This is a genomic window from Fusobacterium perfoetens (assembly GCF_021531595.1).
GTDB lineage: Bacteria > Fusobacteriota > Fusobacteriia > Fusobacteriales > Fusobacteriaceae > Fusobacterium_B.
Window position 1 is genome coordinate 1 of record NZ_JADYUD010000013.1, and the last position, 52,918, is coordinate 52,918.

A 52,918-nucleotide genomic window follows, 5' to 3' on the forward strand; every position below is an offset into this window, starting at 1 on the left:
CAAGAACTCCTGTGATAACCTCTTTTGTTTCTGTTACTGTTAAAGCCATTTTTTTACCTCCTGTGTTTTTAAAAGATTTCATCCTCTTAGGATAAGTAAATTATACAATATAGGGAGAAAAAACGGACTTCTTGTAAATAACAGAATGAAACAGATTAAAATTTGAAATATGGAAATTTTAAGATAAGATAAAAATATAGTAAAAATAGCTGTAAATATATGTACTATAATTGAAAAATATAGAAAAATATGTTAAAATTTTATATTGTGGTTTAGTGTGCTTTGTAATATGAATCGGAGGAAAACATGAAAATATATATAGCTCCTATGGCAGGAGTGACGGATTATACATTCAGAGGAATTCTGGAAGAATTTAATCCTGACTTAGTATTTACAGAAATGGTAAGTGTAAATGCTATGGAAATGATGAATGAAAAAACTTTAAATAAACTTTTAAGACTAAGAGAAGGAGAAGCAGTTCAAGTCTTTGGAAATGATATTCAAAAGATAACTGCCAGTGCAAAATACCTTGAAGAAAAGGGAGTTAAGCACATAGATATAAATGCAGGATGTCCAATGGTAAAGATTGTAAAAAATGGTTATGGTTCAGGGCTTCTTGCAGATCCTGAGCATATAAGGGAGATTCTTACATCAGTGAGAAAAGCTCTTAAACCTGAAACAAAACTTTCTATAAAGATAAGGGTAGGTTTCAGAGGAGTGAAGGAATATGTAAAAATTGCCAAGATTGCAGAAGAGTGTGGCTGCTGTCATATAACTGTTCATGGAAGAACAAGAGAGCAGATGTATACAGGGAAAGCTGACTGGAATACAATAAAAGAAGTAAAAGAGGCAGTTTCAATTCCAGTTATAGGAAATGGAGATATTTTTACAGCAGAAGATGCTGTTGAAAGAATAAAAATTTCAGGTGTTGACGGAGTTATGCTTGCAAGAGGTATCTGTGGAAATCCTTGGCTTATAAGGGACATAAGAGAGATGCTTGAATTTGGAGAAGTGAGAACTGTAGTAACTCCAAAAGAAAAAATTGAAATGGCGATAAAACATGTTTTAAGAGCTAGAGAAGACAATGAAAATGATAAATTTATATATGAAATGAGAAAGCATATTTGCTGGTATCTTAAAGGAATAAGAGGTTCAGCAGAAGCTAAGAATGCAATAAATAAATGTGATGATTACCGTGATGTGATAAGACTCCTTGAAGAGCTTAAAGAGAAAGTTTAAGAAGGTGATATTTTGGTGTTAGACGACACTCCTATGATGAAACAATACAATGAAATAAAAGCTGACTATGAGGACAGCATTCTTTTTTACAGAATGGGAGATTTTTATGAAATGTTCTATGAAGATGCCAAGACAGCTTCAAGGGAACTGGGGCTTACTCTTACAAAAAGAAACAAGAAAACAGATGTTCCTCTTGCTGGGATTCCATATCACTCAGCAGCGTCATATATTGCAAAACTTGTAGGAAAAGGTTATAAGGTTGCAATATGTGAGCAGGTAGAAGATCCAAAAACAGCAAAGGGAATAGTAAAAAGAGATGTTATAAGGGTTATAACTCCAGGAACAATAATAGATACAGAGTATCTTGATGAAAAGATGAACAACTATCTTCTTGGAATTTTAACAGATGACAAGAAAACAGCTCTTGCATATGTTGATATTACCACTGGAGAATTTAGAGCCTCTGAAATAACAGGGGGGAATATAGGATACAAACTTCTTGGGGAGATAAATAAAATATCTCCTAAAGAGATTATGACAGATGATAAAGGTTATGAATTTCTTTCAAAAGAATTAGAAAATCACAGAATGAAAGATGGGATAAGCCTTCATAAAGGAAATCTTGTAAGAAACAGTGAAAAATATCTTACGGAATATTTTAATGTTCAGTCTCTTGAAAGTTTTGGAATAGCAGACAAGGAACTTGTGATAAAAACAGCTGGAATGATACTTAAATATGTTGTGGAACTTCAAAAGGGAAAAGAACTTCCAGTGACAAAAATAGTGTACAGCAGCAGTAAAGATGTGATGGAGCTTAACCTTACCACTCAGAAAAATCTTGATATTATTTCAAATTGGAGAGGGGAAAGCACAAATGGAACTCTTTTATGGGTTCTTGATTATTGTAAAAGTTCTATGGGAAGCCGTCTTTTAAAGAAGATTATAAAAAATCCTCTTCTTAACACAGAAAAGATAAAAAGAAGACAAAACCATATAGAATTTTTTATAAATGAAGTTCTTTTAAGAGAAGAGATAAGAGAAAAATTAAAAGATATTTATGATATAGAAAGAATTATAGGAAAGCTTGTTCTTGAAACTATAAACGGAAGAGATTTAACTGCACTTAAGCAGTCAATAAGAAGCAGTCTTGAACTTTATAAAATGCTTAAAGGGCATGAACTTTTTAAGATAGATGCAGAAAAACTTGTAAATGTTTATAATCTTATAGAAAGAATAATAGTTGAAGATCCTCCATTTTCAATAAGAGAGGGAGGAATAATAAAGGACGGATATAATAAAGAACTTGATGAACTTCGTGATATGTCAAATCATGGAAAAGATTATATCCTTAAAATTGAAAGTGAAGAGAGAGAAAAAACAGGAATAAAAGGTCTTAAGATAAAATATAATAAAGTTTTCGGATATTTTATTGAAATAACAAAGGCTAATATAGACAGTGTTCCTGATTATTATATAAGAAAACAGACTCTTACAAATGCAGAAAGATATATTGTTCCTGAGCTTAAAACTTATGAAGAAAAAATTCTTAATGCAAAGACAAGAATAGAAAGTTTAGAATATTATCTTTTCAAGGAACTTACAGAGGAGATAAAAAAATACAGAGAAACTCTTCAGGATTTAGGCTATAAGATAGGATATCTTGATGTAGTTACAAACCTTGCTCATGTTGCAATAAAAAATGGTTATGTAAAACCTGAAATTACAGAGGATTCTTCCCTTGAGATACTTGGAGGAAGACACCCTATAATAGAAAAACTTATTCCTGCTGGGGAATTTGTAAAAAATAAAGTTATCTTAGATGACAAAAAGAATTTTATAATTCTTACAGGGCCTAATATGTCAGGAAAATCAACTTATATGAAACAGACAGCCCTTATAATAATAATGGCTCATATGGGTTCTTATGTTCCAGCAGATTATGCAAAAATTGGGCTTGTTGACAGAATATTCACAAGGATAGGGGCAAGTGATGACCTTATGACAGGACAGTCAACATTTATGCTTGAAATGAGTGAAGTGGCAAACATTTTAAACAGTGCCACAGAAAGATCATTTATAATTCTTGACGAGATTGGAAGAGGGACATCAACATTTGATGGAATATCTATTGCAACAGCAATTTCAGAATATATCCATGATAATATAAGGGCAAAAACAATATTTGCCACTCATTACCATGAACTGACACAACTTGGAGATAAGCTTGACAGGGCTGAAAATTACAGAATAGAAGTTGAAGAAAACGACAAGGAGATAAAATTCTTAAGGGAGATTGTAAAAGGAGGAGCTGACAAATCTTATGGAATAGAGGTTGCAAGGCTTGCAGGACTTCCTAAAGAAATTCTTGTAAATTCAAAGAAAATATTAAAGGTTTTAGAACAGAGAAAAAATATTGTAGAAAAAAAACTTGGAGGAGAGCAGATGATGCTTTTTGCTCCTTCAGTGCAGGAAGAAACAGTTAAAAAGGAAGAGATTGTTCAGGAGGAAAAAACTATTTCTAAAGAGGAAGAACTTACATTAAAACTTCTTCGTAGTCTGGACATAAATACTCTTACACCTATGGATGCTATGATAAAGCTTAATGAACTTAAAAAGTTATTAAATTAGGAGGCAGTATGAAAAAGAAAATATTGTACCCTGTTATTTTTGCTGTGGTAATTGTTTTGGGATATTTAAACTATTTCAGAGAAGAACCTATAATAAAAGAGGTTGAAGAAATAGTTGAAACAACAGATGTAGCTTATGAAACATCAGGATATTTTATAGAAGCACAGAAACAGTTTGACAATTTAAAATCTAATGACACAACTTTTGAAAAAGCAAGTGCAAAATATCAGGATATGGTTCTTTCAGGAGATAATGTTCTTCTTGATGCTGCAAGAAATCTGTTTCTGAAAAATAATATAGTTGGAAAAAGTGGAGAGGAATGGGAATTTTTCTCAGACAAGCTTGACTATGATCAGCTGAAAGATGCTGTAACTTCAGATGCAGGGGTAAAGGCAGTTAATAAACTTGAAAATGTAATAATAAAAGGAAAAAATTTCAAGACAAACAGTAAATTTGATTTTATAGACCTTGCTGAAAATGTTGAAATAATAAATGGGGATACAGAACTTTTCGGAGATATTGGAAGATATACTGCAGAAGATAAGATAATAACTTTAAGTAATAATGGTAAATACAAGACAAAAGATAAAGATGGAAAAGAAATTTCAGGAACTTTTAAAAATGGAAGATTTGATTCAAATAAAAAACTTTTGGAACTTTTTAATTCTTTTACAATAAATTATGGGGGAATTACTCTTACAGGGACAAAAATGTGGTATAATGATTTGAATAAGGGATTTTTAATACCAAATAATCCTGTAATTCTTGCAGGAGGATATAAAATCCTTTCAAAAGAGATAAAAAACCCTGACGGAGACAATATAGTTGATATTGTAGGTGAAATAACAGGAACAAATGGGGATACATCATTCAGAGCTGACAAAGGTTATTACAACACAGCTGAGAAGAAACTTTATGTCACAGGAAATATTATAGTAACTTCAAAGGCTGGTGAAAGAGTTGAAGCTGAAAAGATGGTGTATGACACAAATACTAAAAATGCTGATTTCACAGGAAAAAATAATAAAGTAATCTATACTTTCAATGACAGAAAGGCAGAGACTTCTAAGTTTGTATATAACTCTGACAGTAAGACAGTCCATCTTGATGAAGGTTATGTATATGAAGATAATCTTTACAAGAGCAGAGGTAAGAAACTTGATTACAACAGTGAAACAGGAGACGGTGTAATCTATTTTGGAAATCTTGTTACAAAGGAAAAAAATGAAAAAGCAAAAGGTGATAAGATAACTTTTAACAGTAAAAAGAAAGATTATACAGCAGAAGGTAATGCTGAAGTAAATAATGGAGAATATCTGTTTAAGAGCAGTAAGGTTGATTACTTTAACAGTAAGGGATTTGCTTATCTTCCAGAACCTTTTACAATTACAAATTTAAAAGATAAAAGTATAATAAAGGGAAATGAGGGAGAATATAATATAACAACAGGAGACTTTATAAGTCCTGGAAAAGTTTCTTATAAAAAGGGAACAGAATCTCTTACAGGAGATGACTTTAAATATAATTTAAAGACTGAAACAGGAAAAATAGAAAGAAATGTTGTTTATGTAAATAAGGCTGATAATATAAGATTTACAAGTGACACAGGTTCATTTAAAAAGGATAAATTTATAAAAGCAGAGAAAAATCTTAAAATAACAACTGCCAAAGAAGAAATTTATGCTGAGAAGGGAACATACAACCTTGAAACAGGGCTTGTGGATATTCCTGGAAAAATAGATTTTAACTCTAAAGATCAGAAAACAAAGGGAATAATTTATGACGGAGTATTTAATGTAAATGAAGATGTTCTTACAGGTAAAAATCTAGATGCTGTAACAGATAAGAAAGAGAAAATATCAAGTCTTAAGGCATCATACTTTACAAAAAAAGATCTTTTAAAACTTACTGGAAATGTAAAAATTTCTGATAATAATTCAGTTCTTACAAGTGAGGACATAGATTACAATACAAAAACAAGAGAAGCAGTTATAAATTCTCCATTTAAGCTTATATATAACAAAACTTTCACAGTTACAGGAACAAAGGGAATAGTTTATATGGCAACTGAAAAATTAAAAGGTGAAAATATAAAAATAGTTTCTGATAAAAAAGAGGAGTTTTCAGCAAATAAAGCAGATGGAAATATGAAAGAAATGAGATTTGACTTTATCGGTGATGCAAAAGGAAAAATGTATGATAAAGACAAAGAAACAGGAAGAGTAATACCTGTAACATATACTGGAAACTTTGCAAGAGTGTACTTTAAAAATGAAAATGGAAGTTATAAAGCTATAAGAATAGAGGGAAGAGAAAACAGTACAGTAATAAGAGATGGACAGAAATTCTATTCAGATTATATAGAAACAGATTTAAGCAGAAATATTGTTTATGCAGGTAAAAATAATAAAGTTATTCTTAATGATGAAAATGGAAAAACAGTAATAACAGGAGAAATCTTAAGCGGAAATACAAATACAAATATAATGGAAGGACGCGGAGATGTTGTTATTGTAAATACAGGAAAAGATGGAAAAGTTACAACTCTTAAAGGTCAGGAAAGCATTCTTGACAGTAACAACAACACTGTTGAAATGATAAAAGAGGTAACAGCAGAAAATGATGAACTGATACTTAATGCAGACAGGGCAGTCTACAATAAGATTACAAATAAAGTAAAAGCCTTTGGAAAAGTATTGGTTAATTATAAAGTGAATAACGGAAAATAAGGAGACATAGTATGATAAGTATAGAAGCTCAAAATCTATGCAAAAGTTACAAGAAAAGACAAGTTGTTAAAAATGTCAGCCTTAAAGTCAACAAGGGAGAGATAGTAGGTCTTTTAGGCCCTAACGGAGCAGGAAAAACCACTACATTCTATATGATAACAGGGATTATAAAACCTGAAAGTGGAAAAGTTTACTGCAATGAAAAAGAAATAACATCTTACCCTATGTATAAGAGAGCCAACCTTGGTATTGGATACCTTGCCCAAGAGCCTTCAATATTCAGAAATCTTACTGTAGAAGAAAATATATATGCAATTCTTGAGATGAAGAATATGCCGAAGGAACAGCAGGACAAAGAGGTTGAACAGCTTTTAAAAGAATTTAAGCTGACTCATGTGGCAAAATCTCTTGGATATTCTCTTTCAGGAGGAGAAAGAAGAAGGGTTGAAATAGCAAGAACCATTGCAAATAATCCAGACTTTATACTTCTTGATGAGCCTTTTGCTGGAGTTGATCCTATAGCAGTGGAAGATATTCAGGATATTATAAAATATCTTAAAGAGAGAGGACTTGGAATACTTATTACAGACCACAGTGTAAGAGAAACTCTTAAAATCACTGAACGGGCCTATATTATGGCAGAGGGACAGGTTCTTATAAGTGGAACTCCTGAGGAGATAGCCCAAAATGAACTTGCCAGAAAAGTATATCTAGGTGAAAACTTTAAACTTGATTAAAATAAAAATATTATAAATTGAAAGATATAAACGGAGGAAAAATGTTAACAGGTAATGAAGTAAGAGCAAAATTTATAGAATTCTTTGAAAGCAAGAATCACAAACACTTTGAAAGTGCATCTTTAATTCCAGATGATCAGACACTTCTTTTAACAGTTGCAGGAATGGTTCCATTCAAACCATATTTCTTAGGACAAAAAGAAGCGCCTACTCCAAGAGTAACAACATTCCAAAAATGTATAAGAACAAATGACCTTGAAAATGTTGGAAGAACAGCAAGACACCATACATTCTTTGAAATGCTTGGAAACTTCTCTTTCGGAGATTATTTCAAAAAAGAATCAATCAAATGGTCTTATGAGTTCATAACAGAAGTTTTAAAAATAGAAAAAGAAAGATTATGGGTAAGTGTATTTGAAACTGACGACGAAGCTGAAGAACTTTGGGTTTCTGAATGTAACTTCCCAAGAGAAAGAATTGTAAGATTCGGAGAAGAGGATAACTGGTGGGCAGCAGGACCTACAGGTTCTTGTGGACCATGTTCAGAAATATATGTTGATTTAGGTGTAGAATTTGGAGGAGACGAAAATTCAAGACTTGGAGATGCAGACACAGATAACCGTTTCATAGAAATTTGGAACTTAGTATTCACTGAATGGAACAGAATGGAAGACGGACATCTTGAGCCTCTACCTAAGAAAAATATAGATACAGGAGCAGGACTTGAAAGAATCACTGCTGTTGTACAAGGAAAACCAAACAACTTTGAAACAGACCTTTTATTCCCTATAATTGAAGAAATGGGAAGAATTTCAGGGGTTAAATATGGAACAGATCCTAAAAAAGATTTCTCATTAAAAGTTATAGCTGACCACTCAAGAGCAGTAACATTCTTAGTAAATGACGGAGTAATTCCATCAAATGAAGGAAGAGGATATGTTTTAAGAAGAGTTTTAAGAAGAGCTATAAGACATGGAAGACTTCTTGGAGTAAGCGAACTTTTCTTATATAAAATTGTTGATACAATAGTTGAACTTATGAAAGGTGCTTATCCTGATTTAGTTGAAAATGCAAAACACATTAAAAAAGTAATCAAAATAGAAGAAGAAAAATTCTCTAATACTCTTGATTCAGGAATTCAACAGGTTATGGCTGCTATTGAAGAAGCTAAGAAAAATGGAGAATCAAGACTTACAGGAGATGTTACATTTAAACTTTATGACACTTATGGATTCCCATATGAATTAACAGAAGAAATCTGTGAAGAAAATGGAATCACAATCTATAAAAATGAATTTGATCAAAAAATGGAAGAGCAGAAAGAAAAAGCAAGAAGCTCAAGAGAAGTTGTAATGGAAAAAGGTCAAGATGCCTTTATAGAAGCATTCTTTGACGAACATGGAAAAACAGAATTCACTGGATATGAAAGTCTTGAAGAAACAGCAAAAGTTCTTCATGTTTCTAAACTAGATGAAGAAGGAATGTACATGATTATAACTGACAAAACTCCATTCTATGCAGAATCAGGAGGTCAGCAAGCTGATAACGGAGTTATAGAAGGAAACGGAGCTTTAGGACAAGTTGTAGATGTACAAAAACAAAAAAATATCTTTATGCATACTGTAAAAGTTGTAAACGGAGTTCATAATTTCTTTGAAGGTGCTGAAGTGAAATTAGTTGTAAACGGAAGCAGAAGAGATGCTATCTCTAAAAACCACAGTGCAACTCACCTTTTACAAAAAGCATTAAGAGAAATTTTAGGAACTCATGTTCAACAAGCAGGATCTTTAGTTGCTCCAGATAGATTAAGATTTGACTTTAACCACTATGAAGCAATGACAGATGAAGAACTTGAAAAAGTAGAAAGACTTGTAAATGCAAAAATATCAGAAGCACTTCCAGCTGACATTAAATACATGAACATGGAAGAAGCTAAGAAAACTGGAGCAATGGCACTTTTCGGAGATAAATATGAAAGTGTTGTAAGAGTAGTTTCATTTGGAGATTTCTCAACAGAACTTTGTGGAGGAATCCATGTATCAAATGTATCTCAAATTGGACTTTTCAAAATCATATCTGAAACAGGAGTTGCTGCAGGAGTAAGAAGAATAGAAGCTAAAACAGGATTCCATGCTTATGAAGCAGTAAAAGATATGGAAAGAACTATAAAAAATGTTGCAGACAGTTTAAAAACTGATGTTTCTAAAGTTGAAGAAAAAGCAGAAAAGACTTCTGAAGATTTAAGATCAGCTCTTAAAGAAATAGAAGAATTAAAATCTAAGATAGCAGCTTTTGAAGCAGGAAATCTTTTTGAACAAGCAGAAGAAATAAACGGTGTTAAAGTTCTTGTAAAAGGATTTAAAGACAAAGAAAGCGACTCATTAAGAGAAATCGTAGATAAAGCTAAAGATAAACTTGGAAGCTGTATTGTTGTTCTTGGAGCAGACAATGGAAAAGCAATCTTTACAGTAGGAGTTACAAAAGATCTTACTTCTAAAGTAAAAGCAGGAGATATTGTAAAAGAACTTGCTGTAATTGCCGGAGGAAACGGTGGAGGAAGACCAGATTTTGCTCAGGCAGGAGGAAAAGACGGTTCTAAAGTTATGGAAGCTCTTGAAAGTGTAAAAAAATCAATAAGAGAAAAATTATAGTATCTTATAATTCTATGGAGTAATGAAAATGTTTAAAAAATATATATCTCTTGATATAGGAGATGTAAGAATAGGAGTTGCCAGATCCGATATAATGGGTCTGGTTGCCACTCCACTTGAAGTTATAGACAGGAGAAAGGTAAAATCTGTAAAGAGAATAGCAGAGATTTTAAATGAAAATAATACCAAATCTCTTGTTGTGGGAATACCTAAAAGCTTAGACGGTACAGAAAAAAGACAAGCAGAAAAAGTTAGAGAATATCTAGAGAAACTGAAAAAAAATATTGAGGGACTTGAGATTTTTGAAGTAGATGAAAGACTGACTACAGTATCAGCAGACAGAATGCTTACAGAGGGTGGAAAAAAAGGAGCTCTTGAAAAAAGAAAAGTTGTTGATAAAATAGCAGCAGCCATTATTCTTCAGACTTTTCTGGACTCTAAGAAGTAGGAGTGTTGGAGGAAAAATGAATAAATTATGGATTAGGTTATTACTTGTGATAGCAATACTTGCCGGTGCTGTAAGCTTAATAGTAAGAGAACCTGTAAAACTTGGACTTGACTTAAAAGGTGGAGTGTATGCAGTTCTTGAAGCATCACCGGAAAAAGAGGGAGATGTTATTGACAACGAAACAATGAACTCTCTTATAGAAGTACTGGACAGAAGAATAAACGGAATAGGAGTTGCTGAGTCAGTTGTTCAGAAAGCAGGAAACAATAGAGTTATAATAGAACTTCCTGGAATAAGTGATACAACAGAAGCTATTAATATGATAGGAAAAACAGCTCTTCTTGAGTTTAAAATCATGGACGAAAACGGAAACCTTGGACCTACTCTTTTAACAGGAGGAGCACTTAAAAAAGCTCAGGTAGGATATGGAAACCTTGGAGAACCTCAGATTAACTTTGAAATGAAACCAGAAGGTGCAATAGAATTTGCAAGAATAACAAGAGAAAATGTGGGAAAACAGCTTGCAATTGTTCTTGACGGAAAAGTTCAGACAGCACCTGTTATAAGAACAGAGATTCCAGGAGGAACAGGAAGCATAAGTGGAAACTATACAGTTGAAGAAGCTAAAAGAACTGCTACTCTTTTAAATTCAGGAGCACTTCCTATAAAAGCTGAAATTGTTGAAACAAGAACAGTAGGAGCATCTCTTGGAGATGAATCTATTGCAGCAAGTATGGTTGCAGGGAAAGTAGCAATGGCTCTTATAGGAATATTTATGCTTGTATTCTATAGATTCCCTGGAATAGTTGCAGATATAGCTCTTGTGTGCTTTGGAATTATAACATTTGCACTTCTTCAATTTATAGGTGCAACACTTACACTTCCTGGAATAGCAGGACTTATTCTTTCAGCAGGTATGGCAGTTGACGCCAATGTTATCATATTTGAAAGAATAAAAGAGGAGCTTGGATTTGGAAATACTATAAGAGGAGCGATAAATGCTGGATTCAGCAAAGGATTTGTGGCCATATTTGACTCAAACCTAACAACTCTTATAATAACAGGAATATTATTTATATTCGGTACAGGGCCTGTAAAAGGTTTTGCCGTAACACTTACAATAGGAACAGTTGCTTCAATGTTTACAGCAATAGTTATGACAAAAGTTCTTTTAATGGTATTTGTTGAAGTATTCCACATAAATAATCCAAAATTATTTGGTATAAGGGGGAAAGCTTAATGGATATGCAGATTCGTATAATAAAAAACAGTAAGAGATGGATAACTCTTTCTCTGATTGTTGTTATAATCTCTCTTGGAGGATTATTTGCAAAAGGTCTTAACTATGGAATAGACTTTTCAGGAGGAAGCATGTTCCAGTTAAGATTTGAAAAACCAATAACTCTTAAAGAACTTAATCCTGTTCTTGATAAAATAGCAGAAAATGTTCCGCAGTTTAATCCAAGCAGCAGAAAAGTTCAAGTTTCAGAAGGAAACGAAGTAATTATAAGAACACAGGAAATATCAGAAGCTCAGAAAGCTGAATTTTTAGATGAATTAAAAGAATTTGGAAAATTCCAGATTACAAGAGAAGATAAAGTAGGAGCAAGTGTAGGAGCTGAACTGAAAAGATCTGCAATTCTAGCTCTTGCAATCGGTGCAGTTATGATAGTTGGATATATAACTATGAGATTTGAGTTTAGATTTGCAGTTGCTGCAATTTTAGCTCTTCTTCACGATATTATAATTGCAGTGGGAGGAATAGCTCTTCTTGGATATGAAATAGATACAGCATTTATAGCAGCAGTTCTTACAATTTTAGGATATTCAATAAACGACACAATAGTTGTTTTTGACAGAATCCGTGAAACTTTAAAAAGAAAAAGTGATCTTACTTTTGGAGAACTTCTTGATAAAAGTATCAATCAGGTTATAATAAGATCTATAAATACATCAGTAACAACACTTCTTGCAGTTCTTGCAGTTCTTCTTTTCGGAGGGGACAGCTTAAGAACATTTATAACAACACTTTTAATAGGAATACTTGCAGGAACATATTCTTCAATATTTATTGCAACACCTCTTATCTATCTTTTTGAAAAAGACAGAGACGGAAAGGTTGACAATACTAAATATATTGAGCCTGAAGAAGATGAAAATCACGAAAAAATAGTAGTATAAAACATAGAGAGCTTGACTCAAAAAATAGAATTTAACATCTGATTTTGAGTCAGGCTCTTATGACTATTTAAAAGGAGGCATAAAAATGAGGACATGGATAGAAGTAAATACAGATAATTTTATACATAACATAAAAAAAATCCAGAAGGATATGAAGGACAGAAAGGTTATAGCAGTTGTAAAAGCTGATTCCTATGGAATGGGAGCAGTGAGACTTGTTCAGGAACTTAAAAAGTGTGGAGTTGATTTTTTTGCAGTTGCAGCACTTTGTGAAGCATTGGAACTTAGAAAAAATGGAATCAATGATAAAATTCTTATTCTTGGAGGAGTATTTGATGAAGAGCTTGAAACAGTTGAAAAATATGATTTTCATATAGCTCTTACTTCAATGAAGCAGCTTAAGCTTATCCATGAAAAATCTCTTAATGTTAAATGCCATTTAAAACTTGAAACAGGAATGGGAAGAGTAGGATTTATTCCCAGTGAACTGGAAAAAGTTAAAAACTATGTAAAGGAAAATAATGTCAAAAATATAATAGGTGTGTATACTCATCTTTCTGTATCAGATGAACCTGGAGAGGACAACAGAAAATATACAGAAAAACAGCTGGAAAAATTTAACAGTTTTGACGGCATAGAAGGAATAGAGTACAGACATGTGTTAAACAGTGGTGGTATAGTAAACTACGCAGGTTTTGACAATGGAAATTATGTAAGAGCAGGAATAATTCAGTATGGAGTATGCAGTGGAAAAATTGCTGAAGGATATAAACCTGTATTTACATTTAAAAGCAGAATACTTTTTATAAAAACTCTTGAAGAGGACAGTGATATCTCTTATGGAAGAACAGCCACACTGAAAAAAGGAACAATTCTTGCAACAGTGGCAGCAGGATATGCTGATGGTTTCAGAAGAGAGATTTCAAATAAAGGTTGTGTAAAAATTCATGGAGTAGACTGCCCTGTAAGAGGTAAAGTGTGCATGGATATGTTCATGGCTGAAATACCTGAAGAAATTAAAGATAAGGTTTCAGAAGGAGATGAGGTTATCCTTTATGGTGAAGATATAGGAAAACAATCTGCCCTTATGAATGTATCAATATATGAATTATTTACAGGAATAGGAAAAAGAGCAGAAAGAGTTTATGTAAAAAGCGATAAATAAAATTAGAAAGGATTGGTATGGGACAAGTAATATTATTAAAAGGCAAAGAAAAAAAGATTGAAAATTTTTATCCTAATGTTTTTAAAGATGAAATTAAATCTATACTTGGAGAGGCAAAAACAGGGGATATTGTAGATGTTTTAAGAGATGATATGAAATTTGTAGGAAGAGGATATGTTACAGAAGGAACATCAGCTTTTGTAAGAGTTCTTACTACACAAGATGAAAAAATAGATAAGGATTTTATTTATAATAAAATAAAAACAGCCTATGACAAAAGAAAACATCTTTCAGAGGAAACTAATTGTACAAGAGTGTTTTTCTCTGAAGCAGACGGTATTCCAGGACTTGTAATAGATAAATTTGAAAAATATATATCTGTTCAGTTCAGAAATTCAGGAGTAGAAGTTTTCAGACAGGAAATAATAAATGCCATAAAAAAATATATGAAACCAAAAGGTATATATGAAAGAAGCGATGTTGAAAACAGAGTTCATGAAGGGGTTGAAGAAAAGACAGGAATAATTTACGGAGAAATCCCTGCTGAAATTATAATGGAAGACAACGGGCTTAAATATACCATTGATATTGTAAACGGACAAAAAACAGGATTTTTCTTAGATCAGAGAGATTCAAGAAAGTTTATAAGACCATACCTTAATGAAAAAACAAGATTTTTAGATGTATTTTCTTCAAGTGGAGGATTTTCAATGGCAGCTCTTAAAGAGAACTGTGAAAAGGTAACAGCTATTGATAAAGAACCATATGCTCTTGAACTTTGCAGAAGAAACTATGAAGTAAATGGATTTACAGGAGATTTTGAAACTCTTGAGGGAGATGCTTTCATGCTTCTTAAAACTCTTGTTGGAAGAGGGGCAAAATATGATGTAATAACTCTTGATCCTCCTTCTTTAATAAAAAGAAAAACAGATATAAGAAAGGGAAGAGATTTCTTCTTTGAACTTTGTGACAGCAGTTTCAAACTTCTTGAAAAGGGAGGAATTCTTGGTGTAATAACATGTGCATACCACATGGGGCTTCAGGATCTTATAGAGGTAACAAGAATGGCTGCATCAAACAATGGAAAAATGGTGCAGGTAATAGGAATAAACTATCAGCCTGAAGATCACCCTTGGATACTTCATATTCCTGAGACACTTTATTTAAAAGCTCTTTGGGTAAGGGTAGTGTAAAGGAGGATATAAGATGTACTTGGATATTATAGTAGGAGCAGTGATAGTAATATCAATTCTATTCGGAATAAAAAATGGATTTGTAGTTGAATTTATATCAACTTTTGGAGTTGTTATAAACTTTGTAATAACTCAGAAAGTTACACCAATAGTTTTAAAATATGTAGAAAAATATCTTGGTTCAAATTATACATATACTTATGTAATAACTTTTGTAATTGTATTTATTGTATTCAGTATTTTAATACATATATTAAATATAATTTTAAAAAAACAGAGCGTTTCTTTTATAAGCAGAATTCTAGGAGGAATTTTAAGTCTTGTAAAAGGATTTATAATAAGTGCTCTTATTCTTTTAATTTTTAATGTAACAGCTGATACTTTCCCAAAAATTCAGGAATATGGAAAAGACAGTGTATCTAATGTATATTTTCTTGAAGCATCAAAAAATGCAGATCAATATATTCCTGAAATTTTTAAGGAAAAACTAAAAACAATAAGAGACAACAAAACTATTGATAAGTATATAGACAAATTATTCTAGGAGAGAGAAATGAAAATAATAAATAGATATATATTATCAGAGGCAAAACTTCCCACAATATTTGGGATATCTCTTTTTACATTTATATTTATGATAGAGATAATTGTTTCAATGATGGAAAGTATAATAATAAAAGGTATCTCTCTTATAGATGTTATAAGAATGCTGTCTTTTTATCTTCCAATGATACTTTCTCAGACAATCCCTATGGGTATGTTTTTGGGAATAATGATAACTTTTGGAAAATTTACAAAGAACAGTGAATCAACAGCTATGAACTCTATAGGAATGTCCCTTAAAGATATGATAAAACCTGTGGCTATAATGGGAACTATAGCTACACTATTTATATTTTTTCTTCAAGAGAGTATTATTCCAAGATCATTTAATAAACTTCAGCAGCTTACAGTAAAAATGGCTTATGAAAATCCTGTTTTTCAGTTAAGAGATAAAGTTTTAATTGATGAAATGGCAGATTACAGACTTTATATAGATAAGATAGATCCTAAGACAAAAGATGCAAGAAATCTTCTTATCTTTGTAAATGATGAAGATTCAAAATATCCTACTCTTGTTCTTGGAGAGACAGCTCATTGGAAAGATGCAGCTATGATAATTGATAATGTTGATTTTTATAAGTTTGATAAAAAGGGAAAAGAAAATTTAAGAGGGCATTTTCAGGAAAGAAAAATACCTTTAAGTTCATATTTTCAAAATGTGGAAATGCAGGTAGATGATATAGAAGGAATGAGCATATCACAGCTTGTGAAAGATATGTCAAAAGAAAAGGATAAAGCAGAAAAACTTCCTTATATTGTTGAAATAAATAAAAAAATAGCAATACCTCTTTCAACAATAATGCTTTCTGTTTTAGGGGTACTTATGTCAATAGGTCATCACAGAAGTGGAAAAGGTGTAAATTATGGTTTTGGTATAGCCATTATTTTTGTTTATATAGTTCTTTTAAATATTGGAATGGTTATGTCTTACAGAGGAAAAATAAATCCTTATGCAGGAATATGGCTTCCAAATGTGCTTCTGTATCTTTTCACTGCAGCAATGTATAAGAAAAAGGTAAGGCTGGTGTAAACTATGAAGATGAATTTAAAAATGAAAAAATTAGATTTATATATGAGCAAGAATTTTATAAAAGCATTTTTATTAAGTCTTATAGCTTTTATAAATGTTTTTGTGTTAAGCCAGCTTTTTAAAATTTTTAGATATGTAGCTGATGGAAGAATGTCTTCATCAGATGGTTTTATATATGTGCTTAATATGATTCCAGATATTCTTCTTAATGTGACTCCTCTTGCAGTTCTTCTTGGATCTCTTATGATGATAAATAAAATGGCTGCAAACCTTGAGATAATATCTCTTAAAACTTCAGGGATAAGTTTCAGAAGGATAATAATGTTTCCTGTTATAATATCTTTCTTTATATCTCTTGTAGTGTTTTTTATAAATGGAAATATATATCCAGTTTCTGAAAAAAGAATGAGAGAGCTTAGAGGGAATACAATTTCAAAAGTTCTTCCAAAAGAAAAAAGAAATGGATTTTTAAGAGATGCAGAAAAAAATAATATATATATGATGGGATATATAAATGTGGAAAAAGGAACAGCAGATGATATTGAGCTTATAGAACTTAACAAGGATTTCACAGAGATAGAAAAAGTTATAATTGCAGAAAAAGGAGAATACAACAGAGAAACTAATACATGGGAATTAAAAAATGTTGTTGTAAATGATCTTAAAAACAGGAAGTCAGAAACACATTCTCTTTATGTTTCAGAGGAATATAAAGAGCCTCCTGAAAACTTTGTAACTCTTTCAATAGATCCTAGACTTCTTACAACAAAAGAACTTAAAAAAGAGATAAAAGATTTAAGAATCACAGGAGGAGATATAAGAAATGGAATGGTTGAACTTGGAAACAGATATTCATTTCCTTTTGCAAGTTTTATAATATCTTTTCTTGGGCTTTCTCTTGGAAGCAGATATGTAAGAGGAAATTCTGCAATGAGTATAGTTTTATGTATGTTCTTAGGTTATGGATATTATATAATGCAGGCTTCATTTGAATCTTTAGGTAAAAATGGACTTATGAATCCTTTTGTAAGTGGATGGCTTCCTAATATAATATTTTTGGGAATAGGAATGTATTTTGTACATAAAGCAGAGTATTAATATCTGTTACTTTTCTTTGTGCAAACAAAGCAAAGTAATCAAAAGAAAATTAAAAGAGTAAAAAGGAAGGTATATGAGTATCAGAATAGAAAAACTTAAGAATGGAATTCCTGTTCTTATGGATAAAATAGATGGAATAAACAGTGTGACTTTTGGAATCTTTGTTAAGACAGGAGCTAAAAATGAACTTAACGGAGAAGAAGGAATATCTCATCTTCTTGAGCATATGATGTTTAAGGGGACAAAGACAAAAAGTGCAAAGGATATTTCTGAAATAATAGACAATGAAGGGGGCATAATAAATGCCTACACTGGAAAAGAAAACACAGTTTATTATGTACAGATGCTTTCAAATAAGCTGAAAGAGGGAATAGAAATTTTAACAGATATGTTTTTAAATTCTACTTTTTCAGAAGAAAATCTTGAAAAGGAAAAGAATGTTGTCATTGAAGAGATAAGAATGTATGATGACATACCAGAAGAAATAGTTCACGACAGAAATACAGCTCTTGTAATAGAAGGTGTTCAGGGAAATACAGTTTTAGGAACAGAGGAAAGTATAAAAGGAATAACAAGGGAAAAACTTGTAAAATATTTTAAAGATCAATACAGACCAGAGAATATTGTAATTTCAATAGCAGGAAATTTTTCTTTTGAAGATATATCAGAGCTTTTAAATGAAGGGCTTGGAAAAATAGAGAATATACTTCCTGAAAGAAAATATGACGGGGCTATGAAAATAAAAAGTATTGAAAATAAAATAAATAAAGATACAAATCAGGTTCATATTTGTTTCAATACAATGGGATGTTCTCTTACAAGTGATATAAGATATGAAGTTGCAATAATTTCAAATACACTTGCAGGAAATATGAGTTCAAGACTATTTCAGAAAATAAGAGAGGACAGAGGACTTGCTTATTCAGTATTTAGTTATACTTCATCTTTTGAAGAGGGAGGACTTTTTACAGTTTATGCAGGAACAACAAAAAAAGATTATAAAGAAGTTATTGAAATTATAGAAAAAGAGTTTGATGATGTAAGAGAAAACGGAATTACAGAGTATGAACTTCAAAAATCAAAGAATCAGTTTTTAAGTGCTGTGACATTTGGACTTGAGAGCAGTAAGGGAAGAATGAACAGAATGGCAAATTCTTATCTTCTTTACAAAGAAATAAAAGATTTGGATGAAATTCTTGAACAGATAGAAAAAATAACTGTTGAAGACATAAAGAAAGCTGCACAGAATATGTTTGATAAAAAATATTATTCTAAAACAATTTTAGGGAATATATAACTAACTTAAGGAGAAATCATAATGGAAAAAGTAACAGTAAAAATAATTTTAGATAAAGGTGTAGAAAAACCTATGTATATGACAGAAGGAGCAGCAGGTATGGATGTAAGAGCAAATATTACTGAACCTGTTACACTTGGAAGTCTTGAAAGAAAATTAATTCCTACAGGAATAAAAATGGAAATTCCTGAAGGGTATGAAGTTCAAGTAAGACCTAGAAGTGGACTTGCTTTAAAGCATGGTATTTCTATGGCAAATACACCTGGAACAATAGACAGTGACTACCGTGGAGAAATTGGAGTTATAATGATAAACTTAAGTAAAGATGAATATACAGTTGAGCCAGGAGAAAGAATTGCTCAGCTGGTTCTTGGAAAAGTATATCAAATGAATTTAGTTGAAGCTGATGAACTTAGCAGCAGTGAAAGATCAAGTGGTGGATTCGGACACACAGGAAAGTAAGATAAAAAAAGCAGGGAGCAAGAATGGGATTATTAGACAGAAGAAGCATAAATACAGCAGTAAAAAAATTTAAAAAGATGGATCATACCCTTATATTAAAAATATTTTTAATAATAACTTTAAGTCTTACTGCTGTTTATACAGCTACAGCTCATAGAACACTTTCTTTTTTTAAGAAAGAGCTTATATGGACAGCTCTGGGAGTGAGTGTATATTTTACAGTTTCTCTTATAGATTATAGAAAATATGCAAAATATTATAAATTTATCTATGCAGTAAATATTTTAATGCTTGTTGCTGTTTATATATTTGGAGACGAGGCAAAGGGAGCTAAAAGATGGATAGATCTTGGAGTTATAAGTGTTCAGCCTTCTGAATTTGCAAAACTTTTTCTTGTTCTTTCTTTTGCTGAAGTTCTTATATTAAATTATGGAAAAAGTTTCAGAGGACTAAAGGATATGTTTTTCTCAGGGCTTCATGTGCTTCCAATATTTCTTTTGGTTCTTAATCAGCCAGATCTTGGAACATCACTTGTTCTTATATTCATATATCTTGTGATGATTTTTATTCATGGAATAGACTGGAAAACAATATGGCAGCTTGCAATTTTAGGAGCAGCAAGTATTCCAGCAGCATATTTTTTTCTGCTTAAAGATTATCAGAGAACAAGAATTCAGACATTTTTAAATCCAGAAGCAGATCTTATGAACAGTGGATGGAATGTTGTACAATCAAAAATTGCAATAGGTTCAGGAGGAATGTTTGGAAAAGGATTCCTTCAGGGGACACAGAGCAAATTAAGATTTCTTCCTGAATCTCATACTGACTTTATTGGTTCTGTTTTTCTTGAAGAGAGAGGATTTGTAGGAGGAGTTCTTCTTATTGTTCTTTATCTTGCTCTTATAATGAATATTATAAAAATAGGGGATGTTTCAGAAGACAGATATGGAAAATTAATATGTTATGGAATAGCAAGTATTTTCTTTTTCCATGTTGTAATAAATGTGGGAATGATTATGGGAGTAATGCCTGTTACAGGTCTTCCACTTCTTTTTATGAGTTATGGAGGAAGTTCATTTGTTTTCGGATTTTTAATGCTTGGAATAGTTCACAGTGTAAAAATACATAAGTTTTAGAGGTAATTATGAAATATATAATAGAAAAAGAAGATGAAGGAGTAAGACTGGACAGATATTTAAGAAAAAAACTTAAATCAACTCCTCTTACAGAAATCTTTAAGGCTATGAGAATAGGAAAGATAAAAGTAAATAATAAGAAGAAAAAAGAAAATTATCGTCTTATGGAAGGAGACAAGGTCTTTATAGGTCTTGAAGTTTCTGAAGAAGAAATAAAAGAAGAACCATTTATAGAACTTTCTCTTAAAGAAAAAGAAGAACTAAAAAAAGGTATAGTTTTTGAAAATGATGATCTTATTATTTTTAATAAGAAAAAAGATGTGGTTATGCATAAGGGAAGTGGCTATGAATATGGAATTTCCGAGATGTTTAAATCATATTTTAAAGATAATAATTTTAACTTTGTAAATAGGATAGACAGAAAAACTTCAGGTCTTGTTATAGGTGCAAAAAATAAAATATCCACAAGAGTTTTAACTGAAGAGGTAAGAGAAAATAATATAAAGAAAAAATATTATGTTCTTGTACATGGAATTATAAATAAAGAAAAATTTATAATAGATAACTATCTTAAAAAAATAGAAGATAAGGTAGTTGTAACTTCAGAAGAAGATCCTGAAGGGAAAGAAGCAATAACTATATTTAAAACTTTAAAACATGGAAAGAATATAACACTTCTTGAAGCAGAACTTATTACAGGAAGAACACACCAGCTGAGAGTACAGCTTTCACATATGGGAAATCCTATAATAGGAGATACAAGATATGGAATAAAAGATGATGAAAAATCATTATATCTTAATTCTTTTTATTGTGAGATACCTAAATATAATGTAAAAGTTGAACTTCCTATCTCAGAATTTTTTGAACTTAGATTAAAAAAATAATTTTATAAAATATTATGGGCTGTTGTAAATCTATAAAAATAAAATTTTATTCTGTGAAAATATTTTTTATTTATATTGTTCGTTTCACTAAAAATGACAAACTCGTTTCACTCAAACAGTGTCATTTTTCAGTGTTCAACTCACTTCATAAATTACAAAAATATTTTCAATATCTTAAAATTTTATTTTTATAAATTAGAAAATGCAACAGCCCATTTTAATATAAAAATTTTCTTTTAGTTACTTTTCTTTGTTTTCACAAAGAAAAGTAACATAATAATTTTATTCAGGTTTTACAACAGAGTCAAAAGTATATTCTCCGTTTACAATTTTTAAAACAGTAACATCTTTTACAGGGTTATTTTTTTCGTCAAATGTAAGATGTCCTGTTACACCATCATAGCTAAGAGTTTTTAAAGCATCAATAACAGCTTGTTTTTCAGTAGTTCCAGCTTTTTCAATAGCAGCTTTCATCATGTATGCAGAGTCATAAGAAAGAGCAGCGAATGAAGAAGGTTCTTCGTTATAAACTTCTTTATATGCTTTAACAAATTCTTGAACTTTAGGAGACTGATCATCTAGAGAATAGTGATTAGTGAAGTAAGAATTTTCAACAGCTCCATATGCACTAGGATCAAGAGTTTTAGAAACACCGTCCCAACCATCAGGACCAATGAATGTAGATTTTAAACCAACTTCTCTTGCTTGAACTGTGATAAGAGCAGCTTGTTCATAATAATCAGGAACAACTAAAACATCTGGATTAGTTGGAAGAATTTTTGTAAGCTGAGCTCTGAAATCTTTATCCCCATCAGAATATCCTTCTTTAGCAACTACTTTTAATCCAAGTTTTCCAGCTTGTTCAATGAATGCTTTAGAAACACCATCAGAATAGTCACTAGAGTTATTTACAAGAATAGCAACAGTTCCAGCTTTTAAATTATTTTTAGCAAAGTTTGCAAGAACAACTCCTTGATAAGGGTCAGTGAAGCATGTACGGAATACATTTGGTCCTGCTTCAGTGATATTGAATTGAGTTCCGTTTGGTGTAATCATAGGCATATTATCCTGAGCAGCTACTTCAGCAATAGCAAGAGTAGGTTTTGAAGGAGCATCACCAATGAATGCAACAATTCCTTGATCTACAAGTCTGTTATAAGCAGTGATTGCTTCAGTAGGATCTCCTTTAGAGTCAAGAACAGTAAATTCAACTTGTTTTCCAAGAATACCACCATTTTTATTGATTTCGTCCATAGCAAGTTTAGATCCATTTGAAGAAGTGATTCCATAAATAGCAACAGGCCCAGTAAGAGGTGCAGTACAACCAATTTTTACAGTATCAGCAGTTTTAGCAGTTTCTTTTTCACCTCCACATGCTGCAAGAAGTAAAGTTGCTCCAAGTAGTAAAGTGTTAAATTTTTTCATAATGTTTCCCCCCTTAAAAATATATTTTATTTATTTTTTATTTTTAAAATTTTTGTTAATAAAAAAGACAGCCTTTGTCAGGCTGCCTTTAAAATCAAATTAATTATTTTATTCAAAATATTTTATTTTATCACAAACTCACATTTTGTAATTTAACAAAACTTCTTAATTTATGAATTTATAAAATTATATCTAAATAAAGGTAATAAAATATGATTATAAATTATCCTAACAAAATTATCTGCATATTCAGTTGTGCTTATTATTGATATTATTATGGCACATATGACAAATATTATGCTAAGTATTATAAACATATTTCCTCCTTTTTTATAGCTTTAGAAAATTTTAAGTTTTTGTATTCTGTTATTGAAGTAAGTATAAAACAAAATTAAAAAAAATGCAAGAAAAATTTTAAAAAAATTAAAAAATTTTTTTAAAACTATTATTTTACTTTAAATATAGATAAAAAATGCTCTGCCCATAAGGCAGAGCATTAGTCTAATAGTTTTTATTCAATTGTAATTAATTTATTATTCTTCTACTGGAGCAAGAGATGCTTGGAAGTGACGAAGAATAGGTGGTTCCCAAGTAATTTTGTAACCATGTTTAATTTCGTGTGCTCTCTTACTTACAGCTATAATAGCGTCAGCCATTATGTCAAAGTGAGATTGAGTGTAAACTCTTCTTGGAATTGCAAGACGAGTAAATTCAAAGTCAGCTTTTAATTGTTCACCAGTATCAGGATCGTTTCCTAACATATAAGATCCGATGTCACAAGTTCTAATTCCAGCTTCAATATATAATTCTATTGCAAGAACTTGTCCTGGATATTCATTGTAAGGGATTTGAGGGAACATAGCTTTCGCATCAACGAATGCTCCGTGTCCTCCGATAGGTGCTTGGTAAGCGATACCAGCATCATCTAATCTAGATGCTAAGTATTCCATTTGTCCATTTCTGTATTTTAAGTAGTTTTCATCTATACCTTCATAAAGTCCTATAGCAAGAGCTTCTAGGTCTCTTCCTCCAAGTCCTCCATAAGTGAAGAATCCTTCGTAAGAAATACAGTTAGCTTTTATTTTAAGGATTAATGGGCTTTCAGCATCTTTAATACCGATAAGACCTCCCATATTAACTATAGTATCTTTTTTAGCAGACATAGTAAACATATCAGCATAGCTGAACATTTCTCTTACTATTTCTTTTATTGATTTGTCTTGGTATCCTTCTTCATCTCTCTTAATGAAGAAAGCATTTTCTGCATAACGAGCAGCGTCTATATTGAAAGGAATGTTGTATTTTTTACATACAGCAGCTGTTTCTCTGATGTTTGCCATAGAAACTGGTTGTCCACCTGCAGAGTTGTTAGTAACTGTCATAACAACAAGTCCAACATTTTCAGGTCCTTTTTCAAGGATTATTCTTTCCATTTTTTCTACGTCCATGTTTCCTTTAAATTTGCAACGAAGAGATGGATTTTTAGCTGCTTCAATAACACAGTCTATAGGTCTTGCTCCTGCTAATATAACGTGAGCACGAGTAGTGTCAAAGAACATGTTAGAGATAGCTACTTTACCTGTGCTTAAGAAAGTAGGGAAAAGAACTTTTTCAGCTGCTCTTCCTTGGTGAACTGGTTGGATAAATCCATATTCAAATATATCTTTTCCAGCTTCAACTAATTTATAATAACTTGATGCTCCTGCGTAAGCTTCGTCTCCACGCATAACTCCTGCCCATTGTTTGTCACTCATTGCATTTGTTCCAGAGTCAGTTAGAAGGTCAATGTAAACATCTTCACCTTTAAGATTGAAAAGATTGTATTTAGCTTCTTTAATTTTCTCAATTCTTTCCTCTCTAGTTAACATTTTAATAGGTTCTACCATCTTAATTCTAAATGGTTCTGGGATATACTTTACTGCCATAAAAAAACACCTCCAAAATTTCTAATAAAAAATTTGTCTGTGCCCCGGTCATCGTACAGGCCGACTGGCGGGCGGCATCTTTTTAAATAAAAGCTGGTCACAGATTCCAGCATATTTAACATAACGAGAACAGAACTTAAAAAATTTAATCTTTCCTGTTCTGTTGAGACTATATTATCATTTTAATAAAAAAATGTCAATATTTTCTTAAAAATTTTTTGAAAATTTTAAGAACTTTATGTTCTGAATAAGTTTTTCAAGAACAGAAAACATACTTTGAATTAAAAAATAAAAAAATATAGGGTATCAGAAAGTCTAGAAATTATGATACTATATAATATCTTTTTTATAGAAGAAAATAGCCAGAATCTTTTTTATTGATATAAAAAAAAGAAAAAGTATGTAAAAGCAGTACTTTATATTTAAAAGCGGCTTAATTTGAGACTTAATATTTAATTTATGAAAGAAGTGTTTGTATTTAGATTCATATTTTACATTTTTATCATATATATTATATATTTTACTTATTAGAAAAATGTATTATACTTAAGAATATAAAAGTTAGAAATACTTCTCGGAGAAAAAATATTACAAGAAAAAATTCTTATCAATTAAAAACGGGAGGCAAGACAATGACTTTTAATGACAGCTTTGAATATTATACTATAATAATAAACTTCCTTGAAAAGACACTTGGGGATATAGCAGAAATAACTCTTTATAGTTTTGAAAAAAGTAAAGAAGGAGAACTTATTTCTAAATCTTCAAACTGCAGCTTTGAAATGGGAAGTTCTATTCCGAAAACACTTGGAAAGCTTTTGGAAAAATATGCAAAAGATGAAGATCCAGATCTTAATTTTGTAACAAATTTTCCAGGAAAAGCAAATGACGGACAGCTGTTCAGAGTATCTACCTTTTTTATAAAAGACAGTAAAAAAAATCTAAGAGGTGTCTTTAATATAAGAATAGATATTTCAAATATGATAGGAGCAGCGAATTTCCTTAATGGGCTTTTAAAAGCCATAACAGGAGGAGATGAAAGAAATATTGCTAAAGAATCTGATGAAGTTGATGAACTTGGAACTATAGAAGAATATGCACAATATGTTATTAATCAATATTTCAATAATTTGAAAAAGCCAATAGATGCATTGAATACTTCAGAAAAAATAGAAATAGTGAAACAACTTAACCAGAAAGGTATATTTCATCTTAAAGGAAGTGTTGGTGAACTGGCAAAGAGATTCCATACTTCTGAAAAGACAATTTACAGATATTTAAGTACAGGACAGTAACAGCGAAACACAATTCTACATAGCAACAACTTAATAATGATATTCCGGAAGAACTTTTATAAAGAAAACATGGAAAGTTTATGGGTTTTCCTTTATAAAATTATTTTATAAAAAACTATGATTTTAATCTTAAGGAGGTCTATCATCATGGCTGAAGCAAGAGAATTATGGCAAAGCAGAAAAGGATTTATTTATGCAGCAGTAGGGGCAGCAATAGGACTTGGAAACTTATGGAGATTCCCGTTCCAAGCTTATAAAAACGGAGGAGGAGCATTTTTCTTCCCTTACATAGTAGCTCTATTTACTTGTGCAGTACCATTAATGATATTAGAATATCAATATGGTAGAAAAATTAGAGGAGGATCAACAAAAGCCTTCAGAATGCTTGGAAAGAAGTATGAATGGGTTGGTTGGCTTCAAGTAATGGTACCGATAGTTGTAATGATGTTCTACAGTACAATTATTTCTGTATCTGTTGTATTTATGGTATGGTCTTTATTACATGCTTTTGGTGTAGTAAACTGGATGTCAAATCCTGGTCCTATAATGGGAATGATTGCAGGAAGTGCGTCAGGGCCTTTTGACTTAGCAGCAGGAATCAGTAAGTATATGTTAAGCTTTGTAATCGTTGTATGGCTTGGAAACTGGATAATCGTTAAAAATGGTATATCTGGTGGAATAGAAAAATGTTCTAAAGTTTTCACTCCAGTACTTATGGTTATGATGGTAATATTTATGATTAACTCTGTAAGACTTGATGGTTCAATACTTGGTCTTAATACATTATTTACACCTGATTTCAGCAAAATAGCAAATCCTAATATCTGGGTTGCTGCTTATGCACAAGTATTCTTCTCTACAACTCTTGCAGTTGGAGTTATGATAGCTTATGGATCTTATATTCCTGATGATTGGGATATAGTAAACAGTTCATTTATGACAGTATTCTCAAATGCGTCATTTGACATAATTGCTGGTATAACAGTATTCTCTACACTTGGACACCTTGTTACAAAAATGGGTGTTGGATTTGACTCTTTCGGAAGCGGTGCAGGAGTTGCCTTCATAGCTTTCCCAATAGCAGTATCAACAATAACTTCTAATACAGTATTACAAGGATTAATAGGATTCCTATTCTTCTTCTGTCTATTTATAGCAGGTCTTTCTTCAAGTATTTCAATGCTTGAATCATTTGCAGCATCTGTTATGGATAAATTTAACATAGACAGAAAGAAACTAGTATCAATCATATCTGTAGTTGGATTTATAGGAAGTGCTTGCTTCTCAACTTATGCAGGATTTAACTATATTCTTGATATAGTTGATGCCCATGTAGGAAACTATATTATAGCAACTTCAGGACTTCTTGAAACAGTGCTTATGGCTAAACTTTATGGACTTGAAAGAATAAGAGAAGATGCGAACGAATTCTCTGATTTCAAAATTGGAAAATTATTTAACTTCTTATTAAAATATGTAACTCCTATCGTTCTTGGAATTACAGTTATATCAAACTTAATAAGCGGATTTACAAGCATGACTACTGCAAAACTTGTATTTGGTTGGGGAACAATTGCAATAATGCTTGTGACAGCAACTATTTTCTACAAAAAACCATGGGAAAAATCTATTGATTAATAATTTAATCTGCAAAGGAGGAAAATTATGACTGCTGGTGCAATAATAATGATGCTTATAGGTTGCGGTGTAGTATGGGGAGGATTAATAACTACTATAGTAATCGCAATTAAAAAAGGAAATCTATAATTTAAAAGGTTAATAAAATAAATCGGGCTGTTTAATAACAGCCCGTTTTTATATTATTTATCTGTTTTTAGCAATTACATCAAGAACTCCTGATATAAAAATTCTTACTCCTATTGACATTATAAATACCTGCATGACTCTTGAAAGAATATAAAGAACAAGTTTTCCAAGAAGTTTTTCAAGAAAAGTACCTATATAAAGGATAAATCCAATAACAGAAAATGCTATTATAAGTGAAAGAGTACTTTGAACCATTCCTGTCTGAGATTTTACAATAAGCATTGTTGCAAGACTTCCGGGCCCTACCATCATTGGAAAAGCCATAGGAATAACACCTTGTTTAACCTGTTCTTCAGGTGTCATTGAAAGCAGATCATTATCTTTTGCTTTTTTAGGTGGAAACAGAATGTTTCTGAAAGCAAGACCTGCAAGAAGAAATCCTCCAGCTATTCTAAGTTCCTTCATCTCTATTTTATAAAGATTTTTCATAAGAAACTCTCCAACAAAACCAAAAATAAGCATAATACAGAAACCAGTAAGTGCTATCGTTTTAAAAAGTTTTGCACGAACTTCCCTGTCCATTCCATCACTCATGCTTACAAAAAGAGGAACATTTCCGAATGGGTTAAGGATAGCAATTAAAGTCAGAGCATCAGCTATTACATTGTGAAAAAACATATTGAACCAACCCTCCAATAATACTAAAGAATAAAATAAAAAAAATAAATAGAACAGATAATATACATATATATTTAGCGTATACATAATAGTACAATTCCATTAAAAAGTCCAGTAAAAAAAGCAAGTATTACTTTTTTGTATAGTAAAGGTAAAGATGGTTAAAATTAGATATAAATAAAAGGGACTGTTGAATTTTCTAATTTATAAAAATAAAATTTTATCTTGTGAAAATATTTTTTATTTATATTGTTCGTTTCAGTGAGGAACAAACCAAGAAATTTAATAAATAAAATTTCTTGGTTCGTCGGGATTGCTAGTCGTCAGACTCCTTAGTAGTCCTCTGTCTCCTGCACTTCCGAACTCACTGCATAAATTACAAAAATATTTTCAATATTCTAAAATTTTATTTCTATAATATTTTCAACAGTCCCTCTGTATTATTATATAATATTTTTACTTAGTCTTTTTGTGTGCTGTAAAAAAGTTTCTTTGAAATCATATCTTCTTTTTTATTTTCAAGCATAAATTTAGCATGTTCAATAAACATTTTTCTTATATCTTCCATCATACCAAGGCTTGTAAGTTTAACTTTTACTGTAAATCCTTCTTTTTCAAGAGCTTCTTTCCAGTCAACAGCTATATCGTTATTAGCATGATCTCCTGCTACAAACATAAATGGCATAAGAACAACTTTTTTAATTCCATCTTTTTTAAGTCCTTTTACAACATCATCAAATTCAGGAAAACCTTCAACAGTTCCAACATAGAATTTATATCCCATAGATTTTGCAGTATAATCCATAGCAGGATAAGCTGCATTTCCACTGTCATGTGTTCCGTGTCCTACAAGAACAACAGCTTCATCATCAGCAAGTTTTCCAGTTTCTTTGTTTATAATTTCTGCAACAGATTTGTAATCTTCAGGAGTTGTAAGAAGAGCTGAACCTATTCTTACTTCTTTAAATTTATCTTTGTACATATCAAGCTGTTGTTCAAGAGTTTTAGCTTCAACTCCGTTGATTATATTTGTAGGCTGAACTATTATGTGAGTGTATCCTTCAGCTGCAAGTCTATCAAGAGCTTCAGCAGGATTATCTTTTACAATTCCTCTGTCTTTAAGCCTTCTCATAATAATTCTTGATGTGTACGCTTCTCTTACTTCCATTTTTGGAAATTCTTTTTCAGCTTCAGAGTTTACTGCATCAATGGTATTTTTTCTTGTGTCGTCAAAAGTAGTACCAAAATGCACCATAAGAACAGATGCCTTATCATTTTTTCCCATTGTTTTGTAAAAATCAGATTTCACAAATCCTCCTTCTTCACCAGATGCAGCTGCTGAAATGGCAGCTGTAAGCATTAGTGCTGCAAATAATTTTCTCATAAAAACCTCCTCATAAAATTTAGGGAATTAAAAAAACTCCCAATTAAAATTGAGAGAAGTCCATGACTAAAAAAGTCATTACCTCTCCTGTCCTCGCAGGCAGTAAAACATATATTTTTATAGCAGGTCTCCTGATTTAGAGTCATTTTACTGGCAGTCCTTCCCAAAGAAAAATCTTCAGTGGTATTCTACTTTCATCATCATCACAGTGGCGGGACCATGGGAGAATCTCACTCCTCTTCCCTTTTAACTGCTTATGCAGACTATAAAAATTTTTTATATAATCTGGAAAAATCCAGTGATTATATACTATATATATTAAATAAAAAATTCAAGAATAAATTTTTCTATTCCAGTTGCATCGTCAATTTGTCCTGTTTTTATTTTATATTCAACAACAAGAGTATCTTTCATTTTTCTCTTGTAAAATTCAGCAGAATATAGATCAAGATATTTGAATTTTAAAAACAGAGGGTATTCAGCACTGATTCTAAAACTATTTATTCTGAAATGATTTTTTATATTTGGGTAAATATCAGCTTTAAATTTATTATAAGACATTCCTGTGCTTATGATTCCCCTTTGAAGAAGATCTTTTAATTTAAGCAATGTAGTAAGTTCTTCTCCTAAAATATTAAGAAAAAGCATATAATTTTTTTCAGCTCTTAAATGTTCAATAAGTTCTTTTACATTTTTATTATAAATAAAACTTTCAACAAGTTTATAAAGATTATATTCTGTATTTATAGAAAGAATATGCTTTATTTTTTCTAGTTTAAAAGGTTCTCCATTTAGAAAATTTTCAACCTTTGCTATTTCATTTTTGATTTTGAGAAAATCTTCTCCTACCATTTCAATAAATTTTTCAGCTTCATATTCTGTACATTTAAGTTCTTTTTCTACGAAAAACTGAAGTGACTTTTTTTCTGTTTCTTTTCTTGCAGGAATAAGTTTAGCAACAGCTTCAAGATTTTTCATAGTAAGAGCTTTTTCAAGAGGATTTACTGTTTTTCCATAGTCGTTAAGAGATTCTTCATAGATTAAAATTATAATCTTTTGTGAGTAGTTAAATTCTCCTAAAGATTTTATAAAAGCATTAAGCCCTTTCATTTTTTCAAGCCTTCTTATAACAATAAGAGATTTTGGAATAAACATAGAATTTGTAGAAAGAGCCTGAAAAATATCATCAGTTTCATCTTGGGTTATATCAAAATATTGTTCAGGAATATTTTGATTTTCCTCTTTTATTTTTTTCAAAAGTTCATCGTATTTAAGCTGTAGAGGGATGTCCCCATATAAAAAGTAAACCAAGATAATATCCTCCTTAAAATTTCCTTACTATAATTATATCATAAACTGGAGAAATAAAATTATTCTATGAAAAAAATTTTTTTGCACACTTTTAGTATTTTTCCCGTCTATATGATATAATGATTTTTTAAGAAAGACAAATCAGGAGGAAACAAAATCATGAAAATAGGAATTTTCTACGGAAGTACAACAGGAGTTACAAAAAGAGTGGCTGAAAGAGCAGGAGAGCTTCTTGGTGCAGATGTAATGAATGTATCTGAAATAGAAGATAAGATTGATAATTACGATATGCTTATATTTGCTACATCAAGCTGGAATAGAGGAGATGTTCAAAAAAGCTGGGAAGGGCATCTTAAATTTCTTGGAAGCAGAGATTTTGGTGGAAAAAAAGTTGCTCTTATAGGTGTAGGAGATCAGGAGTTTTTCGGAAAAACTTTTGTTGATGGAATGTGTGTTCTTTATACATATATAAAATATAATAATATAAATTTAATAGGAAAAACTTCAACAGAAGGTTATGAATTTGAAGAATCAAGAAGTGTTGAAAAAGGAAAATTCATAGGCCTTGCAATAGATGATAAAAATCAGAAAGAACTTACAGAAGAAAGAATTGTAAACTGGGTAAATCAACTTAAAGAAGAGATGAAATAATTTATTTTTTATAGAGCTGTTGCATTATATAATCTATTAAAATAAAATTTTAGAATATTGAAAATATTTTTGTAATTTATGAAGTGAGTTGAACGCTGAAAAATGACATGTTTGAGGACAAAGTCCGAGTTTGTCATTTTTAGTGAAACGAACAATATAAATAAAAAATATTTTCACAAGATAAAATTTTATTTTTATAGGTTTACAACAGCTCTATAAAAAAGATTTTTTAAGTTAGAAGATAATATTAAAAATTAAAGAAGTATCCATTTTCTTTAAGAACTTCAGCAAGTTTTTCAATATCGCTTTCTTTAATTAAAATATGAAAGTTTTCAGCTTTCAAAATAATATTTGAAAGTCTTCTGTCTTTAGTAATAATACTTATTAAATTTTTATCCTGTTCAAGTTTTATAACTCTGTATTCAGGAACAAGCTGTACATATTCCATTCTTTTCAGTAACTCCTCAAAAAAGTTTTTCCATAAATCATTTAATTCATATTGTATTTTCTTTTTAAACTCATCTATTTTTTCTAAAAGAGCTTTCTTTGATGAAACTTTCTTTAAGAAACTTTCCTGAGTTATTTTAAATTTATTATCAGCTATTCTTATTCCTATACTTTCAAGGAAAAGAACTTTAACAGGAGAATCTCCTATTATTGTTATAATAAGTCTGTCATCTTCAAGAACTGCTGTTCCCTCTTCTTCCTCTTTGAAATCATATTTTTCTTGTCTGTCAAATATATATTTTCCAAGAGCAGTGAATTTAACTGCTTTTAATCCATCAAATTTTGAAAGATAACCATGCTTTAAATAAAGAGCATTATTTTCAGATGGAAGATCATAGTAAACTTCAAGAACTCCAAGAGCACTTAAGATGAAAAGTATTGATTTGATAAAAGGCTCAATTATATAAGCCTTGTATTTAAAATATGAAAGGATTTTTGTTCTTTCATAATTAGCTTCATTAATATAAATGTTTTCATAAACATCATTGATATCAAGAATTTCTATAAATTTATCTCTGTAAAGAATATATTTTATAATGTTTTCTACAGAAACAGGTTTATCATCAGGCATTTCAAGAAGAGCATCTCTTACACTTCCTATTGCTCTTTTTATCTCTTCATTATCTTTATCAATTTTCTTTACACCCTTAAGATAATTAAGATAAAGTCCTACATAAACAGAATTTTCACTTTTAATATTTTTTCCGTTAAGAAAATCAAGAATAATATTTTTAAGATTTGTTATTCTGAAATATTCTCTTGTAAGAAATTCTTTTTTCATCAGGAAAAAGAAAAGAGCTATAGTTTCTGTTTTAAGAAAATCAAGGTCTTTTGCATCTGTATAATATTCTTTTATATTACAGTATCTGCACATATCATTTTTAGAAGCTTTTAAAAGTTTTCCACTGCTTGAAAGCTGAAGCCTTCCATCATTGAAAAAATTAAAATAGCTTGTAAGATTTTCAACAATACAGTTTTCATTATTATCTTTTAAAAGTTTTGGATTTTCAGGAACAGAATAGATGTAACAGTCTCTTATCTGAGGAAGAAAAGGTCTGTACATTCTTATTATGTCATTATCAATATAAAGATATTCATTTTTTTTAACTCCCTCTCCTATTTTAAAGAAAAGGTATTCATCTTTTAAATCAATAGAAGCTGCAAATTCTTTTCCTGCTTCCTGAAATTTTTCTCTGTCAGTTATAGGCATTCTGCCTTCCCATGCAATAGTTGTAAACATATCTTGTATATCTTTTGGGAAAGTATTGAATATAGTAAGAAATACTTCTTTTTTTGAAAAAACTTGTTCAATCAGATCAAGAAATTTATTCTTACTGCTATCAGCAGTTATAAGAGAAATTTCAAATAATCCAAGATTGCTTCCAATATAACCTTCTGCAATCCAATTAAGGAAATATGTTTTAAAAAGTCTGAAAAGTTCATCTTTGGTATAAAATCTATTTAGTGCTTCCCGAAATCTTGTTTTGCTTATTGCCATAATCATCTCTCGCTTTCATTATTTACCTAAAAGAAATTCTATATCATCTTCACTTAAAATTTTTGCTGCTGTTCCCTCTTCTGAAATAAGATTTTCTACAAGCTTACTTTTTGTTTCCTGAAGCTTTAAAATCTTTTCTTCAATACTGTCTTTCAGAATAATTTTGTAAGAAAATACGGTTCTGTCCTGGCCAAGTCTGTAAGCTCTGTCAACAGCCTGATTTTCAACAGTTTTATTCCACCAAGGATCATAAATAAATATAGTATCTGCAGCAGTAAGGTTAAGCCCTACTCCTCCTGTTTTAAGTGTCATTACAAAAACTTTATATTCATTGTCATTTTGGAATTTGTCTACAAGAATATGTCTGTCCTTTGTAGCTCCTGTCATTGAAAGATATTTAATTCCATTCTTTTTAAGCTGTCTGCATATTGCTTCAATAGAATGGATATAGTTTGCAAAAACAAGAACTTTATGGTTATTCTGAACAGCATCAAGAATATTTTCCACAACGACTTCTTTTTTACTTGAAACAATGTGTGAATTTTTACTTTCAGGACAGCTTGTAAGCTGTCTTAATTCATTTAGTGCCTGAAGTACATAAATATGAGATTTTCCAATTCCTTTTTCTCTTATATTTTCATGCACCATATTATAATAATACATTCTTCTTTCTTCATAGAAGTTTCTTTGCTCTGGATTCATTTCCACATATAGAGTTTTTTCTATTTTGTCAGGAAGATCCTTTAATACATCTCTTTTAACCCTTCTAAGAATGAAAGGATATATTTTTTTTCTAAGTTCATCAATAGCATTTTTATCATTTTCCTTATGTATAGGTCCTGCATAATATCTGTTAAATTCATCAGCAGTTCCAAACATAGGAGGATTTAAAAATCTGAATAGGGAGTAAAGTTCTCCAAGATTATTTTCAACAGGAGTTCCAGAAAGTGCAACTCTGTTGTTTCCTTTTAAAAGCATAACAGCTTTTGTTGTTTGTGCATTTGTATTTTTTATATTTTGAGACTCATCAAGAATGATAAGCTCAAATTTATATTTTTTAATTTTTTCTATGTCATTTCTTATTGTTCCATAAGTTGTAAGAATAACTTCACATTCTTTAAAAACAGAAATATCTCTTGCATTTCCATAGTATATTCCTGTTACAAGGGAAGGGCTGAATTTTTGTATCTCACTTTCCCAGTTATAAATAAGACTTTTTGGCATAACTACAAGACTTCTTTTTTTCTTTTTTCCTGCATGAATTCTTGTAATAAGAGCTATAGCCTGAAGTGTTTTACCAAGTCCCATGTCATCAGCAAGACATCCTCCAAGATTATTATCTGTAAGATAACAAAGCCATTTATAACCATATTCCTGATATTCTCTTAAATTTGCATTTAAATTAGGAAGAGGGGCCTTATAATTTTCTATGTTATTTATCCCTTTAAAAAACTCTTTTCCTTTATTAACCTGCTGCCTTAAAATTTTATCTTCAATAAGTTCATCTATGATAGGAAGATCAAAGAAAGAAATTTTAACTTTTTCCCCATCAACTTTTTTGAATACTTTTTCCAGTTTTTCAATATATTTTTTATTGATAACAGCATTTGTACCATCAGCAAGAACTATATAAGAATCTTTTTTTAATTTTGAAAGGACATCAAGAAGTCCGAATTTTTCTTTTCCTATTTCAAGCTGAAGTTCTCCTTCAAGGAAATCTATTGAATGATTTAGTTTTCCAATAAGTTTAGGTTTTACAGGTTTTATATTATATTTACTAAGTTTGTCTGTTCCTACAACTTTATATTTTCCTGCAAGTTGAAGAAGCTCTTTTGTAACAAATTCTTTTGCAACTTTTTCGTTTATGATAATAAGATTATCATCATCAACAAAGAAAGATGAAGTTTTTCCAACTTTTTTCTGATGCTTTGCAAGAGAAGTAGTGACATCTCCAACAGCAAGATTTATATCTCCTGAAGGATTACATATATATATTTTTTTCTCAAGATGGTTTACAATAACAATTTCACTTATTTCATTTGCTGAGATAAAATTTTGTGTTATTGTAGAAAAGACTAAGTCAACCTTAAGATAAAGACTGTTGTCCTGAGATATTTTTTCTATTGTAATCTGAGGTATTCCCTTTATATCTCTCTGTGTTTCAGTAGAATATCCCATATAGTCAAAAGATATATTTTTTAAATAATGATGTGAAAGAGTAAGAAATGCTTCAAGTTCATTTTTATTTATGATGTCTATTTTTTCATTAAGCATTTCAAGATCTTCATCAATAAGGCTGAAACAGTAAAGAACTCCTTTTCTGTAAATCAGTCCATCTGAAATAATCTGAAAATCTGTATATTTTTTATTTAAAAGAATAGAAGGTTTAAGCTTTTCAGGATCATCTTCTATTTCTTCAATTTTTAAAGTAAGTTCATTATCTGAAAGACTCCATACTATTTTCTGGAAATCTTCATTTACAAAATTTTCAATATTTTTAAGATTTTCTGAAAGATCATAAAAGTCATCAAGATAAACATGGGAAGTGCTTTGTTTTTCCCAGTCTATAAAAAAATCATCTTCTTGTACTTCACTTAAAAGAGAAATTACACTTTTAATGTTTTCATCTTCAATGTGATAATATTCAAAGGAATCTATTTTTTTTCCAGATCTTGTGACAGGACTTATATATCCTCCATTTTTATCAATTTTAAGCATAAAATAAATTTCTTTTTCGCTTTTATAATTTTTTTCATTAAATGTACTCATTAAAACCCAGTTTCCTTGTATAAATTTTTGTCTAGATTATATTATATCATAAAATTAATTTTTACACTATTTTTTTATAAACTGTGAAAAGAAGTGGTTTATTTTTGACCTTTAAAATTAAAAAAATGCTCTTTTAAAAGAAAAATTTTATATATTTTTTAAGATAAAATAAAAAAACAAAAAATTATAAAAAAATAGTAAAAAAATAAAAAAAGTAAAAAATTTTTATAAAAATATTTTACTTTATAAATTTATGAAAAATGTCATTTTAGATATATTTCCTGAAAAAATCAAATTTTTCTTTTAAACTTTTAACTGAATAAAAACATCAAAAGGGCATTGTTAGAAAATATATTAAAATTTGCGGAGGGTGTATATGGAACAAGAGAATAACAAACTTGGTCTTATTGGTCTTATAGCCATTGTCGTCAGCTCTATGATAGGAGGAGGAATATTTAATCTTCCATCAAATATGAGTATTGATGCAGGGTTTATAGGGGTTACAGTTTCATGGATAGTTACAGCTGTTGGTATATATTTCCTTGCTAATACTTTCAGCATACTATCAGACAATAATCCAGAACTTCATTCAGGAATTTATTCTTATGCAAGAGCTGGATTTGGAAAATTTGTAGGTTGTGAAATAGCTTGGGGATATTGGCTAAGCTCTATCTTTGGAAATGTTGCTTTTGCAGTGCTGCTAATGCAGACAATAGGGTACTTCTATCCTGTCTTTAATGGGCATAATATTCAGTCCTTTATTGGAGGATCAGCATTTATATGGCTTATGTACTTTATAGTAATTTGCGGTGTTACAAAGGCTACATTTTTAAATAATATTGCAACATTTGCAAAACTTTTAGTTCTTGTGGTTATATTATTTTTCTTTGCAAAAGGATTTAATCCTCATATAGCTTCATATGATATGCTTGGAAAAATAGAACATTTAGGACCTCTTACTCAACAGGTAAAAAGTACAATGCTTATTACATTATGGTGCTTTATAGGTCTTGAAGGGGCAGTAGTTCTTTCAGGAAGAGCGAGAAATCCAAAAGATGTAGGTAAGGCAACACTTCTTGGAATACTTATATGTATTATAATATTCTCTGCTTTATCAATACTTTCTTTTGGTGTACTTCACCAAAGCAAACTTGCATACCTTCCTAATCCGTCAACAGCTTATGTTCTTGAAGCTATTGTAGGACAATGGGGAGCAACATTTGTTAATGTGGGAATAATAATAGCACTTCTTGGATGTTGGTTGTCATGGACAATCATAACAGCTGAAGTTCCTTATATAGCAGCAAAAGACGGAGTATTTCCAAAATTCTTAGTAAAAACAGATAAAAATGATACTCCTACAGCATCTCTTTTAATGTCAACAATAGCTATGCAGCTAGCAATGTTTATTGTTTTATACAGTACAAATGCTTGGCTTCTGCTTGTAGATATAACAGGTCTTATGATTCTGCCTCCTTATACAGCAAGTACACTTTTCTTACTTAAAGAGGTAAGAAATAAAAATCTTAAGGAAACAGGAAAAGGAAAAATAAGAATAGCCTTTGTATCAGGACTTGTTGCATGTATTTTTACAATATGGCTTCTGTTTTCATCAAAAGCAGAACTGCTTCTTATATCAACAACAATATTCTCTCTTGGAATAGCTGTTTATGCATATTCACAAAAAGAAGTGGGAGGTCATAATATTTTTGCCGGAAAAGACAAATTTATCGCTTTTGTTCTTGGAGCAGTTGGAATAATATCTTTTATACTTTTAGTTTCAGGAAAATTAAACATGAATTAATTTTACAGAAGGAGTGATGAAGAATGAAAAACTTAGAAGGAGAAATGTATCAAATACTGCTGGTGCATAATATAAAAACAGATGAAGAAAGCAGTATAAAAGGAGTTCTTGAAAATCTTAAACAAGAAATTATAAAAAGAGGCGTTGAGATTGTAACAGCTGATTCTTTAGAAGATGCTGAAAATGTAATAAAAGTAGATAAAAATATAGACTGCCTTTTAGTTGACTGGGATTCAAAACATGGAGTAAAAGGTCAGGAAGAAAAATTAGAAAGATTTATTAAAAATCTTCATACAAGACAGGAGAATGTTCCGGTGTTCCTACTTGCTGAAAATGAAAAAGCAGTGGATTCATTAAAAGCCGAAACATTCAGAGATATAAGTGAATATGTATGGATTCTTGAAGATTCTCCTGTATTTACAATGGAGCGTATTTCAGCTGCAATAGAAAGATATAGAAAACAACTTTTACCACCTCTTGCAAAAGCTGTTATGAATTATGAGAAAAAAGCAGAATATTCATGGGCAGCTCCTGGACACCAAGGGGGAGTAGGATTTACTAAAACAGCAGTAGGTAAAAAATTCTATGATTTCTATGGAGAAAATCTTTTCAGAACAGATATGGGAATAGAAAGAGCTGAACTTGGTTCACTTCTTGACCATACTGGATATTTCAGAGATGCAGAAGAATATGCAGCTAAAGTATTTGGTTCAGACAGAACTTACTCTGTTCTTGGAGGAACATCAGGTTCAAACAGAACAATAATGCAGGCTTGTATTAAAGACAATGATATTGTTATAGCTGACAGAAACTGTCATAAATCAATAGAACAAGGACTTATTCTTGGAGGAGGACTTCCTGTTTATATGACTCCTACAAGAAACAGATATGGAATAATAGGTCCTATCCTTCCTGAACAAATGGAAGAAAATACAATAAAAGATAAAATTAAAAATAACCCTCTTATAAAATCAAGAGGAAAAGAAAATGATAAGGGAGTATATACAGTTGTAACAAACTGTACTTATGACGGAGTTACATATAATGCTGAAAAGGTAGAAAAACTTCTTGAAAAATCATCAGATATTATTCACTTTGATGAAGCATGGTATGGATATGCAAGATTTAATGATGTATATAAAAATCACTATGCTATGAGAGGAGAACCTAAAAAGGATAATAACGGACCTACAATATTTGCCACTCACTCAACACATAAACTTTTAAATGCACTTTCACAAGGTTCATTTATTCATGTAAGATATGGTAAAAAACCTATGGATGAAGGAAGATTTAATCAAGCATATATGATGCATGCAACTACATCTCCTCTTTATGCTATTGCAGTTTCAAATGACATAGCAACAGCAATGATGGACGGAGAATCAGGAAAATCACTTATGAGTGAAGTTGTGGAAGAAGCAGTTGAATTCCGTAAAGTTATGGGAAAATTATACAACCATTATCAAGAAGAAAAAGATTGGTTCTTTAAACCTTGGAATGCTGAAACTTATCACGATGCAAAATCAGGAAAAACAGTTCCTTTCTTTGAAGCAGATACAAAAGTTCTAGCAAAAAATCAGAATTTCTGGATAATGCACCCTGAAGATACATGGCATGGATTTAAAAATCTTCAGGAAGACTGGTGTATGCTTGATCCTATTAAAGTAAGTATCCTTACTCCTGGAATGGGAGATGACGGAAAACTTCTTGAAAAAGGTGTTCCTGCAAGTTTAGTGTCAGCATATCTTAACAGATTTGGAATAGTTCCTACAAGAACAACAGATTTCCAACTTATGTTCCTATTCTCAATGGGAGTTACAAAAGGAAAATGGGGAACTCTTGTAAGTGTTCTTTCTGAATTTAAAAAATACTATGATAGAAATGCACCTCTTGCAGAAGTTCTTCCAGAACTTTTTGAACAATACAAAGACATATATAAAAATATGGGGGTAAAAGATTTAGGTGACAAGATGTTTGCATATTTAAGAGCAAATAATCCTGGAGAAGTTTTAAATGAAGCTTACTCAACTCTTCCTGAACCAGTTATCACACCAAGAGAAGCATATAATAAAATAGTAAGTAATGAAGTTGAACTTGTTCCTGCAGAAAAACTTGTAGGAAGAATAGCAGCCAACTCTGTAATTCCATATCCTCCTGGAATCCCAATGCTTATTTCAGGAGAAAATTTTGGAGATGAAAACAGTCCTCAGATAAAATATCTTAAGGCTCTTTCTCTTTGGGATCATGCTTTCCCTGGATTTGAACATGACACAGAAGGAACAGAGGTTATAGATGGTGTTTACCATGTTCTTTGTGTAAAATAAGTAATAAATAAACGATTTTCTTCCAAATAAAAGATAAAAACTCCCTGCTCGGAAAAATAATTTAAAATGCAGGGAGTTTTTGTTAAAATATAATTTTAAAAAAAGTCACAGCAAGGAGAGTTTATGTTAAAGTTAAATTTAAAAAAAGTGGGAATGATTGTTCAGACAGCAGTAGTTTTTATTATGCTGTTTTTTATCTATCATGAACTTAAAAGTTATAGTATGGGAAGCATAAAAGAAGCACTTATGAGAATTCCTTCTTATAAGTTAGTTTTGGCAGTATTTCTTGTAATACTTAATTATCTTATTCTTACAGGATATGAGCTTTTAGCTTTTAATATTACAAATATAAAACTGGAAAAGAAAAAAATAATGTTTACTTCATTTATAAGCTATGCTTTTGCAAATTTCATAGGACTTTCAGGGCTGAGCTCAACAAGTATAAGAATAAATCTTTATTCTTTATGGGATATAAATTATAAATCTATTTTAAATATTATAAAAAATGTATATTTAAGTTTTCTTATAGGTGTTCTTCTTGTAGGAGGAATATCTCAGATAATTTATCCAAATGATTTGACAAGATTTGATTTTGTAATAGAAAGTACTTTTTATATAGGAGTTGCTGCAATTCTTGCAGGAATGTTTTTTATATTTTATTTTCTTAAAAAGAAACAGCTGAAACCAAAAGATATATTTATACAATTTCTTTTGGGATTATGTGACTGGCTTCTTGTAAGTAATATTCTATATCTTTTCCTGCCTCCTTCAGATATAAATTTTGGAATATTTCTTTCAATATTTATGTGTGCTCAGGTTCTTGGTGTTTTAAGTACAATCCCTGGAGGACTGGGAGTTTTTGATGTAACTTTTGTAAAACTTCTTAATAATTATTATTCAAGTGATGTGGTTGTAGCAATACTTATTGTTTACAGAATTCTTTATTATCTTGCACCTTTTGTAATAGCATTTGTATCATTTGTATTTTATAAAATGCTTCGTATGAGAGATTCACTAAAAGGATTTGGAAACTTTATAAGCAATATGATGGTAAATGTATCCCTTGAAGTATTGTCAATTTTAGTTTTTACTTCAGGAGCACTGCTTCTTTTTTCAGGGGCACTTCCTCCAAATTTTGCACATATAAAAATTCTTACAAGACTTCTTCCACAAAATGTGATAATTGTATCTCATCTTCTGGCAAGCATTACAGGAACACTTCTTCTTATTTTAGCTTATGGACTTAAAAGAAGACTTGATGCAGCGTATTTTCTTACAGTGATTTTAATCTCTTTAGGAAATATATTTCTGATATTTAAAGGATTTCATTATCCTATTTTCTTTGTGCTTTCTGTGACTCTTATATTCTTGCTTTTTGAAAGAGATAAATTTTATAGAAAATCTTCAATATTTAATGAAGATATAAATATGAAATGGCTTATTTCTATAGGTGCTGTTATAGTTTTTTCAATAGGAGTAGGAATATTCTCATTTAAGGGAGTGAAATACACAGATGAAATGTGGTGGCAGTTTACCCTTCATAATAATGGAGCACCAATGTTTATGAGAGCTTCCCTTGTAAGTGTTGTAATATTTATTTCATTTTTAATGTTAAGAATGTTCCGTCCAGTTATACAGATAGATAAGATAAAAAGCTCTGATGTTCAGGAAGAGCTTAAAGAAATAATGAAATATTCTCAGCACACAAATGCAAACCTTGCTCTTCTAAATGATAAATATATATATTTTAATGAAGAAAAAACAGCTTTTATTATGTATGGAAAAAGCAGCAACAGACTTATTGTTATGGGAGATCCTGTAGGAGATGAAAAATGTATAAGAGAAATAATATGGGATTTTTATAACATAAGCAGAAGAAGTGGTTATAATATCGCTTTTTATGAGGTCGGAAAAGATTACCTTAATTACTATCTTGATTTAGGGCTGAAACTTTTCAAGATAGGAGAAGAAGCTGTTGTTGATCTTACTAAGTTTACTCTTGAAGGCCCTTCTCAAAGAAAATTAAGATATACTTTCAGCAGAGGGACAAAATCTGGAATAGTCTTTGAAGTTGTTGATTTTGAAAGTGTAAAACATGAACTTAAGGAAATATCTGACAGCTGGCTTAAAAATAAAAACGGTGCAGAAAAAGAATTTTCTCTTGGAAAATTTGATGAGGAATATCTGAAAAATTTCAGAACAGCAGTTCTTAAAGTTAATGGAGAAATCACAGCTTTTGCAAATCTTTGGGAAACTTATAACAGAGACGAACTTTCAATAGACCTTATGAGATATAATGAAAAAGCTCTTGTGGATTCTATGGAATTTTTATTTATAAATATAATGCTATGGGGAAAAAATGAAGGCTATAAAAGATTCAATCTTGGAATGGCTCCTCTTTCAGGACTTGAATATAAAGGAAGTACTTCATTATGGAATAAGTTAGGTTCATTTATTTTTAAAAACGGAGGAAATTTTTATAATTTCCTTGGACTTAAAAACTTTAAAAATAAATTTAATCCTGAATGGAGACCTAAATATATTGCTCTTTCAGGAAACTTTACCCTTCCTGCAACTCTTAATGATATAGCTGTATTAGTTTCAGGAGGAATAAAAGGGGTAATAAAAAAATAAATATTTTATATAAAATAGAGCTGCTGCAGTAAATTAGCAACAGCTCTTTTTGTATTAGTTTATACTCTTAAGTCTCTTACACCGTTTTCAATTTGTTTTAAATATCCTCTTATTTTTTCTTTAAAACTTTCATCAGGCATAGCTTCAAGAGTTTTTGAAATAGCTTCATCTCCTATTTTTCTTAGATTTTCATCAGCATAATCAAGAAGAAATTCTTTAAGAGTCATAAGAGCATTCGCTTCACACATAACATTTATTTTTCCACTTTTTGCTATTTCCATGAATCTGTCTCCAGTACGCCCTTGTCTGTAGCAAGCTGTACAGTAGCTTGGAATGTATCCTGATTTAATTAAGCTTTCAAGCATTTCCATTGGAGAACGGTTATCTCCTACTTCAAACTGCATAGTATTTTTAGCAGATTCAGAATATCCTCCTACACCTGTACAAGAACCACTGCTTACTTGAGAAACTCCAAGAGATATGATTTCATCTCTAAGTTCAGCTTCTTCTCTTGTAGAAAGGATAAGTCCAGTATAAGGCACAGCAAGTCTTAAAACAGCCACAATTTTTTTGAAATCATCATCTGCAACAAGATGAGGATAATTTTCAAGAGTTACATTTTCTGCAGGTCTAAGTCTTGGAACAGAAATAGTATGAGGTCCTACACCTGTAATTCTTTCAAGAGCATCAGCATAAACTATCATGGCAACTGTTTCATATTTATAATCATATAGTCCATAAAGAACTCCTATACCAACATCATCAATTCCAGCTTCTCTGGCTCTGAACATTGCAGTTGTGTGATAGTCATAATTTTTTTTCGGTCCTTTAAGGTGAACTTCTTCATAAGTAGGTTTGTGGAAACTTTCTTGGAAAAGAATATAAGTTCCTATTTCAGCATCTTTAAGTCTTTTATAATTCTCAACAGTTGTAGCTGCAATATTTACATTTATTCTTCTTATATTTCCGTTGTCAAATTTAATAGAATATATATCTTTTATACAGTCAAGAACATAGTCAAGAGAACAGTTTATAGGATCTTCTCCAGCTTCAAGGGCAATTCTTTTATGCCCTAATTTTTCAAGAGCTTTTACTTCTGCAATAAGTTCTTCTTTTGTAAGTTTTTTTCTGCAAAGTTCATCGTTTTCATGTTTATATCCACAATATTTACAACTGTTTACACAGTAGTTGCTCACATAAAGAGGAGCAAACATAACGATTCTTTTTCCATATATTTTTTCTTTTACAGTATGAGCAGCCTCAAACATCTCATTTAAAAGTTCTTCATCATCTATATTTAAAAGAGCAGCAGCCTCAGCAGGAGTAAGTCCTTCTGCTTTTTTAGATTTCTCAATTATTCTTCTTACTTCTTCTTTATCTTTAGATTTTTCTTTTGAGATTTCAAGGATTTCATTGATCTTGTTTTCATCAAGAAAACTGATGTCATAAATTTTATCCATTTTCCTTTTCCTCCGTTTTAAATTCAATATTATTTATTATATCACAGTTTTAGAATAAAATATATTTCAAATAACAGGAGAATCAAAAATATTGGTTTTCCTGTTTTTATTTATATTTTCAAATAAAGAAAAATAGGTTATAATAAAAGGTACTATTTTTTTAGGAGGTTTTTAATGCATAATAATTTTACAGAAACAAAAAAAGGAAAGGGATATCCTAAGTCTTTCTGGCTTATGTGTGTGACAATAGTTTGGGAGAGATTTGCATATCACGGAATTTCAACTCTTCTGGTGCTTTATTTTACAGCTCAGGTTATTCAGGGAGGGATAGGTCTTTCAGTTAAAGAAGCAACAGCTCTTTATGGAACTTTCGTAGGAATACTTCATCTTACTCCACTTATAGGAGGATGGCTTGCAGATTCTTATCTTGGACAGCAAAAATCAGTAATACTTGGAGGAACTTTTGTAGCTTTAGGGGATATAATTTTATTTTATAGTCCTGTTAAGGAAGTTTTATATCTTGGGCTTGTGTGTATAATAATAGGAAATGGATTTTTCAAAGCCAGTGGAAGCAGTCTTATAGGAAATATTTTTTCAAATGAAGAGCCAAACAAAAAAGAGGTTGCGTACAGTATCTTTTATATGTTTATAAATTTAGGTTCTTTCCTTGCACCTTTTACAGCAGGAATTGTATCAGATAAAATTTTTGCTGTAAGAGATGCAACAGGAACAGTTCTTCATTTTGGATACAGAGAGATGTTTTTAATAGCAGGGCTTATGGCTTGTGCAGGAACAGTTCTTTTCATACTTACAGCTCCTAAGTATCTTGGAGAAATAGGAAGAAAACCTTTCAAGAAAACTTCAGAACAGGAGAAGACTAATATTTTTACTTATAAGTTTTCAAAAAGTGAGAAAAAAAGAATTCTTGCTATGGGAATAACAGCTGTTTTTGTTATTTTATTCTGGACAAGTTTCTATCAGTCTTTCAGTTCAATAACTCTTTATGCAAGAGATCATGTAAACAGAAATATAGGAAATTTCCAAGTTCCTGTTCCATGGTTTGCTGCTCTTAATTCAATACTTGGAATAGTTCTTGCTCCTGTAATTGCAGAAATATGGAAAAAATTTGGAAGTAAAGGATTTACTACTCCAGTTAAAATGACAGCTGGAATTTTTTCTATGGGAACAGCTTTTGCTCTTATGACACTTTCTGTTATTTCAACAGGAGGAACAGAAAATGGAGTAAAAGCAGGTATGATATTTATAGTTCTTGCTTATTTCTTTAATACAGTTTCAGAACTTTGTATAGCTCCTATAGGAATTGCAATGTTTAACAGACTTGCTCCAAAAAGATTTTCAACTTTCTTTATGGGAATGTGGTATATGACAATGTTTGTAGCAAGTTTTATTTCTGGAAGAGTTGCAGGATATACTCAGAATGTTGGTTTCTTAACAATATTTGCATCTCTTTCAACAATACTTTTTATTATGGGATTTATACTTTTCAGTATAAGAAAGTACCTTAATAAACTTATGATGTCTTAGAAAATATAAAAATATATGTTCTGCAAAAGCTTAAAAAATAACTTATAACAGCGTAACAGTGAAATAATAAGTAAAAAATATTACACGAAAAACAGTTATAATGATATAATAAAAGCAAGGGATATAATATAAAAAATTTTTTAGGGAAACAAAGATTGTTTATGGGTAAAGGCTTTAAAAAATATCTAATTTTTAAGGAGACTGACTATGAATAATCAAACTACAAACAGAATAGTAATGGTAAGACCAGCAAAATTTTATTTTAATGCAGAAACAGCAGTGAACAATCATTATCAGAATTCTGACAATCAGGATAAGGACAAAGTAAATCAAAAAGCTTTGGAAGAGTTTGATGCCCTTGCAGCTAAAATAGCAGAAAAAGGAGTTCAGGTAAATATTATTCAGGATACATATAATCCAAGCACTCCTGACAGTATATTTCCAAATAACTGGTTCAGTTCACATGAAGAAGGAATTTTATTTTTTTATCCTATGTTTGCAGAAAACAGAAGAGAAGAAGTAAAAAAATTCAGAGGAAAACTATATGATATAGTTAGAAGAGAAAATCTTAAAATCGTTGATTACAGCCTTAAGGCAGAGGAAAACATCTTTCTAGAAGGTACGGGGAGTATAGTCTTAGACAGAAAAAATAAAAAAGCTTATTGCTCGTTGTCTCAGCGTTCAAATGAAGAACTATTTAAAAAATTCTGTGCAGAGACAGGGTGCAAACCTGTTGTATTTTCATCTTTTCAAGATGATTATCCTATATATCACACAAATGTAATGATGAGTATAGGGGAAAACAGAGCTATTATATGTCTTGACTGTATAAAAGATGAAGCTGAAAGAGAAAATGTAAAAAGAGAACTTTTAGAAAGTGGAAAAGAAATAGTAGAAATTTCTCAGAAACAGGTTAAAAATTTTCTAGGAAATACTCTTGAATTAAAAGGAAAAGATGGGAAAAGATTTGTGGTAATGTCTGAAACAGCATACAGAGCACTTACAGATGAACAGAAAGAAAAAATTTTAAAAGATACAGAGATAGTTCATTCTGATGTGCATACAATAGAATATTATGGTGGAGGATCTGCCAGATGTATGATAGGTGAAATTTTTTAAAAAATTAATATAGAGGTATAAGGTAATTGTAATATTTTGAGGAGGAGAAATTATGAAGAATACTGAGAAGAAAGGGAGACTTTCCAGTTTGTTTAAAAGTTTCACTGACAGGCTTAATGGAAAAGAAGCACCAAAGAGAATAGATACGAGCAAAATGTCAGATGAAGATTTCTGTAAGCTTGTACTTGTTGAACTTGGAGGAATAGAAAATCTTCTAATGATAGATTCATGTATAACAAGACTTAGACTTGAAACAGCAGATATTAAAAAAATAAATGTAGAAAGACTTGAGGCACTTGGATCAGAAGGTGTTATAAAAGTAGGGGAAAACAGAGTGCAGATAATATTTGGAGAAAAGGCAGCTCTGCTTGAAAAATACTACAATAAAATGAAAAGAGATATAGAAGAGAAACTTCATAATCATAAGAAATAAAAAAAGAACCGCTGTAAATAAGTTTGCAGCGGTTCTTTATATATTAAATAAAAAAATTAATTCATATGAAGAAGCATTGTTGCCATTTTAAAATATATAACAAGGGCACATGCATCAACTATTGTAGTGATAAGAGGACTTGCCATTATAGCTGGATCAAGTCTTAATTTTTTTGCTACAACAGGAAGAATACCTCCCACAACTTTTGCAATTACAACAGTGGCAAAAAGGCTTAAGCACACAACGGCAGTCATTGTAAATCCTATTTTATCAAAATAGAATATTCTTAAAAAGTTTACAAAAGCAAGAGTGAATCCAACTATAATACTTACTCTGAATTCTTTCCATAAAATTTTCCACACATCACTTGTTTTAATTTCTCCAAGAGCAAGTCCACGAATAACAAGTGTTGATGATTGAGAGCCTGCATTTCCTCCAGTATCCATAAGCATAGGAATGAATGCAGCAAGAATAACTACAGACTGAAGAGTATCTTCATATTTTCTGATTATAGTTCCTGTAGCTGTAGCTGAAATCATAAGAATAAGCAGCCATAAAATTCTGTGCTTTGCAAGAGAAAGAACAGAATCTTTTAAATATTCTTTGTCAGAAGGCTCCATTGCAGCCATTTTTTGGAAGTCTTCAGTATTTTCCTGATCAATTACATCTACTATATCATCTATTGTGATAATTCCAACAAGTCTGTTTTCCATATCCACAACTGGCATAGTAGAAAGGTCATAGTGTCTGAAAAGGTCAGCTACAATTTCACGGTCTGTGTCAACTTGAACCTTTTCAAAATTGTCAGTCATAATATCTTTTATAAGAGTATCTTCTTGATTGACAATAAGCTCCCTTATAGGAACAGTCCCTTCAAGTTTTCTTTCCTTGTCAACTACAAAGCAATCGTTTATAGTTTCATTTTTCATTCCTTTTGCTCTTATTCTTTCAAGAGCTTGTTTGATATTCATATCATTCTTTAGAGAAACATATTCAACAGTCATAACACTTCCAGCACTGTCTTCTGGATATTTTAAAAACTGGTTAATAAGTTTTCTGTTTTCTGCAGAAGTATTTTTTAAAATTTTAGCAACAACACCTGCAGGCATCTCTTCAACAAGGTCCACAGTATCATCAAGGAACATGGCATCAATAATTCTTCCAAGTTCTTCATCACTGCTGGACTCAATTATTTCCTGCTGTTTTTCTGAAGAAAGATATGAAAAAACTTCACTGGCAGTATCTTTTGAAAGAAGTCTGAAAGCCTTTATAGTATTTTCTTTTGAAAGTGTTTCCAAAATAGATGCAATATCTATAGGATTTAAAAGGCTGAGCTCATTTTTTACCTCCAGCAGAAGATTTTTTTCAAGTGCATCAGATATACGAATCATAATAAATACACCTCCTGTTTAAAAAATTTTTATATAATAGCTTAACATTAATTGCATGAAAAAAGCAAATATTAAAATTTTTTTATTTACTTATAGAAAATTAAAATTTATAAATTTAAATAAAAAAAGAGTAGCTGTAAATTTTTAAAAATACAGTATACTTTTTTAAATTTAATTTAGTCTAAGCCATTGAAATTTTCTAATTCAATAACATTATCATTTGACATTTTATTGAAACATCTGTTTTTCAATCTAAGAATATTTAAAACTTCTTCTTTTGTTTTATTAACAGCTAAAATTTTAAAATTATAATCAAATACAAGAGAAGATAAAGGAATGCTTTGTGTGCTTCTTACTGTATGTCCTTCTTTAAACCATTTTACTTTCTCTTCTAAAAAATTACCAATTTCTTCATTTTGACCATAACATATGAATAATAAATCACTTGCATTTTTCCAAACAGCTAGTGCAAGAAAAACTTTTTTACTTTTAAAAGATGAAGCTTTTTCTAGTGTTGTATCATTGAATGTTGCCTGCCATGATTTTGCACTAAAACTTGCTGATTTTACTTCTAAATAAACTTCATCATTTTCAGAGAGTTTGCAGTCAAATCCATGTTTTTCAATATTAACTAATTTAAACCCAAGAGTATATCCTGCTATAGAATCTCTTAGTTCATTAATAAAAGTATCTGTATCTTCTTTATTAAATTTTTCTTGAATTTTACTTACACATTGTAAAACTTCGTGTCCTTCCACCATAAAATCACTGTTTATAGGGACAAAATTACCTTTTTTAAATAGTTCTAACATGACAATCCTCCCATATATTATTCCATTTCATATACTTCAAAATCTTCATCTTTATTTTTAGATTTTAAGTAAGTTTTAATTCTATATTTCATTATTTCATCTACTGTTGGTTTAATATTTAAAATTTTACAGTTATTATAAACATCACTTTTTTCATTTACAGGTTCTTTAATCTGAATAAGTATATATTTATTGTTTCGTAAATCTTCAGAATTAACTTCATAGACTGCTTGAGCGAGAGTACCTGAACCAGCAAAATAATCTAAGATAATATCATCTTTTTTAGTAGAAATTCTAATTAAGAATTTTAATAGTTCAACAGGTTTAGGAGTATCAAATAAGCCATCTATACCTAATTTTTTTAAGTCATTAGTCCCTTGTCTTGAATAAAAGTTTAATACAGAAGGAACATTATCTTTAGATTCGTATAAAAAATGTTTTGCATACGGTCTTCCATCTTTAAAAGAGAGTCTATTATCATTAAAAAGTTTTATAAATTTATTATCGCTTGACCATCCTCTCGTGGCTAAAGGTTCGAGCTCTAATCCTATTGAATCAATTTTAACTCTTCTTGGCTTACCTGGTGTAGATAAATCAACAGAAAAAAATATATCTCCATTTTCATCTATATTTGAATAATTTTTTAGCCAAGTTATATTATATTCTAAGCAATAATCTTTAATTATTTTTTTTAATTCTTTATTAGCGATTTCTAGTCCTTTTTCATTTAAGATATCTCTTACTTTTTTTGTAAGTTTATTTATCATTTTTCTATCTTCTGGTATTTCCATTCTGTTTATCTGAAATTTATGAAGCTTATTTTTATTTTTAGCAAAACATAAAATATATTCATGAACAGTGTTAATATGTTTAGCATTGCTTCTTTGAGCTTGCTTTGTTATAAATGTTCCGACAAAATTTTCTTTTTCAAAAATATCATCACATATTAATTTCAAATTTGCATACTCATTATCATCTATACTTATAAATATAACTCCGTCTTCTTTTAATAAATTTTTTGATAATTCAAGACGCTTTTTCATGAATAAACCCCAAGTAATACTTGATGTTTTATCATTATAACTTTTACAGCTCTTTGTATTATAAGGGGGATCTATATAAATCATTTTTATTTTTCCTGAAAATTTTTCAAATTCAGTACTTTTTAAAATATCGTAGTTATCCCCTATGTAAATTTTATTTTTCATATCTTATTTTCCTTTAGGTCTTGTGAATATATAAATTGTTTTTTAATAATAATTTATATTTTTCATTTAGTTTAACATATTTTCAAGATAATAGCAATAGCAAAATTGATATAGTATATTTAATTAAAAAGAATTATATAAAAATAAAAGAAGAAATTTCTTTTTCTGAATAATAAAAAAGTGTATTGGTACGATTTTAAAAATATTTTTTGAAAAGCTTGCTAATTAGAGTATAATTGTAATGGAAAAAATAAAAAAGTTACCAATTAGGGAGGAATTTATGTATAAATATCTGTTTGGACCAGTACCTTCAAGAAGACTTGGAATATCTTTAGGACTTGATTTAGTAGCACCAAAAACTTGTAATATGAACTGTGTATTCTGTGAATGTGGAGTTACTCAAGAACTTACAACTGAAAGAAAATCATATATAGATGTAGAGGAAGCAAAAAAAGAGATAAAAGATATATTAAAAACAGTAAAACCTGATTGTATAACTTTTTCAGGAGATGGAGAGCCTACTCTTAGCAGTGATCTTGGTGAGATGATAAACTGGATTAAAGATAATACAGATGTAAATGTTGTTGTTATTACAAATTCAGGGCTTTTACATGATAAAAAAGTAAGAGATGAAATTAAAAGAGCAGATATTGTTATTCCTACACTTAATAGTGCAATAGAACTTACAATGAAAAAAATAAACAGACCTAAAGCAAGTATATCTTTAAAAGAAATAGAAGAGGGAATAAAAGCTTTAGGGGAAGAGTTTACAGGAAAAATATATCTTGAAACATTTATCATAGAAGGAATAAATGACTCTGAGGAAGAACTTAATGCCCTTTATAGTTTTCTTAAAGATGTAAAGTATACAAAGCTTCAGCTTAACAGACTTGACAGACCTGGAACAGAAAAATGGGTTCAGCCTGCTTCATTTGAAAGACTTGATTTTATAAAAAAATATCTTGAAGAAAAAGGTCTTCATGATGTTGAAATTTTAGGAAAATTCCATATAGCAGAGCAGGAAAAAATTGAAAAAAATGATGAACTTGTGGAAAATATGAAGTCTAAAAGGGTATATTCTGAGGAAGAACTTAATGCAATATATAAGTAATCCCCAACAAATAAACCTTTGGAATATAAGAGATTTTTTAAGTGTTGTAAAAAAATATAAAAAAAATGAAAAAAATTTATTGACAAAATAATGGAGATAAGATATAATCAATCTTGTTGAAGGCGCCGCTTTAGCTCATCTGGTAGAGCAACTGACTTGTAATCAGTAGGTGATTGGTTCGATTCCGATAAGCGGCACCATTGGTATGCCCCGTTCGTTCAACGGTTAGGACATCAGATTTTCACTCTGGAAACAGGGGTTCGATTCCCCTACGGGGTACCAAACTCATAACTAAATATTTGGTGAGGTTCCCGAGTGGTCAAAGGGAGCAGACTGTAAATCTGCCAGCACAGCTTTCGAAGGTTCAAATCCTTCCCTCA

Annotated in this window: 39 protein-coding genes, 2 tRNA genes and 1 riboswitch; of the genes, 30 read left to right on the plus strand and 11 right to left on the minus strand. The window is 30.5% G+C overall.

Annotated elements, in window-relative coordinates; genetic code table 11:
• The first annotated feature begins 306 nt into the window (after positions 1-306).
• From dusB to I6E17_RS07815, 17 genes are all read left to right on the plus strand, one after another.
• Positions 307-1,239 carry a tRNA dihydrouridine synthase DusB gene (dusB, locus tag I6E17_RS07735; RefSeq protein ID WP_176828792.1) on the plus strand — a complete coding sequence of 311 codons (933 nt, stop codon included), beginning with the start codon at positions 307-309 and terminating at the stop codon, positions 1,237-1,239.
• 15 nt (positions 1,240-1,254) lie between these two features.
• Complete coding sequence (mutS, locus tag I6E17_RS07740; protein ID WP_235236577.1) at positions 1,255-3,867, plus strand: DNA mismatch repair protein MutS; 2,613 nt, start codon at positions 1,255-1,257, stop codon at positions 3,865-3,867.
• A gap of 8 nt (positions 3,868-3,875) precedes the next feature.
• The gene (locus I6E17_RS07745) at positions 3,876-6,596 is read left to right on the plus strand and encodes an LptA/OstA family protein (protein WP_235236579.1); all 2,721 of its coding nucleotides are present in this window, start codon (positions 3,876-3,878) and stop codon (positions 6,594-6,596) included.
• An 11-nt stretch (positions 6,597-6,607) separates the two neighbouring features.
• The gene (gene lptB / locus I6E17_RS07750) at positions 6,608-7,333 is read left to right on the plus strand and encodes an LPS export ABC transporter ATP-binding protein (protein ID WP_235236581.1); all 726 of its coding nucleotides are present in this window, start codon (positions 6,608-6,610) and stop codon (positions 7,331-7,333) included.
• 41 nt (positions 7,334-7,374) lie between these two features.
• On the plus strand, positions 7,375-9,984 hold the full coding sequence (alaS, locus tag I6E17_RS07755; RefSeq protein ID WP_176828788.1) for an alanine--tRNA ligase: 2,610 nt from the start codon (positions 7,375-7,377) through the stop codon (positions 9,982-9,984).
• Positions 9,985-10,012: 28 nt separating this feature from the next.
• Positions 10,013-10,432, plus strand: coding sequence for a Holliday junction resolvase RuvX (gene ruvX / locus I6E17_RS07760; protein ID WP_235236583.1), 420 nt, complete (start codon positions 10,013-10,015; stop codon positions 10,430-10,432).
• A gap of 16 nt (positions 10,433-10,448) precedes the next feature.
• Complete coding sequence (gene secD / locus I6E17_RS07765) at positions 10,449-11,672, plus strand: protein translocase subunit SecD (RefSeq protein WP_176828786.1); 1,224 nt, start codon at positions 10,449-10,451, stop codon at positions 11,670-11,672.
• The gene (gene secF / locus I6E17_RS07770; protein ID WP_176828785.1) at positions 11,672-12,613 is read left to right on the plus strand and encodes a protein translocase subunit SecF; all 942 of its coding nucleotides are present in this window, start codon (positions 11,672-11,674) and stop codon (positions 12,611-12,613) included. The genes secD and secF overlap by 1 nt, the downstream gene beginning before the upstream one ends.
• An 85-nt stretch (positions 12,614-12,698) precedes the next feature.
• Positions 12,699-13,778, plus strand: coding sequence for an alanine racemase (alr, locus tag I6E17_RS07775; RefSeq protein WP_235236585.1), 1,080 nt, complete (start codon positions 12,699-12,701; stop codon positions 13,776-13,778).
• 17 nt (positions 13,779-13,795) lie between these two features.
• Positions 13,796-14,971 (plus strand): class I SAM-dependent rRNA methyltransferase, encoded by a 1,176-nt coding sequence (locus I6E17_RS07780; RefSeq protein ID WP_235236587.1) that lies wholly within the window; start codon positions 13,796-13,798, stop codon positions 14,969-14,971.
• 13 nt (positions 14,972-14,984) lie between these two features.
• Positions 14,985-15,515 carry a CvpA family protein gene (locus tag I6E17_RS07785; protein ID WP_176828782.1) on the plus strand — a complete coding sequence of 177 codons (531 nt, stop codon included), beginning with the start codon at positions 14,985-14,987 and terminating at the stop codon, positions 15,513-15,515.
• Between the two features lie 9 nt (positions 15,516-15,524).
• The gene (locus I6E17_RS07790) at positions 15,525-16,604 is read left to right on the plus strand and encodes an LptF/LptG family permease (RefSeq protein WP_235236589.1); all 1,080 of its coding nucleotides are present in this window, start codon (positions 15,525-15,527) and stop codon (positions 16,602-16,604) included.
• 21 nt (positions 16,605-16,625) lie between these two features.
• Entirely contained in the window at positions 16,626-17,702 is a 1,077-nt protein-coding gene (locus tag I6E17_RS07795; protein WP_176828794.1) for an LptF/LptG family permease, read from the plus strand.
• Between the two features lie 73 nt (positions 17,703-17,775).
• On the plus strand, positions 17,776-18,999 hold the full coding sequence (locus I6E17_RS07800) for a M16 family metallopeptidase (protein ID WP_235236590.1): 1,224 nt from the start codon (positions 17,776-17,778) through the stop codon (positions 18,997-18,999).
• A gap of 21 nt (positions 19,000-19,020) precedes the next feature.
• Positions 19,021-19,461 (plus strand): dUTP diphosphatase, encoded by a 441-nt coding sequence (gene dut, locus I6E17_RS07805; protein WP_235236591.1) that lies wholly within the window; start codon positions 19,021-19,023, stop codon positions 19,459-19,461.
• Between the two features lie 23 nt (positions 19,462-19,484).
• A complete protein-coding gene (gene rodA / locus I6E17_RS07810; RefSeq protein WP_419180984.1) occupies positions 19,485-20,597 on the plus strand; it encodes a rod shape-determining protein RodA in 1,113 nt (370 codons plus the stop codon).
• 5 nt (positions 20,598-20,602) lie between these two features.
• Positions 20,603-21,484, plus strand: a complete 882-nt coding sequence (locus I6E17_RS07815) for an RluA family pseudouridine synthase (protein ID WP_235236620.1) — start codon at positions 20,603-20,605, stop codon at positions 21,482-21,484.
• A 282-nt stretch (positions 21,485-21,766) separates the two neighbouring features.
• On the opposite strand, the gene I6E17_RS07820 is transcribed toward I6E17_RS07815, so the two are convergent.
• Together I6E17_RS07820 and I6E17_RS07825 are read right to left on the minus strand one after the other, a co-directional pair.
• On the minus strand, positions 21,767-22,912 hold the full coding sequence (locus I6E17_RS07820) for an ABC transporter substrate-binding protein (protein ID WP_235236623.1): 1,146 nt from the start codon (positions 22,910-22,912) through the stop codon (positions 21,767-21,769).
• 530 nt (positions 22,913-23,442) lie between these two features.
• Entirely contained in the window at positions 23,443-24,834 is a 1,392-nt protein-coding gene (locus I6E17_RS07825) for a tryptophanase (protein ID WP_235236592.1), read from the minus strand.
• Between the two features lie 632 nt (positions 24,835-25,466).
• On the opposite strand from I6E17_RS07825, the gene I6E17_RS07830 reads away from it, so the two are divergent.
• The 3 genes from I6E17_RS07830 (at position 25,467) to I6E17_RS07840 (ending at position 27,896) form a co-directional block, all read left to right on the plus strand.
• The gene (locus I6E17_RS07830) at positions 25,467-26,129 is read left to right on the plus strand and encodes a helix-turn-helix domain-containing protein (RefSeq protein WP_176829270.1); all 663 of its coding nucleotides are present in this window, start codon (positions 25,467-25,469) and stop codon (positions 26,127-26,129) included.
• 147 nt (positions 26,130-26,276) lie between these two features.
• Complete coding sequence (locus tag I6E17_RS07835; RefSeq protein WP_235236593.1) at positions 26,277-27,767, plus strand: sodium-dependent transporter; 1,491 nt, start codon at positions 26,277-26,279, stop codon at positions 27,765-27,767.
• Positions 27,768-27,794: 27 nt separating this feature from the next.
• Positions 27,795-27,896, plus strand: a complete 102-nt coding sequence (locus tag I6E17_RS07840; protein WP_235236594.1) for a MetS family NSS transporter small subunit — start codon at positions 27,795-27,797, stop codon at positions 27,894-27,896.
• 57 nt (positions 27,897-27,953) lie between these two features.
• Here I6E17_RS07840 and I6E17_RS07845 read toward each other — a convergent pair whose 3' ends face one another.
• The 3 genes from I6E17_RS07845 to holA form a co-directional block, all read right to left on the minus strand.
• The gene (locus I6E17_RS07845) at positions 27,954-28,574 is read right to left on the minus strand and encodes a MarC family protein (RefSeq protein ID WP_176829267.1); all 621 of its coding nucleotides are present in this window, start codon (positions 28,572-28,574) and stop codon (positions 27,954-27,956) included.
• A gap of 460 nt (positions 28,575-29,034) precedes the next feature.
• Positions 29,035-29,958: a sirohydrochlorin cobaltochelatase gene (locus I6E17_RS07850; RefSeq protein WP_176829266.1), complete on the minus strand. Its 924-nt coding sequence runs from the start codon at positions 29,956-29,958 to the stop codon at positions 29,035-29,037.
• 103 nt (positions 29,959-30,061) lie between these two features.
• A riboswitch (cobalamin riboswitch) is annotated at positions 30,062-30,241 on the minus strand.
• A 35-nt stretch (positions 30,242-30,276) separates the two neighbouring features.
• On the minus strand, positions 30,277-31,269 hold the full coding sequence (holA, locus tag I6E17_RS07855) for a DNA polymerase III subunit delta (RefSeq protein WP_235236595.1): 993 nt from the start codon (positions 31,267-31,269) through the stop codon (positions 30,277-30,279).
• A 159-nt stretch (positions 31,270-31,428) separates the two neighbouring features.
• Here holA and I6E17_RS07860 point away from each other — a divergent pair, with 159 nt between their 5' ends.
• Complete coding sequence (locus I6E17_RS07860) at positions 31,429-31,920, plus strand: flavodoxin (RefSeq protein ID WP_176829264.1); 492 nt, start codon at positions 31,429-31,431, stop codon at positions 31,918-31,920.
• A gap of 247 nt (positions 31,921-32,167) precedes the next feature.
• Here the strand turns inward: I6E17_RS07860 and I6E17_RS07865 are convergent, their stop codons facing one another.
• Together I6E17_RS07865 and I6E17_RS07870 are read right to left on the minus strand one after the other, a co-directional pair.
• Positions 32,168-33,925 (minus strand): hypothetical protein, encoded by a 1,758-nt coding sequence (locus I6E17_RS07865; protein ID WP_235236596.1) that lies wholly within the window; start codon positions 33,923-33,925, stop codon positions 32,168-32,170.
• Between the two features lie 18 nt (positions 33,926-33,943).
• Positions 33,944-36,694 (minus strand): DEAD/DEAH box helicase, encoded by a 2,751-nt coding sequence (locus I6E17_RS07870; RefSeq protein ID WP_235236598.1) that lies wholly within the window; start codon positions 36,692-36,694, stop codon positions 33,944-33,946.
• Positions 36,695-37,070: 376 nt separating this feature from the next.
• On the opposite strand from I6E17_RS07870, the gene I6E17_RS07875 reads away from it, so the two are divergent.
• From I6E17_RS07875 to mprF, 3 genes are all read left to right on the plus strand, one after another.
• The gene (locus I6E17_RS07875) at positions 37,071-38,498 is read left to right on the plus strand and encodes a basic amino acid/polyamine antiporter (RefSeq protein WP_235236600.1); all 1,428 of its coding nucleotides are present in this window, start codon (positions 37,071-37,073) and stop codon (positions 38,496-38,498) included.
• Between the two features lie 23 nt (positions 38,499-38,521).
• A complete protein-coding gene (gene adiA / locus I6E17_RS07880; RefSeq protein WP_235236602.1) occupies positions 38,522-40,825 on the plus strand; it encodes an arginine decarboxylase in 2,304 nt (767 codons plus the stop codon).
• Between the two features lie 123 nt (positions 40,826-40,948).
• Positions 40,949-43,459 carry a bifunctional lysylphosphatidylglycerol flippase/synthetase MprF gene (gene mprF, locus I6E17_RS07885; protein WP_235236604.1) on the plus strand — a complete coding sequence of 837 codons (2,511 nt, stop codon included), beginning with the start codon at positions 40,949-40,951 and terminating at the stop codon, positions 43,457-43,459.
• Positions 43,460-43,518: 59 nt separating this feature from the next.
• Here the strand turns inward: mprF and hydG are convergent, their stop codons facing one another.
• The gene (gene hydG / locus I6E17_RS07890; RefSeq protein WP_235236606.1) at positions 43,519-44,919 is read right to left on the minus strand and encodes a [FeFe] hydrogenase H-cluster radical SAM maturase HydG; all 1,401 of its coding nucleotides are present in this window, start codon (positions 44,917-44,919) and stop codon (positions 43,519-43,521) included.
• Positions 44,920-45,093: 174 nt separating this feature from the next.
• On the opposite strand from hydG, the gene I6E17_RS07895 reads away from it, so the two are divergent.
• From I6E17_RS07895 to I6E17_RS07905, 3 genes are all read left to right on the plus strand, one after another.
• Entirely contained in the window at positions 45,094-46,464 is a 1,371-nt protein-coding gene (locus I6E17_RS07895) for a peptide MFS transporter (RefSeq protein ID WP_176829259.1), read from the plus strand.
• 207 nt (positions 46,465-46,671) lie between these two features.
• The gene (gene ctlX / locus I6E17_RS07900; protein WP_235236608.1) at positions 46,672-47,583 is read left to right on the plus strand and encodes a citrulline utilization hydrolase CtlX; all 912 of its coding nucleotides are present in this window, start codon (positions 46,672-46,674) and stop codon (positions 47,581-47,583) included.
• A gap of 52 nt (positions 47,584-47,635) precedes the next feature.
• Entirely contained in the window at positions 47,636-48,016 is a 381-nt protein-coding gene (locus I6E17_RS07905) for a PTS transporter subunit EIIB (RefSeq protein ID WP_235236610.1), read from the plus strand.
• A 56-nt stretch (positions 48,017-48,072) separates the two neighbouring features.
• Here I6E17_RS07905 and mgtE read toward each other — a convergent pair whose 3' ends face one another.
• The 3 genes from mgtE to I6E17_RS07920 all read right to left on the minus strand — a co-directional run bounded on the left by mgtE (position 48,073) and on the right by I6E17_RS07920 (position 51,427).
• A complete protein-coding gene (gene mgtE, locus I6E17_RS07910) occupies positions 48,073-49,407 on the minus strand; it encodes a magnesium transporter (RefSeq protein ID WP_235236611.1) in 1,335 nt (444 codons plus the stop codon).
• Between the two features lie 176 nt (positions 49,408-49,583).
• Positions 49,584-50,219, minus strand: a complete 636-nt coding sequence (locus I6E17_RS07915; RefSeq protein WP_235236613.1) for a hypothetical protein — start codon at positions 50,217-50,219, stop codon at positions 49,584-49,586.
• A 17-nt stretch (positions 50,220-50,236) separates the two neighbouring features.
• Positions 50,237-51,427, minus strand: coding sequence for a site-specific DNA-methyltransferase (locus tag I6E17_RS07920; RefSeq protein ID WP_235236615.1), 1,191 nt, complete (start codon positions 51,425-51,427; stop codon positions 50,237-50,239).
• 280 nt (positions 51,428-51,707) lie between these two features.
• On the opposite strand from I6E17_RS07920, the gene I6E17_RS07925 reads away from it, so the two are divergent.
• From I6E17_RS07925 to I6E17_RS07935, 3 genes are all read left to right on the plus strand, one after another.
• Entirely contained in the window at positions 51,708-52,538 is an 831-nt protein-coding gene (locus tag I6E17_RS07925) for a radical SAM protein (protein WP_235236617.1), read from the plus strand.
• A 124-nt stretch (positions 52,539-52,662) separates the two neighbouring features.
• A tRNA-Thr gene (locus I6E17_RS07930) sits at positions 52,663-52,738 on the plus strand.
• 7 nt (positions 52,739-52,745) lie between these two features.
• A tRNA-Glu gene (locus I6E17_RS07935) sits at positions 52,746-52,820 on the plus strand.
• Positions 52,821-52,918 lie beyond the last annotated feature (98 nt).

What these genes read in the sequence shown, in the direction of transcription:
- I6E17_RS07830 (WP_176829270.1), top strand. Translation starts at nt 25,467, where the DNA reads ATGACTTTTAATGACAGCTTTGAATATTATACTATAATAATAAACTTC.
- hydG (WP_235236606.1), bottom strand. Translation starts at nt 44,919, where the DNA reads ATGGATAAAATTTATGACATCAGTTTTCTTGATGAAAACAAGATCAAT.
- I6E17_RS07850 (WP_176829266.1), bottom strand. Translation starts at nt 29,958, where the DNA reads ATGAGAAAATTATTTGCAGCACTAATGCTTACAGCTGCCATTTCAGCA.
- I6E17_RS07845 (WP_176829267.1), bottom strand. Translation starts at nt 28,574, where the DNA reads ATGTTTTTTCACAATGTAATAGCTGATGCTCTGACTTTAATTGCTATC.
- mprF (WP_235236604.1), top strand. Translation starts at nt 40,949, where the DNA reads ATGTTAAAGTTAAATTTAAAAAAAGTGGGAATGATTGTTCAGACAGCA.
- I6E17_RS07785 (WP_176828782.1), top strand. Translation starts at nt 14,985, where the DNA reads ATGTACTTGGATATTATAGTAGGAGCAGTGATAGTAATATCAATTCTA.
- I6E17_RS07825 (WP_235236592.1), bottom strand. Translation starts at nt 24,834, where the DNA reads ATGGCAGTAAAGTATATCCCAGAACCATTTAGAATTAAGATGGTAGAA.
- I6E17_RS07795 (WP_176828794.1), top strand. Translation starts at nt 16,626, where the DNA reads ATGAAAAAATTAGATTTATATATGAGCAAGAATTTTATAAAAGCATTT.
- I6E17_RS07870 (WP_235236598.1), bottom strand. Translation starts at nt 36,694, where the DNA reads ATGAGTACATTTAATGAAAAAAATTATAAAAGCGAAAAAGAAATTTAT.
- I6E17_RS07915 (WP_235236613.1), bottom strand. Translation starts at nt 50,219, where the DNA reads ATGTTAGAACTATTTAAAAAAGGTAATTTTGTCCCTATAAACAGTGAT.
- lptB (WP_235236581.1), top strand. Translation starts at nt 6,608, where the DNA reads ATGATAAGTATAGAAGCTCAAAATCTATGCAAAAGTTACAAGAAAAGA.
- I6E17_RS07745 (WP_235236579.1), top strand. Translation starts at nt 3,876, where the DNA reads ATGAAAAAGAAAATATTGTACCCTGTTATTTTTGCTGTGGTAATTGTT.
- I6E17_RS07865 (WP_235236596.1), bottom strand. Translation starts at nt 33,925, where the DNA reads ATGGCAATAAGCAAAACAAGATTTCGGGAAGCACTAAATAGATTTTAT.
- I6E17_RS07790 (WP_235236589.1), top strand. Translation starts at nt 15,525, where the DNA reads ATGAAAATAATAAATAGATATATATTATCAGAGGCAAAACTTCCCACA.
- adiA (WP_235236602.1), top strand. Translation starts at nt 38,522, where the DNA reads ATGAAAAACTTAGAAGGAGAAATGTATCAAATACTGCTGGTGCATAAT.
- I6E17_RS07800 (WP_235236590.1), top strand. Translation starts at nt 17,776, where the DNA reads ATGAGTATCAGAATAGAAAAACTTAAGAATGGAATTCCTGTTCTTATG.
- dut (WP_235236591.1), top strand. Translation starts at nt 19,021, where the DNA reads ATGGAAAAAGTAACAGTAAAAATAATTTTAGATAAAGGTGTAGAAAAA.
- I6E17_RS07840 (WP_235236594.1), top strand. Translation starts at nt 27,795, where the DNA reads ATGACTGCTGGTGCAATAATAATGATGCTTATAGGTTGCGGTGTAGTA.
- rodA (WP_419180984.1), top strand. Translation starts at nt 19,485, where the DNA reads ATGGGATTATTAGACAGAAGAAGCATAAATACAGCAGTAAAAAAATTT.
- secD (WP_176828786.1), top strand. Translation starts at nt 10,449, where the DNA reads ATGAATAAATTATGGATTAGGTTATTACTTGTGATAGCAATACTTGCC.
- ruvX (WP_235236583.1), top strand. Translation starts at nt 10,013, where the DNA reads ATGTTTAAAAAATATATATCTCTTGATATAGGAGATGTAAGAATAGGA.
- I6E17_RS07780 (WP_235236587.1), top strand. Translation starts at nt 13,796, where the DNA reads ATGGGACAAGTAATATTATTAAAAGGCAAAGAAAAAAAGATTGAAAAT.
- alr (WP_235236585.1), top strand. Translation starts at nt 12,699, where the DNA reads ATGAGGACATGGATAGAAGTAAATACAGATAATTTTATACATAACATA.
- I6E17_RS07835 (WP_235236593.1), top strand. Translation starts at nt 26,277, where the DNA reads ATGGCTGAAGCAAGAGAATTATGGCAAAGCAGAAAAGGATTTATTTAT.
- dusB (WP_176828792.1), top strand. Translation starts at nt 307, where the DNA reads ATGAAAATATATATAGCTCCTATGGCAGGAGTGACGGATTATACATTC.
- I6E17_RS07905 (WP_235236610.1), top strand. Translation starts at nt 47,636, where the DNA reads ATGAAGAATACTGAGAAGAAAGGGAGACTTTCCAGTTTGTTTAAAAGT.
- secF (WP_176828785.1), top strand. Translation starts at nt 11,672, where the DNA reads ATGGATATGCAGATTCGTATAATAAAAAACAGTAAGAGATGGATAACT.
- I6E17_RS07920 (WP_235236615.1), bottom strand. Translation starts at nt 51,427, where the DNA reads ATGAAAAATAAAATTTACATAGGGGATAACTACGATATTTTAAAAAGT.
- alaS (WP_176828788.1), top strand. Translation starts at nt 7,375, where the DNA reads ATGTTAACAGGTAATGAAGTAAGAGCAAAATTTATAGAATTCTTTGAA.
- I6E17_RS07925 (WP_235236617.1), top strand. Translation starts at nt 51,708, where the DNA reads ATGTATAAATATCTGTTTGGACCAGTACCTTCAAGAAGACTTGGAATA.
- ctlX (WP_235236608.1), top strand. Translation starts at nt 46,672, where the DNA reads ATGAATAATCAAACTACAAACAGAATAGTAATGGTAAGACCAGCAAAA.
- mgtE (WP_235236611.1), bottom strand. Translation starts at nt 49,407, where the DNA reads ATGATTCGTATATCTGATGCACTTGAAAAAAATCTTCTGCTGGAGGTA.
- I6E17_RS07860 (WP_176829264.1), top strand. Translation starts at nt 31,429, where the DNA reads ATGAAAATAGGAATTTTCTACGGAAGTACAACAGGAGTTACAAAAAGA.
- I6E17_RS07875 (WP_235236600.1), top strand. Translation starts at nt 37,071, where the DNA reads ATGGAACAAGAGAATAACAAACTTGGTCTTATTGGTCTTATAGCCATT.
- I6E17_RS07895 (WP_176829259.1), top strand. Translation starts at nt 45,094, where the DNA reads ATGCATAATAATTTTACAGAAACAAAAAAAGGAAAGGGATATCCTAAG.